The sequence below is a fragment of the uncultured Marinobacter sp. genome, assembly GCF_947259545.1.
In the GTDB taxonomy this organism is placed as follows: Bacteria; Pseudomonadota; Gammaproteobacteria; order Pseudomonadales; family Oleiphilaceae; genus Marinobacter.
Window position 1 is genome coordinate 1 of the sequence record NZ_CAMYMK010000004.1, and the last position, 54,639, is coordinate 54,639.

Below are 54,639 nucleotides of genomic sequence, written 5' to 3' on the forward strand. Positions count from 1 at the left end.
GGGTGACAACGTGAAGATGAGTGTTACCCTGATTGCTCCGATCGCCATGGAAGATGGTCTGCGTTTCGCGATTCGCGAAGGTGGCCGTACCGTTGGTGCCGGCGTAGTCGCCAAGATCATCGAGTAATCCGCTCGATTGATCCAGGAAAAAGGGGCTGAAGCATCAGCCCCTTTTTCTGTTTCAGCCGCGAATTGATGCCCGACCGGGTCAACCTGCATAGCAGTTGACACGGTTGGGTATTATGCATACAATGCGGCTCCTTTTTTTGAAGGTCGGCTAAACAAGTAGCTGCTACGAGTGGAGTTTGGTGCATCATGCAAAGCCAAAAAATTCGAATCCGGTTGAAGGCGTTTGATTATCGCCTGATCGACCAGTCCACGCAGGAGATTGTCGATACCGCAAAGCGGACCGGCGCTCAGGTGCGTGGGCCAATCCCTCTGCCGACGCGGAAGGAAAAGTACACCGTATTGATCTCTCCGCACGTCAACAAGGACGCGCGCGATCAGTATGAAATTCGTACTCATAAGCGTTTGCTCGACATTGTTGAGCCAACGGAAAAGACAGTAGATGCTTTGATGAAGCTGGACCTGGCAGCAGGTGTAGACGTTCAGATCAGCCTCGGCTAAACCCTCGGGTTAGTCTGTGTAACTGTCATAAGGCCATAGAGGGTGAGAGCCCCGTACACTTAAGAGGTGAAACATGGCAATTGGTGTTGTCGGTCGTAAGGCCGGTATGACCCGTATTTTTACGGAAGATGGGCAGGCGCTGCCCGTTACGGTAATTGAGGTTGAGCCCAACCGCATTACCCAGCTCAAAACTCTTGAAAACGATGGTTATCGCGCGGTGCAGGTTACCGTAGGTACTCGTCGTTCCTCTCGTGTGACCAAGAGCGAAGCAGGCCACTATGCCAAAGCCGGTGTTGAAGCTGGTCGCGGTATGTGGGAGTTCCGTCTGGCTGATGGTGAAGGTGAAGACCTGGTAGCCGGCGGCGAGATTACGGCTTCTGTCTTCGAAGACGGTCAGGTTGTTGATGCCACTGGGCAGTCCAAGGGTAAAGGTTTCCAGGGCGGTGTTAAGCGCTGGAACTTCTCCATGCAGGACGCGACCCACGGTAACTCACTGTCTCATCGTGCTCCGGGTTCCATTGGTCAGAACCAGACTCCGGGCAAGGTATTCAAGGGCAAGAAGATGGCGGGCCAGATGGGGAACGCGCAGGTTACTGTGCAAAACCTCAAGGTCGTCCGCGTCGACGCCGAGCGCAACCTGCTGCTGGTAAGTGGTGCCGTTCCCGGCGCGACTGGCGGTAACGTTGTCATCAAGCCTGCAGTTAAAGCCTGAGGAGCGGTGCGATGGAATTGACTATTACAGGTAGCGGCAAGGGAATCTCTGTTTCCGATGCTGCGTTCGCCAAAGATTTTAACGAGTCGCTGGTTCACCAGGTGGTTACTGCTTACATGGCAGGCAGCCGTCAGGGTACCAAGGCTCAGAAAACGCGTTCAGAAGTCAGTGGTGGTGGTAAGAAGCCCTGGCGTCAGAAGGGCACAGGTCGTGCCCGTGCAGGTACAATCCGTAGCCCGATCTGGCGCTCCGGTGGTGTGACCTTTGCTGCCAAGCCTCGCGACTTCGAGCAGAAGGTCAACCGTAAGATGTACCGCGCAGCGATGCGCTCCATTTTTTCCGAGCTGGTTCGCCAGGAGCGTCTGGTTGTGGTTGACGACATGAATGTCGACACCCCCAAAACCAAGGCTTTCAACGCGAAACTGAAGGACATCGGTGTGAATAACGCCCTGATTCTGTCTGACAACGTTGAGCAGAATCTGCACCTGGCCTCCCGTAACATTCCGCACGTTGACGTGCGTGACGTTGCAGGGTTGGATCCGGTTAGCCTGGTTGCCTTCGAGAAAGTCGTTGTGACTGTTCCCGCTCTGAAGAAGATCGAGGAGATGCTGGGATGAATCAGGAACGTATTTACAAGGTTCTTCTGGGACCGCACGTATCAGAGAAAGCGTCTCTGGTGGCGGAGAGCAATCAGGTTGTGTTTCGTGTAGCGCCTGATGCCACCAAGCCCGAGATCAAAAAAGCCGTTGAGCAGCTGTTCAACGTCACCGTCGAAGGTGTTCAGGTTCTGAACCGTAAGGGTAAGCTCAAGCGTACCATCCGCGGTTTCGGCAAGCGTAATGATCTGCGTAAGGCTTATGTAAAGCTTGCGGAAGGTCAGGACATCGATTTTCTGGATGTGGAATAAGGTAAAGGGGTCGTAATATGCCGATCGTCAAAACCAAGCCAACATCTGCCGGCCGCCGTCACGTTGTAAAGCTCTACAACCCTGATCTGCACAAGGGGCGCCCTTACGAGCCGTTGGTAGAAACTAAGAGTAAGTCGGGTGGTCGTAACCATTTTGGTCGCATCACTACCCGTCACGTTGGTGGTGGCCACAAGCAGCACTACCGCGTAATTGATTTCAAGCGGACCAAAGATGGTATTCCGGCGACTATTGAGCGCCTGGAATATGATCCGAACCGCTCTGCGCACATTGCGCTCCTGAAGTACGCCGATGGCGAGCGTCGTTACATCATCGCTCCCAAAGGTATGCAGATTGGAGACCCTGTGCGTTCCGGTATCGACGCGCCGATTAAAGTGGGTAGCACGCTTCCGCTCCGGAACATTCCGGTCGGTTCTGTGATCCACTGCGTTGAACTCAAGCCTGGCAAAGGTGCTCAGCTGGCTCGCTCTGCGGGCGCATCCGTACAGCTGGTAGCGCGTGAAGGTGCATATGCCACCATCCGCCTGCGCTCAGGTGAAATGCGTAAGGTGCTTGTTGACTGTCGCGCAACGTTGGGTGAAGTGTCCAACAGCGAGCACAGCCTCAAGCAACTTGGTAAAGCGGGTGCATCACGTTGGCGCGGTAAACGTCCAACAGTACGTGGTGTTGCTATGAACCCAGTTGACCACCCGCATGGTGGTGGTGAAGGGCGTACCTCTGGCGGGCGTCACCCTGTTACTCCTTGGGGTGTTCCGACCAAAGGGCATAAGACTCGTAAGAACAAGCGTACTGACAAGATGATAGTACGTCGTCGTTCGGCCAAGTAAACGACTACATAGAGGTAATTGCTGTGCCACGTTCTTTGAAGAAAGGTCCTTTTATAGACCTGCATCTGTTGAAGAAGGTCGAGGCAGCTCTGGAAGCTAACGACAAGCGGCCGATCAAAACCTGGTCCCGCCGGTCAACAGTCTTTCCGGAGATGGTAGGCCTGACCATTGCAGTCCACAACGGCAAGCAGCACGTGCCGGTTTATGTCACCGAAGATATGGTTGGACATAAGCTGGGTGAGTTCGCGGCAACGCGTACTTATCGTGGTCATGCGGCCGACAAGAAAGCTAAACGCTGATTGTGAGGTAATAGAAATGGAAGTAGCAGCCAAGTACAAGGGCGCTCGCCTCTCAGCTCAGAAAGCACGTCTTGTCGCTGACCAAGTACGCGGCAAGGCTGTTGAGGACGCCCTGAACATTCTGACTTTCAGCCCTAAAAAGGCGGCGGTCGTACTCAAGAAGGCTCTTGAGTCCGCCATTGCCAATGCTGAGCACAACGAAGGTCTGGACGTAGATGATCTGCGGGTTTCCACCGTTATGGTGGATGAGGGTCCGACGCTCAAGCGAATCAAAGCTCGAGCCAAGGGGCGCGCTGACCGGATTTTCAAGCGCACCTGCCATATCACCGTCAAGGTCGCCGACAAGTAGGAGATGCTCAGATGGGTCATAAAGTAAATCCAACCGGCATTCGCCTGGGTGTGATCAAAGAGCACAACTCAGTGTGGTATGCCGAAAAGCAGGAATACGCGAACAACCTGTTGAACGATATTCAGGTTCGTGAATTCCTTGACAAGCGTCTGGTTAAGGCGTCTGTCAGCAAGATTGTGATCGAGCGCCCTGCTCAGAACGCCCGTATCACGATCCATACAGCCCGTCCCGGTATTGTTATCGGTAAGAAGGGTGAAGATGTTGACCGTCTGCGTCGCGAAGTCAGTGACATGATGGGCGTGCCTGTGCACATCAACATCGAAGAAGTCCGCAAGCCGGATCTGGATGCCCGCCTGGTAGCGCAAAACGTTGCCGGTCAGCTGGAGCGTCGTGTGATGTTCCGTCGCGCTATGAAGCGTGCGGTACAGAACGCCATGCGTCAGGGAGCCAAGGGTATCAAAATCCAGGTAGGTGGACGTCTCGGGGGTGCTGAAATTGCGCGTTCCGAGTGGTATCGCGAAGGTCGTGTACCTCTGCACACTCTGCGTGCAGATATTGATTACGCAACCTACGAGGCGCATACCACTTACGGCGTAATCGGCGTCAAGGTATGGATCTTCAAAGGTGAGATTCTTGGTGGTATGGAGCAGGTCCGTGCTGACAAGAAAGCCTCTGGGAAGAAAGGTTCTAAGTAAAGGGGCACTCTTATGCTGCAACCAAAACGCACCAAATTTCGCAAGGTAATGAAAGGCCGTAACACCGGTCTTGCTCACCGCGCTAACAAGGTGAGCTTCGGTGAATACGGATTGAAGGCGACCACCCGTGGGCGTATAACTGCGCGCCAGATTGAGGCGGCACGTCGTACCATGACTCGCCGTATCAAGCGGGGTGGTAAGATCTGGATCCGGGTATTCCCGGACAAGCCGATCTCCAGTAAGCCGCTGGAAGTACGAATGGGTAAAGGTAAGGGTTCTGTCGAGTATTGGGTGGCTGAGATTCAGCCGGGCCGGATGCTGTATGAGATGGAAGGTGTTTCCGAGGAAATCGCTCGTGACGCGTTCACTCTTGCTGCGGCCAAATTGCCGGTACAGACCACCTTTGTAACGAGGACGGTGATGTGATGAAAGCAACAGAGCTGCGTGAAAAGTCAGTCGAGGAGCTGAACAACGAGCTGATCGACCTCCTGAAGGAGCAGTTCAACCTGCGCATGCGCAAGGCGACAGGTCAGCTGAATCAGTCTCACCTTCTCGGTAATGTGAAGCGCGATATTGCTCGCGTGAAAACAGTATTGAATGAAAAGGCAGGACAGTGACATGACCGAAGCTACCCAAACTGCCAGAACTCTGAGCGGCAAGGTCGTGAGCAACAAGATGGAGAAATCCATCGTGGTCCTGGTGGAGCGCCAGGTGAAGCACCCGCTGTACGGTAAGTACATGAAGCGCTCAACCAAGATTCACGCTCACGATGAGAGCAATCAGTGCAACGTCGGTGACACAGTGACCATCCAGGAAACCCGCCCGGTCTCAAAGACCAAGAGCTGGGCCCTGGTGGAAGTCACCGAACGTGCATCCAAGGTGTAACTCGCCCGGAGAACAACCATGATTCAGACTCAAACAATGCTTGAAGTCGCGGATAACAGCGGTGCGCGTCAGGTGATGTGCATCAAGGTCCTGGGCGGTTCACACAGGCGTTATGCCGGCGTAGGGGATATCATCAAGGTGACCGTTAAGGAAGCCATCCCCCGCGGGAAAGTGAAAAAAGGCCAGGTCCTGAATGCTGTTGTTGTACGTACTCGCAAGGGTGTACGTCGTCCCGACGGGTCGCTTATCCGTTTCGACGGAAACGCGGCAGTACTTCTGAACAATCAGGACGCACCGATTGGTACCCGTATCTTCGGACCGGTTACCCGTGAACTGCGTAATGAGAAGTTCATGAAAATTATCTCACTGGCACCCGAAGTACTTTAAGGACCAGAGGCCGGTTATGAAAAAGATCAAACGAGATGACGAAGTAATCGTCACCACGGGGAAAGATAAAGGCAAACGTGGTAAAGTCCTGAAGGTTCAGGACGATGGCCGAGTAATTGTTTCTGGCATCAACATGATGAAGAAGCACACAAAGCCGAACCCGATGCTGGGCACCCCAGGTGGCATCGTCGAAAAAGAAGCACCTATCCAGGCTTCCAACGTGGCTATTTTTAATCCGCAGACCGGCAAAGCCGATCGCGTAGGCTTCCAGAACAAGGAAGACGGCGCCAAAGTGCGGATCTTCAAGTCCACGAACGAAGCTGTCGATAACCAGTAAGCGGTGGTGGTTACGATGCTTAACATGAAAGAGCAGTACAGTAAGGAAGTGGTACCCGCCCTGCAGAAAGAGTTCGGCTACAAGAACGTGATGCAGGTGCCGCGTATCGAAAAGATCACCCTGAACATGGGTGTCGGCGAAGCGGTTGGTGACAAGAAGCTGATTGAGAATGCTGTGGCGGATCTTGAGCGCCTGGCAGGTCAGAAAGTGGTTGTCACCAAGGCACGTAAATCCGTTGCGGGTTTCAAGATCCGTGAAGGTTGGCCTATCGGTTGTAAGGTTACCCTGCGCGGCGAGCGTATGTGGGACTTCTTTGATCGCCTGGTTCACATCGCGGTTCCCCGCGTTCGTGACTTCCGTGGTCTGAATCCCAAGTCGTTCGACGGTCGCGGTAACTACAGCATGGGTGTGCGTGAGCAGATCATTTTCCCGGAGATTGAGTACGACAAGGTCGACAAGATCCGTGGTCTGGACATCACCATTACCACCACTGCCGGTACCGACGACGAAGGTCGCGAACTGTTGAAAGCCTTTGGCTTTCCGTTCAAGAAATAAGGAACGAGTGTAATGGCTAAGGTTTCCATGAAGAACCGTGAGTTCAAGCGCGAAAAAACCGTTGCGAAATATGCAGCGAAGCGTGCCGAGCTCAAGGCGATTATCAAGAACCCGAATACCAGCGACGATGAGCGTTGGGATGCACAGATGAAGCTGCAACAGCTTCCCCGTGATGCATCTCCTTCGCGCCTTCGTAATCGTTGCCAGGTGACTGGTCGTCCTCACGGCGTCCTGCGCAAGTTCGAGCTTTCACGGATCAAACTCCGTGAATACGGCATGCGCGGCGACGTTCCGGGTTTGACCAAGGCAAGCTGGTAAGACAGGCATCCTGACTCCGGTCAGGTGCCCGTTGGTAAGCGGTGCGGCAAGCCGCTGCACAACTAAAAAGATCAGGAGCCTCATACCAATGAGTATGCAAGATACGCTTGCGGATATGTTTACCCGTATCCGTAATGCACAGATGGCATCAAAAGCAGACGTTGCGATGCCGTCTTCAAAGATGAAGATCTCCGTGGCCCAGGTCCTGAAGGACGAGGGTTACGTTGAAGATTTTTCCGTTTCAGCTGACGCGAAGCCCGAGCTGACGATTACTCTGAAATACTTCGGCGGCAAGCCGGTTATTGAAGAGATCAAGCGGGTCAGCCGTCCGAGTCTGCGCCAGTACAAAGGCGCTGGGGAACTGCCGAAAGTATCCGGTGGTCTGGGAGTCGCGATTGTCTCAACGTCCAAGGGCGTTATGACAGACCGCGCCGCACGAGCTGCTGGCGTGGGTGGCGAAGTCATCTGCACCGTATTCTAGGAGAAACACATGTCCAGGGTTGCCAATAATCCTGTCGTGCTGCCTTCCGGTGTTGAGGTTAAGCTGAACGGACAGGAAATCAATGTGAAGGGTTCCAAAGGAGCGCTTCAATTCACCATTCACCAGGCGGTAGAAGTAAAGCAGGAAGAAGGTGTTCTTCGCTTTGCGGCCCGCGATGGTGCCAAACAGTCCCGCGCTCTTGCTGGTACTACCCGTGCACTGGTCAACAACATGGTGACCGGTGTCTCTACAGGCTGGGAGCGTAAGCTCGCGCTGACGGGCGTAGGTTACCGTGCCCAAGCGCAAGGTAAGAAGCTCAACCTGACACTGGGTTTTTCACACCCGGTCGAGTATGAGCTGCCCGAGGGGATTACCGCTGAAACTCCGTCCAATACGGAAGTTGTGATTCGCGGAATCGACAAGCAACAGGTTGGCCAGGTCGCTGCGGAAGTCCGCGCATTCCGTCCGCCGGAGCCTTACAAAGGCAAGGGTGTGCGTTATGCGGATGAGCAGGTCAGACGCAAAGAAGCCAAGAAGAAATAAGGCGGGACTATGAGCGCGAATAACGAAAGATTGCGTCGCGCACGCAAAGTGCGCATGAAGATCCGTAAGCTGGGTACTGACCGCCTGTGCGTTCACCGCACACCGCGTCACATGTATGCCCAGGTTACAACTGCAGATGGCAGCAAGGTTATTGCCACTGCCTCCACGTTGGATAAGGAACTGCGCCAGGGTGCAACCGGTAACGTGGAAGCCGCCAAAAAGGTCGGTCAGTTGATTGCTGAACGCGCCAAGGCGGCAGGTGTAGAGAGCGTTGCTTTTGACCGCTCCGGTTACCGTTATCACGGTCGCGTACAGGCTCTGGCCGACGCCGCCCGTGAAGCTGGCTTGCAATTCTAAGAGGTGGAGAAGATGAGCGTTAACGAACAGAAGGCGCCTGAGCTCCAGGAGAAGCTGGTTCAGGTCAATCGTGTCGCCAAGGTTGTTAAAGGTGGCCGTATTTTCGCCTTCACCGCACTGACAGTAGTGGGTGATGGTAAAGGTCGCGTTGGTTTTGGTCGTGGCAAGGCGCGTGAAGTGCCGGTTGCGATCCAAAAGGCCATGGAAGCTGCACGTAAGAACATGGTAGAGGTTCCGCTCGACGGTACGACTCTGCAATACCCGGTCAAGGCTCAGCATGGCGGCTCCAAGGTCTACATGCAGCCGGCGTCCGAAGGTACTGGTATCATCGCCGGTGGTGCGATGCGTGCGGTACTGGAAGTGGCGGGTGTTCAGAACGTACTGTCCAAGTGTTACGGGTCTACCAACCCGGTGAACGTGGTACGTTCCACCATCAAGGGTCTCCAGGCGACACAGGCGCCTGAGGATATTGCAGCCAAGCGCGGTAAAACCGTGGAAGAGATTCTGGGTTGAAGTCATGGCGAACGCAAAAACGATCAAAGTTACACTGACCCGCAGCCCAATCGGCTGCCAGCCCAAGCACAAACTGTGCGTCAAGGGACTGGGTCTTCGTAAAATCGGTCACACCGTGGAAGTGGAAGATACACCTTCCATTCGCGGCATGATCAACCGGGTTGATTACCTGGTTCGGGTGGAGGAGAGCTAAGATGCGTCTGAACGAACTTAGTCCGGATCCCGGTTCACGTCCTGCAGCCAAGCGCGTAGGTCGCGGTATCGGTAGCGGTCTCGGTAAAACCGGTGGCCGCGGTCATAAGGGTCTCAAAGCCCGCTCCGGTGGCAGTGTTGCTCCCGGTTTCGAGGGTGGTCAGCAGCCGTTGGCCCGCCGTCTGCCGAAGTTTGGTTTTACTTCTCGTCAGCAGCGTTACGTTGCTGAGATTCGCCTGAACGAGCTGGCGAAGGTAGAGGGTGACGTAGTTGACCTCGAAGCACTCAAGAAAGCAGACATCGTTCGTGAAGAGATTCGCGAAGCCAAGGTTATCCTTTCCGGCGAACTGAGCCGGGCGGTGACCGTCAAGGGTCTGCGAGTGACCAAGGGCGCACGCGAGGCGATTACTGCCGCGGGTGGAAAAGTCGAAGACTAAGGCGAGTCGAGGACTAAATGGCCAAGACAGCATCATTGCCTGCGGGCGCGGGAAAAGGACTGGCGGAGCTGCGTTCGCGGCTCTGGTTCGTCTTCCTGGCATTGTTGGTGTACCGGATCGGTGCCCATATTCCGGTGCCGGGTATTAACCCTGACCGCCTGGCAGCATTGTTTGATCAGAATCAGGGCACGATCCTGAGTCTGTTCAACATGTTTTCCGGTGGTGCGCTTGAGCGCATGAGTATCTTCGCACTCGGTATCATGCCGTATATCTCTGCCTCCATTATCATGCAGCTCATGACTGCGGTCAGTCCGCAGCTTGAGCAGCTGAAGAAGGAAGGTGAGGCTGGTCGTCGCAAGATCAGTCAGTACACGCGGTATGGTACGGTTATCCTGGCCCTGGTTCAGGGCTTTGGTATTTCTGTCGGTCTGGCATCTCAGGGCGTCACCTTTAATGACAGCTTCAGCTTCCACTTCGTGGCAGTTGTATCCTTTGTCAGCGGTGCCGTCTTCATGATGTGGCTGGGTGAGCAGATCACCGAGCGTGGCGTAGGTAACGGGATTTCCCTGCTGATTTTTGCGGGTATCGTTGCCGGGCTGCCCGGTGCTATCGGTCAGACTCTGTCGCAGGCCCGGAACGGTGAGATGAGTCTTCTCGTTGTTCTGGGGATTGGTGTGTTGGCTATTGCCGTGGTTGGCTTCGTGGTGTTCATGGAGCGCGGTCAGCGTCGTCTGACCATCAACTATGCCAAGCGTCAGCAGGGCCGCCGGGTGTTTGCCCAGCAGTCCAGCCATCTGCCGCTGAAGGTCAATATGGCCGGTGTTATTCCGCCGATCTTTGCTTCCTCCATCCTGTTGTTCCCAGCATCCCTGGGGCAGTGGTTTGGTCAGGGCGAAGGCATGGAATGGCTGAGTGATATTTCCCAGGCACTGGCGCCAAGCCAGCCCCTGTACATCATCCTGTTTGCGGCAGCAGTGGTCTTCTTCTGCTTCTTCTACACAGCGTTGATGTACAACCCGAAAGAAGTTGCGGATAACCTCAAGCGCTCTGGAGCGTTTATTCCGGGCATTCGTCCTGGTGATCAGACCGCCAAGTATATTGACGGCGTTCTGACCCGGCTGACTCTGTTCGGTGCAATGTACATTGCAGCAGTTTCCCTGTTCCCTCAGTTCCTGATGGTGGCCGGGAATGTACCGTTCTATCTGGGCGGTACCTCACTGCTGATTGTTGTAGTCGTGGTGATGGATTTCATGGCGCAGGTTCAGTCGCACCTGATGTCCCATCAGTATGAATCGCTGATGAAGAAGTCCAATCTCAAGGGCTATGGTCGGAACGGTTAAAACCGTTCCCCTTGAAAACTGGAGTCGACAATGAAAGTACGCGCTTCGGTAAAGAAAATTTGCCGTAACTGCAAAGTAATTCGTCGCAATGGCTCAGTACGAGTCATTTGCTCGGAGCCTCGTCACAAGCAGCGCCAGGGCTGATTCCTTCGGGAAGCCTTCCTGACATTGCAGGGTTTCGGAATAATAGCGCTTGACTCTGAACAGGGTCAGGCGCTATTATTTCGCGCCCTTTTTGTGGCGGAAAATTCACACAGCAAAGCTTTGAACGCGGAGTAATTTGGATGGCACGTATAGCCGGTGTCAATATACCCGATAACAAACATGCTGTTATCTCGCTGACCTACATCTTTGGTGTTGGCAAGACAACAGCCCAAAAGCTTTGCGATGCAACCGGCGTCAAGCCGGACGTCAAGGTCAAGGACCTGTCCGACGAGCAACTTGAATCGCTTCGTACTGAAGTGGGCAAGGTGTCTGTCGAAGGCGATCTGCGTCGTGAAGTACAGATGAACATCAAGCGTTTGAAGGATCTCGGATGTCACCGTGGTCTGCGTCATCGTCATGGCCTTCCGGTCCGTGGCCAGCGCACCAAGACCAACGCCCGCACCCGTAAAGGTCCTCGCAAACCTATTCGTAAGTAACAGGTAGGCAAACATGGCAAAGCCAGGTACACGTACCCGTAAAAAGGTGAAAAAGACGGTTGTTGATGGCGTCGCACACGTTCACGCGTCCTTCAACAACACTATCGTGACCATTTCTGACCGTCAGGGCAACGTCCTGTCCTGGGCTACCTCTGGTGGTTCCGGTTTCCGTGGGTCACGCAAGAGTACACCTTTTGCTGCGCAGGTAGCAGCTGAAAGAGCCGGTAATGCGGCTGCTGAATACGGCCTTAAAAACCTGGACGTAGAGGTTAAGGGTCCTGGGCCCGGACGTGAGTCTGCAGTTCGCGCGCTGAACGCGTGTGGCTACAAGATCACTAACATCACTGATGTGACGCCGATTCCCCATAACGGTTGTCGTCCGCCCAAAAAGCGCCGCGTCTAACACAGGAGACAGTGAAAAATGGCTCGTTATATAGGCCCGAAGTGCAAGCTGTCTCGTCGTGAAGGGACAGATCTTTTTCTGAAGAGCGGTGTTCGCGCGCTCGATTCCAAGTGCAACATCGAGACTCCGCCGGGTATGCACGGCGCGCGTCGCGGTCGTCTGTCCGAGTACGGCGTACAGCTTCGTGAAAAACAAAAAGTCCGTCGTATTTACGGTGTGCTGGAAAAGCAGTTCCGTAACTACTACAAAGAGGCGGCCCGCATCAAAGGTGCAACCGGTGAAAACCTGCTGCAGCTGCTGGAAGGGCGTCTGGACAACGTTGTATATCGCATGGGTTTTGGTTCTACCCGTGCTGAATCCCGTCAGCTCGTTTCTCACAAGGCGATCCTGGTGAACGACAAGGTAGTGAACATTCCTTCCTACCAGGTCAAGCCGGGTGATGTTGTGAGTGTGCGTGAAAAGGCAAAAAACCAGCTCCGCGTTAAAGGCGCGCTGGATCTGTCTGCAAGCCGCGCACCGGTGAGCTGGGTAGAGGTCGACGCCAGCAAGATGTCCGGCGTTTACAAGACAGTGCCTGAGCGTACTGAACTGCCGGCCGACATCAATGAGAACCTCATCGTCGAGCTTTACTCGAAGTAAAGCCCAGTTAGCAACGAGAGCAGATAGGGGCGTCTATGCAGCGTTCAGTACATGAGTTATTGACACCTCGTACCATTGACGTGAAGGAATCAAGCGCCACGCGTGCCAAGGTGACACTGGAGCCTCTGGAAAGAGGTTTTGGTCATACCCTGGGAAGCGCACTGCGTCGTATACTCTTGTCCTCAATGCCGGGCTGTGCGATTACCGAAGCACAGATTGACGGCGTTCTGCATGAGTACAGCGCAATTGAGGGTGTCCAGGAAGACGTCATCGAGATTCTTCTGAATCTCAAAGGCGTAGCTGTCAAGATGGGCGGTCGGGATGAAGCCGAGGTCACCCTCAGCAAGAAAGGCCCGGGTGCTGTCACAGCCGGAGATATCAAGCTGGATCATGATGTCGAGATCACCAACCCGGATCATGTGATCTGTCACCTGAGTGAAAAGGGTGAAGTGAACATGCGTCTGAAGGTTGCTCGTGGTCGCGGCTATGAGCCGGCCGATCAGCGGGGTCTGGACGAGGACGAAACTCGCGCTATCGGACGCCTGCAGCTGGATGCGACTTTCAGTCCGGTTCGCCGTGTTGCTTACGCCGTGGAAAGTGCACGGGTAGAGCAGCGCACTGATCTGGACAAGCTGGTTATTGATCTGGAAACCAATGGCACCATCGATCCGGAAGAAGCGATTCGCCGGGCCGCAACCATTCTCCAGCAACAGCTGGCGGTGTTTGTTGATTTCGATCATGAAAAAGAACCCGAGCGTGTAGAGGAAGAGGAAGAGATTGATCCGATTCTGCTGCGTCCGGTGGATGATCTGGAATTGACAGTGCGTTCAGCTAACTGCTTGAAGGCTGAGAACATCTACTACATCGGCGATCTGATTCAGCGCACTGAAGTTGAGCTGCTGAAGACGCCTAACCTTGGTAAAAAGTCGCTGACCGAGATCAAGGACGTGCTTGCGTCCCGTGGTCTGTCACTGGGTATGCGTCTTGATAACTGGCCGCCGGCAAGCCTCCGTGGCGACGACCGGGTTCTGGGCGGTTAATCGCCGATTAGTTTAAGGTAAGGAATAAGAGCAATGCGTCATCGTAAGAGTGGTCGTAAGTTCAGCAGGACCAGTGCGCATCGCAAGGCCATGTTCCGTAACATGACTGCGTCACTGGTTGAACACGAGCTGATCAAGACAACGCTGCCGAAAGCCAAAGAGCTTCGTCGTGTAGCTGAGCCTTTGATCACGCTCTCCAAGAATGATTCGGTCGCGAATCGTCGTCTGGCGTTTTCTCGCCTGCGCAACGATGCTGCGGTTGCCAAGCTTTTTGATGAGCTGGGTCCCCGCTATAGCGAGCGTCCGGGTGGTTACCTTCGTATCCTGAAGTGCGGCTTCCGTGCCGGCGACAATGCCCCGATGGCATTCGTCGAGCTGGTTGGCCGTCCGCTGGATGTCGAAGCGGAAGAGATGGACGACGACGAAGAGTAAGTTCCTCGGAGTTGTCCAAGGAAAAAGCCGGGGGGAGACCCCCGGCTTTTTTTTTGGCTGGAAGAAATGTTTTGGCCGATTATAGAAATGAGTAGCCTGCTAGTTGGGCGGTAGGGGCCTGGGCTACACAGGTATAGCCTCCTTTATTTCTCCAGCATAGGTTTCAGATAGTGTCCGGTGTGGGACCTGGCGTTCTTGGCGACCTGTTCGGGAGTACCTTCAGCGATGATCTGGCCGCCACCGGAGCCACCTTCCGGTCCAAGATCGACAATCCAGTCGGCGGTCTTGATAACGTCCAGGTTGTGTTCGATCACGATAATGGTATTGCCGTGGTCACGTAGGCGCTGGAGTACATTCAGTAACTGCTGGATGTCGTAGAAATGGAGGCCTGTGGTGGGCTCATCGAGGATGTAGAGTGTCTTGCCGGTATCACGCTTGGACAGTTCTTTCGCCAGTTTTACCCGCTGGGCTTCGCCTCCCGACAGCGTGACGGCGCTCTGACCCAGACGGATGTAGGATAGGCCGACATCGATCAGGGTCTGCAGCTTACGGGCAATGAAGGGAACGGGATCAAAGAATTCCCGGCCTTCCTCGACGGTCATTTCCAGCACTTCGTGGATATTCTTGCCCTTGTAGCGGACTTCCAGGGTTTCCCGGTTGTAGCGTTTGCCCTTGCAGGCGTCGCAGGGCACGTACACGTCAGGGAGGAAGTGCATTTCGACCTTGATTACCCCGTCGCCCTGGCAGGCCTCGCAGCGACCGCCCTTGACGTTAAAGCTGAAGCGGCCGGGCTTATAGCCGCGGGAGCGAGCTTCCTGGGTGCCGGCAAAGAGTTCGCGGATCGGCGTGAACAGTCCGGTGTAGGTGGCCGGGTTGGATCGTGGTGTGCGACCGATGGGGCTTTGGTCGATATCTATCACTTTGTCCAGATGATCCAGGCCCTTGAGTTTCTCATAGGGTGCGTGGGTCAGGCTGGTCGCTTTGTTCAGCTTGGCGGCGGCGACCGGGTAAAGTGTCCCGTTGATCAGGGTGGACTTCCCGGAACCGGACACGCCGGTTATGCACGTCATGATGCCTAATGGAATATTAAGCGTAACATTCTGCAGGTTGTTCCCGCTGGCGCCAGAGAGGGTAAGCTGCTTGCCGCTTCCGGTGTTTCTGGTTGCGGGGATGGCAATCTCACGGGTGCCGTTCAGGTACTGCCCGGTGAGGGAATCTTTATTGGCAATGATGTCCTCTGGGGTTCCCTGGGCAATGATTTCGCCGCCGTGAACGCCAGCACCGGGTCCAATGTCGATCACGTGGTCGGCTGCACGAATGGCGTCTTCGTCATGCTCCACCACAATCACGGTATTGCCGAGATCCCGGAGGTGGGTGAGGGTGGCCAGCAGGCGATCGTTGTCGCGCTGGTGGAGGCCGATAGACGGCTCGTCGAGGATGTACATCACCCCGACCAGACCGGCGCCAATCTGGCTGGCCAGGCGAATACGCTGGGCTTCCCCGCCGGACAGGGTGTCGGCACTACGCTCCAGTGTGAGGTATTCCAGGCCGACGTTCACCAGGAACTGCAGGCGCTGACGGACCTCCTTGAGGATCTTTTCGGCAATCTCACCCTTGCGACCGGGTAGAGACAGGGTTTCGAAATAGTCATGGGCGTCGCCCACCGGCAGGTGAGTTACGTCGGAAATGTTGTGGTTTTCGACGAACACATGGCGTGCGCCGCGGCGCAGGCGGGAGCCATGGCAGTCCTTGCAGGGCTGAGTGCTCAGGTTGCGGGCGAGCTCCTCCCGCATGCTCTGGGATTCGGTTTCCCGGTAGCGGCGTTCCAGGTTGGGCAGGATCCCTTCAAAAGGATGGGCCTTTGCCATGATGTGGCCACGAGAATTCACGTAGCGGAAGGGGATATCCTCGCTACCCGAGCCGTAAAGAAGGGTCTGGCGGAAGTCCTCGGGTAAATCCTCCCATGGCGTTTCCATATCCACGCCATAATGTTCGGCGACACTGGTCAGCATCTGGAAGTAATAGACGGCCCGGCGATCCCAGCCCTTGATGGCGCCTGCTGCCAGTTTGGCTTCCGGGTGCTGGACGATTTTCTCGGGGTCGAAAAATTGCTTAACGCCCAGTCCGTCGCAGGTCGGGCAGGCGCCGGCCGGGTTGTTGAAGGAGAACAGCCGGGGCTCCAGTTCGCTCAGGGAATAGCCACACTGGGTGCAGGCATAGCGGGCAGAGTACGTATGCTCCTCGCCTTCACCGGTCATGGGGGCGACCAGTGCAATGCCATCGGCCAGAGCCAGCGCGGTCTCGAAGCTTTCCGCCAGACGTTGTTCCAGGCCGGGCTTGACCTTGAAGCGGTCGACGACCACATCGATCTGGTGTTTGCGTTTTTTGTCCAGCGTTGGCAGGTCATCGATGTCATACACCGTGCCGTCGATGCGCAGCCGGATGAAACCCTGACTGCGCATGGTCTCGAACACCTGGAGGTGTTCGCCCTTACGATCCCGGATGACCGGAGCAAGGATCATCAGCTTGCTGTCCTCGGGCATCGCCAGTACCTGGTCCACCATCTGGCTGACGGTCTGGGCCTCCAATGGCTGGCCGTGGTCGGGGCAGCGGGGCTCGCCCGCACGGGCGAACAGCAATCGCAGATAATCGTAAATCTCGGTGATGGTGCCCACGGTGGAGCGGGGATTGTGAGAGGTGGATTTCTGCTCAATGGAAATCGCCGGCGACAGACCTTCAATATGGTCCACATCCGGTTTTTCCATCATCGACAGAAACTGGCGTGCGTAGGTGGAGAGGGACTCCACATAGCGGCGCTGCCCTTCTGCGTATAGGGTGTCGAAGGCAAGGGATGACTTGCCGGAGCCGGACAGGCCGGTAATCACGATCAGCTTGTCCCGCGGCATATCCAGGTCGATGTTCTTCAGGTTGTGGGTCCGCGCCCCTTTGATCTGGATATGATCCATAACACCTCGCTCGAAGAAAAAACGGGATTATACCGTGTTATACCCCGCCCGGCGAAAGCCGTGATGGTAAGTGACTATGCGGTTTGTCCCTGTGCCGTGACGAACCGTGTTCTGGTACAATGCGCGGTTTCCGGAACGGCGGCTGTCCGCCAGAAACCGAATTAATGAAAGGCTCTCCCATGAATGCACTTGAAAGGCGATCAGTAGCGGCGTTGGCATCGGTTTATGCCATGCGGATGCTGGGCCTGTTCATGGTGATGCCGGTGTTTGTCCTGTTAGGCGACGACCTGCAGGGCTCGACTCCGGCGTTGATTGGTCTGGCCATAGGCGCCTACGGTCTGAGCCAGGCGTTGTTGCAGATTCCGTTCGGTCTCCTATCGGACCGCGTGGGCCGCAAGCGCATGATCTATATCGGACTGATCCTCTTTGCCGCAGGCAGTCTCGTGGCCGCATCAACTGACTCCATATACGTTGTTATTGGCGGACGGATCCTTCAGGGGGCGGGGGCTATTGCCAGTGTACTGATGGCTTTGCTCAGTGACCTGACGCGGGAAGAGGAGCGGACCAAGGCGATGGCAACGGTGGGGATTTCCATCGGGTTGTCGTTTTCTGTCTCCCTGGTGCTTGGCCCCCTTATCGGATCCGCCTTTGGCCTGTCAGGTCTGTTTTACCTCACGGCAGTGCTGGCGCTGGTGGCGATGCTGGTTGTTTGGCGTCTGGTGCCCACCCCGCATCAGCACAAAATCAGTGCGGATACCCGGCCCGCGAAGGCTATGCTCTCCAGAGTAATGTCAGATCGCCGCCTGCTTCGTCTGGACTTCGGTATTTTTGCCCTTCATCTGGCGCTGACCGCCATCTTTCTGGTGTTTCCGACCCTGTTGCAGGATCATTTGGGCCTGCCATCATCGTCCCACTGGTGGTTCTATTTGACGGTCATGGTCACTTCGTTCTTTGCGATGGTGCCGTTTATCATCATCGGCGAGAAAAAGCGCAAGATGAAGCCGGTGCTGTGTGGCGCCATTGGGCTGTTAACTCTGGCAACGGCGGGGCTGGCGCAGGTAAGTGTCAGTCTGTTTGCCGCCTGGGCGGTGCTGTTTTTCTTCTTCATGGCGTTCAATCTGCTGGAGGCGTGCCTGCCTTCGCTGATCAGCAAAGAAGCGCCGGCGGCGAGCAAGGGGACGGCGATGGGAGTCTATTCGACCTCCCAGTTTCTCGGGGCATTTGTCGGTGGTGCCATCGGTGGCCTGTTGCTTGAGCAGGTTGGCGTTGGCGGGGTTTTGTGGCTGATGGCAGCCGTGCTGGTGTTGTGGTTGGTGGTCGCGCTGACCATGCCTGCCCCGGGTTACACGACCAGTTTCGTGGTACAGTTACGGCAAGTGGCGCACAGCCAGTTTGATACTATTGACGATGCCTTCCGGCAGCTTCCTGGTGTACAGGATGTGGTTATTCTCGAAGAAGCCGAGACGGCTTACCTGAAGGTGGATCGCCAACTATTTGATGAGGGGTTACTTGCGGACTTTCCATTTGTCCGGCAGGGTAGCAATTCTTGAAATCCGGAGGCCCGCACGGACGTTGGGTCATCCCTGAAAACTGAGTCAGGAGCAGATCATGGCACGAGGCGTAAACAAGGTTATTCTTATCGGCAATCTGGGGCAGGACCCGGAGACCCGTTATACCCCTAATGGCAATGCGGTGGTAAACCTGAACCTTGCCACGGATGAGAGTTACAAGGACAGGCAAACCGGTCAGATGGTGCCGAAAACCGAATGGCACCGCATTGTGATGTTCGGCAAGATTGCCGAGGTTGCCGGCCAGTACCTGCGCAAGGGCTCCAAGGTCTATATTGAGGGCAAGCTGCAAACCCGCAAATGGCAGGGGCAGGACGGTCAGGATCGTTACACCACCGAAGTGGTGGTGGATATTAATGGCCAGATGCAGATGCTCGACAGCCGCGGAGGTGAAGGCGGCATGAGTCAGGGCGCGCCCGCTGGTCGGCCCCAGCAGCAGTCCAATTACAACGCACCACCCGCCAATCAGGGTAACCAGCCGCAACAACAGTCCGGCGGTTATAGTCAGCCCTCCCAGGGCAGCATGCCTGAGCCCGTGGACGATTTTGACGACGATATCCCGTTCTGAGGCAGGCTCTATAAAATGGTCGCACCGGGACCAGAGCTCACCTCTGGTCCCGGTTGACTCATTGTCTAGTCTTCATCACCCTCCGGGTGATCCATCCCCAGTTCGTTGATCTTCCGGGTCAGCGTGTTCCTTCCCCATCCCAGCAGAATGGATGCATCCCGCCGACGACCACCGGTATGTTTGAGCGCGGCTTCGATCATGATTTTCTCGAACTCGGGTACTGCCGTATCCAGAATGCCTTTGCGGCCCCGTTTAAGTTCCTGCTCCGCCCAATTGCGTAGGCCCTCCTGCCAGGTCTGACCTGTGGTCGGGGTTTCTGCCTGATGGATCAGTTCGGGCGGCAAATCATCGATATGGATTTCACGGCCACTGGCCATAACGGTCAGCCAGCGGCAGGTGTTTTCCAACTGCCGGACGTTGCCAGGCCAGGGGAGGGTAGTGAGGTATTCCTCGGCCTCGGATCTGAGAATCTTGGGTTCCACGGCAAGTTCTTTTGCCGCCCGCTTCAGGAAGTGCTGCATCAATTTCGGAATATCTTCCCGGCGCTCGGCCAGCTTGGGCAGATGCACCCGGATGACGTTCAGGCGGTGAAACAGATCCTCACGGAAGGAGCCCCCCTGGACCAGCTTCTCGAGATCCTGGTGTGTTGCTGCGATGATACGCACATCAACCTTGATCGGCGTAGTGCCGCCGACCCGGTAAAATTCGCCGTCTGCCAGTACCCGCAAAAGCCGGGTCTGGGTATCAGCTGGCATATCCCCGATCTCATCCAGGAACAGGGTGCCACCGTTGGCCTGTTCAAAGCGCCCCTGCCGTGCTGCGCCGGCGCCGGTAAACGCACCTTTTTCGTGCCCGAACAGTTCGGATTCAATCAGGTCCTTGGGAATGGCCGCCATATTGAGGGCGATAAACGGATGGTTGGCTCTCGGGCTGTGATTGTGCAGGGCCTGGGCGACCAGCTCTTTACCGGTACCGCTTTCGCCATTGATCAGCACTGTGATGTTGGAGTGGGACAGGCGGCCTATGGCTCTGAATACTTCCTGCATCGCTGGCGCTTCGCCGATAATCTCGGTGTTGCGTTGAGTGCTTTCTGCCTGGGGTTCCGAGGTGGCCCGGCGTTCATGGCTGTGAGCGACCGCGCGCTTCACCAGGGCGACAGCGTCGTCGACATCGAAGGGTTTGGGCAGGTACTCAAAGGCGCCGGTCTGGTAACTGGTGACGGCGCTTTCCAGATCGGAGTGAGCCGTCATGATGATGACAGGAAGATCCGGATGCGCATCGACAATCTGTGACAACAGCGTGATGCCATCGAGGCCAGGCATTCGAATGTCGCTGATAATAGCGTCGGGCTGTTCGTGTTCCAGCCGCATCATGATGCTTTCACCGTTCTCGAAGACCCGGGGCTGCATACCGGCCTGGTTGAGGGCGCGCTCCAGCACCCAGCGAATACTGCGATCGTCGTCTATGATCCAGACGTTTGCCGGTTGGCTCATTGATTGTCCTCCAGAGGCAGGAAGATGATGAAATCGGTTTTTCCGGGCTCGCTTTCGCACTCAACCAGCCCATGATGTTGTCCAATGATGCTCTGGGTGATGGACAGGCCCAGACCGGTGCCACTGGCACGGCCACTGATCATCGGATAAAAAATATTCTGTAGCAGGTCCGGGGGGATACCGGGGCCGTTATCAATCACGTCGACGCGACATACCAGGCGGTGGCGTTTATGGCCGATGGTGAACTGGCGAAGCGCCCGTGTACGGAAGGTGATGGTAGGAGGTTCTCCGTCGGGGTGCTGGCTCTGGTTCTCGAACGCCGCTTCCATCGCGTTGCGGGTAATGTTCAGGAAAGCCTGAATCAGTTGCTCCTTATCGCCTTCAAATTCTGGCAGGCTGGGGTCGTAATCGCGCCGAAATGTCAGCCGGCCGCGACTCTCGGCTTCCAGCAGGGTTTTGACCCGCTCCAGTACTTCGTGGATGTTGGTTGGGGCGAGTTTCAGGGCCTTGTTCGGGCCCAGCATCCGGTCAACGAGAGAGCGCAGGCGATCGGCTTCGTCGATGATCACCTGGGTATATTCCCGCTGCCCCTCATCACTGAGTTCCCGGTCCAGCAGCTGCGCTGCCCCGCGGATGCCACCCAGTGGGTTCTTGATCTCGTGAGCCATTCCGCGAACCAGAATGCGGGTGGTTTCCTGCTGGGAGATGATGTCTTCCTCCCGGCTGATGCGCAGCAAACGGTCCCGGGGCTGGATTTCGATCAGTAGTTCAACGGGGCTCTGGCTGATCGGCGACACCGAATAATCGACTGTGAGCCGTGAGCCGCTGGTGAGCGTGAACTCTGCTTCGCGGCGGGTGTACGAGTGCCCGTTCTCGGCCGCCGCGTGCAGTGTTGTCAGTGCGTCCTCGGAATCTGCCAGAATGTCCCGGACAGGCAGGCCCTGGCTTCGCGTAATGCTGGTCTCAAACAGACTCTCCGCCGCCGGATTCAGATACTCGATACGCAGCCCGTTTCCCAGTACCAGGATGGCCGTGGTCAGGCTGTCCAGTATGTTCTTGTAGCCGTTGGTTTTAATTTCTGAGGCTGCCATTGAGAGTGCCATGCTGGTGTCTCGGTTGATGGGCATAAACAGGTACCCTTAGGTTCTGCAAAAAGTGAACCAGTTTACGGGAACGGCTCATGTTGTGTGCCCGGTTAGCGGGCACAGCGCTGTTAAGGCAGTGTTGGCGCTATGGCGTAGTGCATTTGAAAGAGAAAGTGGCGGACGATGCGACCAAAACGCCCCGTTGCTGGTCAGAGTATGGCGTTTTTGTGGTGCGAGTGCACCAAAATAGAGCGCTTTGGTTTGGGGGGGTTAGTTGTTGACGGAGGGGCGGTGAATGGTAAAGCGGATGGAGTCACCGGTTTTTACCTGGACGCCTTTTTCATCAATGATATGCACGCTGGCATTGTGGGTGCCACGGAATACGTTGCGCACGGTGAGCGTATTCGATGTGGTTTGGCCCACAGGCTGACCGTCCAGGGTGACCTCATAACGGTGCCCTTTTTTCAGGCCGGGGGCGCTGGTGACGCGGAACGCGACATCGCCACTGCCACTGTGAAAGGCTTGATCGTTCTCAGGGGCCAGGATTCGGACGTTGTCGTAAACCGATCCCTCTTCTTTAACTTCCTTGCGAAGTTTTTCGGGCTCTCGGACGTCTGCCGGCTTGGGCAGGGTGATTGTTGTCACCGGCTTGACCTTGACCTCTTCAGCGCCATCCGAAGGTTCATCGGAAAAGGTGACATTGCCTTGAGCATCGACATTTCTGTAGACCTCTGCAGTGGCAGGGGCGGCGGTGAAAACGAGGATGCCAGCGAATAATCCAAGCCGTAAATTCATTCCGGTAGCCTATAGTGATTGTCTTATTTGATTATCAATGGCGGGATGGCTGTTTTCAATGGTGTTGAGGGTTCAAAGAGTTACATATCGTTAAGGGCAACAGGGACTGTGGCGGGGGTCACAAAAAAGCCCCGCCGGAGCGGGGCTTTTTCACGCTGTGATCCGAGGATCAGTGGCGTCTGCGATTAGCAGGAGTAGTACAGCTCAAACTCAACCGGGTGAGTGGTCATGTTCAGACGCTCAACTTCACCACGCTTCAGGTCGATGTAGCCTGCAATCATGTCCTCGGTGAACACGCCGCCGCGAGTCAGGAACTCGTGGTCACCTTCCAGGGCGTCCAGGGCTTCCGCGAGGGTTTCGGCAACCTTCGGAATGTTGAGGGCTTCTTCCTTCGGCAGGTCATACAGATCCTTGTCCATGGCATCGCCTGGGTGGATCTTGTTCTGGATGCCGTCGAGGCCAGCCATCATCAGGGCCGCGAACGCCAGGTACGGGTTGGCGGATGCGTCGGGGAAACGTACCTCAATACGACGTGCCTTCGGGCTGTTTACGTACGGAATACGGATGGATGCGGAACGGTTGCGGGCGGAGTAAGCCAGCATAACCGGAGCTTCGAAACCCGGAACCAGACGCTTGTAGCTGTTGGTAGAGGCGTTGGTGAAGGCGTTGATCGCCTTGGCGTGCTTGATGATGCCGCCAATGTAATACAGAGCGGATTCGCTCAGGCCGGCATAGCTGTCACCGGCGAAGACGTTCTTGCCGTCTTTGCTCAGGGACATGTGGACGTGCATGCCGGAGCCGTTATCACCCACGACCGGCTTGGGCATGAAGGTGGCAGTCTTACCGTAAGCGTGGGCCACATTGTGGACGCAGTACTTGAGGATCTGTACTTCGTTGGCCTTGTTGACCAGAGTGTTGGCGCCAACGCCGATTTCGCACTGGCCAGCGGTGCCCACTTCGTGGTGGTGAACTTCAATTTCCAGGCCCATGGATTCCATGGCCGCACACATGGCGCCACGCAGGTCGTGCAGGCTGTCTACCGGCGGAACCGGGAAGTAGCCGCCTTTCACGCCCGGACGGTGACCGATGTTGTTGCGATCGAAGTCTTCGCCGGATACCCAGGCGGCTTCTTCGGAGTGAATAGAGTAGTTGGCACCTTTCATGTCGACTTCCCACTTCACGGAATCGAACACGAAGAACTCCGGCTCAGGGCCGAACAGGGCGCTATCGGCGATGCCGGTGGACTTCAGGTACTCTTCGGCACGGCTGGCAACGGAGCGCGGATCCCGCTCATAACCCTGCATGGTAGAAGGCTCTACAATGTTGCAGGTAATGTTGACGGTGGTCTCTTCGGTGAACGGATCCAGAACGGAAGTTGAGTCATCCGGCATCAGGATCATGTCGGATTCGTTGATGCCCTTCCAGCCGGCAATTGATGAGCCATCGAACATCTTGCCATCGGTGAAAAAGTCGTCGTCTACTTCGGTGGCAGGCAGTGTCACGTGCTGCTCTTTACCGCGGCTGTCCGTGAAACGCAGGTCAACCCATTTGACTTCGTGTTCTTTGATCAAATCAACTGTCTTGGACATTGTGCATGCTCCATGGTGTTTCCCGCCGGGCGGGTGATTTCATGTTCGTTGTGCCGGATCGTTCAGCGTTGCTGACTTCCGATCTATTTTTGAGGCTGGGGCAGCTTATCAAAAGCTGCGGCTTCTTACCTGCAAAATCGGCTGACAGGACTAAAGCAATTGCCTTGCCAATTTGTTTGACGTGCGCCAGAAAAGCGCAACCACAAGGGCGCCGGGCTCTTTTGGCGCGTACACCGGGTGGTGCATTGATATTCCGCACCGCTTTGGTGCGTCAAAATGGTGCAGCTGACGGGTTTACGCACAGCAATGGTGCAATTGGCCAGTATAGAGAATAGGCGTTTTTCTTCATATAAACGACACGGACTTTTCGATATACTGCGCGCCACCTCATTTTTACTCTGCTGCTTTTGGGATGGATAACTCCAAACGTTCCGCAGGGCACCGGGCCAGCCGGTTCTGGTGAATGAATTCATTTTACGGATTTGAGACGGCATGTCAGGGGCTACCCTGCAAAAGACCCTCTCAGGTCATTGAGTGCATGCCGCAGGATTATTTTTGTGATTGAAAAACTTCGTAATATCGCCATCATCGCCCACGTTGACCACGGTAAAACCACCCTGGTAGACCAGTTGCTACGTCAGTCCGGTACGCTGGAGCGCAAAGAGCTCGAGAACGAGCGCGTTATGGATTCCAACGACCAGGAAAAAGAGCGTGGCATTACCATTCTGGCCAAGAACACGGCGCTGAAATGGAACGACTACGACATCAACATCGTTGACACCCCGGGCCACGCCGACTTTGGTGGCGAAGTGGAGCGGGTGATGAGCATGGTCGATTGTGTGCTGCTGGTGGTTGATTCCATCGATGGTCCGATGCCGCAAACCCGCTTTGTGACCCAGAAGGCTTTTGATGCGGGGCTGCATCCGATCGTGGTAGTGAACAAGATTGACCGTCCTGGCGCCCGTCCGGACTGGGTCGTGGATCAGGTATTTGACCTGTTTGACAACCTCGGCGCCACCGATGAACAGCTGGACTTCCCCATCGTATATGCCAGTGCCCTCAACGGCATCGCCGGGATGGATCACGAAAATCTTGACGACAACATGGACGCCGTATTCCAGGCGATTGTTGATCATGTGCCGGCGCCATCCGTCGATCTCGATGGACCGTTCCAGATGCAGATTTCCCAGTTGGACTACAGCAGCTTTCTGGGTGTTATCGGCATCGGCCGCATTATGCGCGGCAAGATCACGACCAATTCGCCGGTGGCCGCTATTGGCGCCAATGGTAAGAAGCGCCAGGGTCGTATTCTGAAGATCATGGGGCACTCCGGGCTGCAGCGTGTTGAAGTTGACGAAGCGCAAGCGGGCGATATCGTATGTGTCAGCGGTCTGGATGAGCTGTTCATTTCAGATACGCTCTGTGATCCCTCCAATGTTGAAGCGCTGCCGCCATTGACGGTGGATGAGCCGACCGTGTCCATGACCTTCCAGGTCAACGACTCGCCGTTCTGTGGCAAAGAGGGCAAGTTCGTTACCAGCCGGAATATCAAGGAGCGTCTTGAGAAAGAACTGCTTCACAACGTTGCGCTGCGTGTCGAAGAGGGTGATTCCGCGGACAAGTTCAAGGTATCCGGTCGTGGCGAGCTGCACCTGTCGGTGCTGATCGAAAATATGCGCCGCGAAAACTTCGAGCTGGCGGTCGGTCGTCCAGAGGTTGTTATTCGTGAGATTGATGGCGAAAAGCAGGAACCCTACGAGAACGTCATCATCGACATCGAGGAGCAGCACCAGGGCGCCCTGATGGATCAGATGGGCCTGCGTAAAGGTGACCTGACCAACATGGTTCCGGACGGCAAGGGGCGTATGCGTCTCGAGTACACGATTCCGGCGCGGGGCCTGATCGGCTTCCGCAACTCGTTCCTGACCCTTACATCGGGGTCTGGCATTCTGACGTCTACGTTCAGCCATTACGGCCCGATCAAGGGTGGCGACGTGACCAGTCGCCAGAACGGTGTGATTGTGTCGATGGCGACCGGGACGGCGCTGACCTACTCTCTGGAAACGTTGCAGAGTCGTGGCAAGCTGTTCCTGGATCCCGGTCAGGAAATCTATGAAGGCCAGCTGTGCGGGATTCATAGCCGTGATAACGACCTGGTGGTCAACCCGACCAAAGGCAAGAAGCTCGACAATATGCGTGCTTCCGGCAAAGACGAGGTTATTGGTCTGGTGCCGCCGATCAAGTTCACGCTTGAGCAGGCACTGGAGTTCATCGATGATGATGAGCTGGTGGAAGTGACGCCCAAGTCGATCCGTCTGCGTAAGAAGCTGCTCACTGAAAACGAGCGTAAGCGCGCCCACAAGAAATAATCGCCAGTACGCAAAACAAAGGGGCGGGTCCTTGGGGAGCCGCCCCTTTTTTGTTCACTTCAGCTAAACTCCGGTTACACCCTTATTACCGGAGCGCCTTCATGCTCACTCTCTATCCTGAAATCAAGCCGAATGCACAGCACCGTATCGCCGTTGACCCACCGCACGAGCTGTATGTGGAGGAGAGCGGAAACCCGGAGGGCATGCCGGTACTGGTCGTTCATGGTGGGCCGGGTGGTGGGTGTGAGGATTTTCATCGCCGTTTTTTTGATGCCGAGCGATACCGCATTATCCTGATGGATCAGCGTGGCGCGGGGCGCTCAACGCCGCTTGCAGAGCTGGAAGGTAACAGCACGGATAAGCTGGTGGAGGACATGGAAACCGTCCGTGCGTTTCTGGGTATTGACCAATGGCTGCTGTTTGGTGGGAGCTGGGGGTCGACTCTCAGTCTTGTTTACGCCCAGACATACCCGGAGCGGGTGCTTGGACTGGTCCTCCGGGGCATTTTCCTCTGTCGTCCCAGGGATATTCACTGGTTCTACCAGGAGGGCGCAAGCAGGGTCTTTCCGGATTACTGGCAGGACTTTCTGGGGCCGATTCCCGAGAGTGAGCGGGGGAATTTGGTGAAGGCGTATTACCAAAGACTTACAAGCTGTAACGAATTGGAACAGATTCAAGCTGCCAAGGCCTGGTCCGTCTGGGAGGGGCGATGTGCCACTCTCCACCCCAATCCCAGAGTGGTGGAGCACTTCGGTCATCCCCATGTCGCGATTGCATTGGCGAGGATCGAGTGCCACTACTTCATGAATAATGCGTTTCTCGAAGTGGACGAGATCGTTCGTAATGCATCCAGGCTTGCTGACATTCCGGGCGTTATTGTCCATGGACGCTATGACATGGTGTGTCCGCTGGATAACGCCATGGCACTGGCTGCAGCCTGGCCGCAGGCCGACCTGCGAATTATCCGGGATGCTGGCCACTCTGCATCGGAACCTGCCATTGTGGACGCATTGATGCGTGGCGTGGATGAGGTGGCCGCAAAAGCGACCGGCACCTCAGAATGACTTGGCCGGGGGGTTGCGGTCCCCCGATGCCATGGATACACTCTTGCAAATTCTTAACGGTCCTTCCACAGGGAGTTTGATGAAAGGGCTTATTCAGCGCGTCTCAAGTGCCAGTGTCACTGTTGATAATCAACGAGTTGCTGAAATCCAGAGAGGCCTGTTGCTTCTCTTGGGAGTAGAGCGTGGTGACGGGGCCCGGGAAGTTCAGGGCCTGGCAAAAAAGGTGCTGAACTATCGCATTTTCCCCGATGATCAGGGACGGATGAATCGAAGCCTGCAGGATGTGGGCGGTTCTCTTCTTGTGGTTCCCCAATTCACTTTGGCTGCGGATACCGGTTCCGGTACCCGCCCGGGGTTTTCATCGGCCGCTGCGCCTGAAGTGGCGGAACAACTATTCCTTGATTTCTTCAATGCGGCGCAGGCCATGCTGGCACACGGTTGTGTTGAGCGAGGTCAGTTCGGGGCAGATATGAAAGTGTCATTGGTCAATGATGGTCCGGTGACCTTCATGCTACAAGTGGGGGGCAGTTCCTGAAAAGCGGGATCGCGCCCCATAATCGCGCGTGACTGTAATGTGCGACCCTAATTGGTGCGGAGTAAAGGTGATTTAAGCCGGGGCGTACCGGAACAGGCTATCCTGGATTTTCCCAAGTCACTGAATATAAAATTTATTTGCCATTCTGGCCCTTAAATTGATTTGTTTGTTGGGGGTGAGGGCGGAAGTCCGGTCCGGCCAGCGGATCGCACCGGACGATATTAAAAGAGCTATTACGCGCACCTTAAAAATTTGCAAAACAGGGTTTGTTGTATTAAAAAAGAGCTCATTATGCAGTGCTTTAACTTATATCTGTAAGTTGTTGAGCTGCAAAGGTCTGAGCTGGCTCGGATCATTGAGAATACAAAAATGTTATCACCGTGTCATTAAAGTGACATGGTGGCGACACAAAATAAGGCTTAATCCAGCCTGACTGGTAGAAGTCTAAAGAACGGGAAATGAACCCGTCGCTAAAACCTGAGTTAACTCACTTAAAGGAAGACGCAACATGAAAAAAACGCTCATCGCATCTGCTGTTGCAGCCGCAACTTTCTCCGGCTCCGCGCTGGCCATGGAATCTGCATCCGAGCTGGCTGCACGCATGGACTCCATGCCGAGTGTGTACGGTAACATCCAGCTGGCCGGTGTTCACAGCGACGTCGAAGACGGCAGCTCCGGTACCAGTTTCGCCGACAACGGCTCCACCATCGGTGTCAAGCACAGCCACGAAATCGCCCCGGGCATCTCTGGCTTCTTCAAAGCCGAGCTGGAATTCGACGCTGACGATAAGGCCGGTAATGGCGGCCTGAATGCTTTTGACGAAGCATACATCGGTGTTAAAGGCGACAGCTTCGGTACCGTTTGGGTGGGTTCTGACGACTCCACCTACGAGACTGCCATCGACGAAATTGCCAACTACTTTGAAGTAGCTAGCCAGAGCATTGGCGGCAGCTATGACACTGGCGAAGGCGACCTGGTCCAGTACAGCTCTCCGAGCTTCGGTGGCCTGCAGCTGCACGGTGCCGCTCAAATCAATGGTGATGACGACAAGGGTGAGAAGTCTTACCCGTACCAGCTGGCCGCTACTTATGCGGTTGATGCGTTTGAGCTGGCGGTTGCCATGGACTCCAACGACGGCGACTTTGCATACTCTGACGGCACCGTTGGCAGCAGCGTCAACAACGAAAACACCTACGGTGTTCGTGGTAGCTACGCCGCTGGCGATCTGCGCCTGACTGCCCAGTACCAGACCCGTAAGGATGTGGGTGATCTGTATGGCGTGTTTGCCGGTTACACCATGGGAGCCAATGTTTTCGCGGTTGCCTATGAGTTTGCTGATGAAGACAACACTGACGCGGAAACCTCTACTATCACCGCGCAGGCTCTCCATAACGTGTCTGACCACATGTATGTTTATGTTGAAGGCTACCTGAACAATGCAGACGATGGTGCCAGTGACGTTGACACCACTGATCTCGCTATCGGTGCTACCTACTACTTCTGATCAGCTGACCAGCTAATCAAGTAGTGACAAAAGCCGGCGACCTTCGGGTTGCCGGTTTTTTTATGTATGCTGGAAAAATCAATGGAGACGTGTCATGGCCGAAGAGCTGGAAATCAAGCTGACCTTGTCTGCTGAAAACCAGGCGACTGCTCTGAAATGGTTGCTGTCGCAGAGCGGCGCTACCGAGGGCAGACGAAAGACATTAATAAACCGCTATTTCGACACGCCGGAAGCTGACCTTAACCGGCAACGCATTGCCCTGCGGGTTCGGCAGATGGGGGATCACTTCATCCAGACCCTCAAAACTCAGGGAGAGTTTGTGGATGGCGCTCACAAACGGCAAGAGTGGGAATGGCCGTTGATGGGCAAGGAGCTGAATATTGGTCTGGTGGCAGACACCCCGGTGGGACAGGGCGTCAACCTTGCGGACCTGAAGCCGGTTTTTGAAACCAACTTTGAGCGTCAGATCGTGATGATCGAAGAAGGGGAAACCGTGATTGAAGTGGCCGTTGATGCGGGTTATATCGAAGCCGGAGGGCAAAGACGGCCTCTGCATGAGGTGGAGTTCGAGCTCAAATCCGGCGATGCCTCATATCTGCTCCAATGGGCCCGCGCTCTTGCTGATGAAGTCCCGGTGTTTTTGAACCTGGTGAGTAAGGCGGAGCAGGGCTATTTCCTGGCGGGTCTGCATAATCCTTCTATTCTGCCAGCTGACGGTGAGCAAGCTCTGTCAGTTTCAGGATTTCTTCACGGGCTGAGCGTGGCCTGGCTGAAGGGTGAGACATTACTAGCAGACGGAGACGATCTGGCGGAAGTCGGTCGCCTGGCGGGCAATCACGGTACACAGCCACAGTTCAATGACGTTCGCACCAGTCTGATGTCTGGAGAAAAGGTTGCGCGTCTGGCCGAGCGCGGTGCACTCGGGCAGTTGCAACTGAGCATTGCGGCTGGTTAAAGGGAGGTGGCTTCTGCCTGTTCCTTTTGGGCATCGTGCCACTTTTCAAGGAACATCCGATAACGGTCAAGGGCCTCCTCCACTACTTGGACGCTTGGGGTGTCATGTGACTTTACCAATACGATCAACCCCTTGCCTTCAATGATTTCATCCGTAGGCGGGTGGCAGCTCACTTCGTCGTCATTGTCGATGTAAGCCAGTGCCGTGCCTATGCCGTGGCGCACCAGAGCGCTGACAATATCGGCCCAGTTCAGGTTATCAAACTTCAGGTCGTACCGGTGAGGATGGTCGTTCTGGTAGTTGAACATGTCCTCCAGAACTTTCTCCGAACCGGGAGCCACAATCGCGCGAACCATGATTTCAGGGTAGGTCCGGACCGGCCGGATGATGGTCCTGACGCCCACCGCTTTAAACCTGTGTCGGTTTCGGTCACTCACACATTCCACCGTTGTTCGGCTGCCCAGGTTGGCCTCAGTCAGGCGGTGGGCAATATCAAACGTCAGGCTGTCGGACGCCGGATCAGCTTCATCGCCGGCCAGCACAACGATGTGTCGCGCACTTCCGGCATGGGCAGCTTTCAACGCATCCGGATCGCTGCCAGAACCATGAAAATGAACCAGGCCGACGTCCGCCAGTTCGGGGGGCAGTCCGCTCGGGAACTGGCGCGTCAGAATGAGGATGGGCACAGTTTCGTATTCGGGAATCGCGCGTATCTGTGAGGCGAAACGCACAAAATATTGCTCGCCGCCGTTTCGTGGAGTGTTGATGATTACGATGTGGTCTTTCATTTTGTATACCCAGCGTCCGGTTACGATGCGTTCCCGGCGGTAAAACCGGTACTCGATGAAATCACTGACGATCAGCGTCATGATGGTGATGGCGCTGATAAACATGACGATAACGGTGCTGACCCGCCCAATGACCGTTTCCGGGGACAGGTCTCCATAACCCACGGTAACCAGGGTGGTCATGGTCAGCCAGAAGGACTCGAACAGGGTGAGGTTTTCCACGGTCCAGATGACCATGACCTGAAACAGCAGAAGGCCGCCAAGAATAGCGAACAGCCGCTTGATGCGTGAACGGATGATGCCGGATATCGGAAGGTGCGCAAATTGATGTTCCGGGTTGAGCGGACGGCGGTTTCTGAGCATTAAGGGCCTGGGCGGTTCAGTCGGGTGACAGTTCGTTATACAGTAGAGGAGCCTCTTAACAACTCCTGAACCGCCTCTGGCTTTCAGAGCGATTCACAATCAAGGCGCGACTTTGCAGTAATGTCTGGACCTTGCAAAAAGTCGCAACGCGGAGTGTGGATTGCTCTGAAAGCCCCGAAGGGCGCGCTCTGAAGGCTGCATCTGCGGCGTTGCGACTCTTGCCAAGGACTACGGCCATTAGCGGCGAGTCGCGCCTTGCACCTGCAGCCCTCAGAACGCGCAGAGGCGGTTCAGGAGTTGTTCAGAGGCTCCTAATATAACAGAGATACAGGGGTTTGCATTATGTCCGAGCCATGGGGCGCGCTTCCGAAAGTGCTTGCTGATGATGTCGCTGCAGGTTGGTCGTCGGTGATTGGTGATGGCCATGCTCCGTGGATGACGGCGTCGGCAGGTCTTTCAGAAGGCGACGTAGCAAGCGCCATGGCACGTAGTGTGTTTCTGAAACAGACCCTGGAGCGGCACCCCGAGCAGGTAGAGGCGCTGGTTGTGTCCCGCTCACTCCGTGAGCCGACAACCCCGGAATATCTGAATCAGCGTTGGCAGGAGTACCTTGCAGAAGTCTCTGACGAACTTTCCTTGCACGCGGCGTTGCGCCGGTTCCGGCGGGAGAGCCAGTTCCGCATTATCTGGCGTGATCTGATGCGTTGGGCCGATCTCCACGAAACCATGGCCGCGACCAGCGGATTTGCCGAGACCTGTATACAGGGGGCTCTGGACTGGCTGTATGAAGACACCTGCGAACAGTCGGGTACACCCTGGGGTATGGATCCGGTGACAGGAGAGGAGGCTCCCCAATCCATGGTGGTGTTGGGTATGGGCAAACTGGGCGGCCGGGAGTTGAATGTTTCTTCCGATATCGACCTGATTTTCGCCTTTCCCGGGAAGGGGGAAACCCGGGGCGGCCCCCGTTCCATCGATAATCAGCAGTTTTTCATCCGCCTGGGGCAGAGACTGATCCAGGCTCTGGATCAGATAACGGCGGACGGCTTTGTCTTCCGCGTGGACATGCGTCTGCGACCCTATGGCCAGAGTGGTGCGTTGGCGCTGAGTTTTGCTGCCCTCGAGACGTATTATCAGGACCAGGGGCGTGACTGGGAGCGTTACGCCATGGTCAAGGCCCGGATTGTGGCGGGCGATCAGCGCGCTGGGCAGGTTCTCATGGAGAGCCTGCGGCCGTTTGTTTACCGCAAGTATGTGGATTTCAGTGCGTTCGAATCCTTGCGCAGTATGAAATCCATGATTGGTCGCGAGGTACGGCGCAAAGGGCTTGAGAATAATATCAAGCTGGGTAGTGGTGGTATTCGTGAAATCGAGTTCGTGGTGCAGGCGTTCCAGTTGATCCGGGGAGGACGTGATCGGGAGCTTCAACAGCGTGAGCTGCTGGTGATACTCCGGGAACTGGAAGAACTGGAATTGCTGCCCTCTCCTGTGGTGAAGGAGTTGCGCGAAGCTTATGTATTCCTGCGCAACCTGGAGCACGCCCTGCAGGGCGTTGAAGACAAGCAAACCCAGTTGTTGCCGGATGATGAACTGGCCCAGGCCCGCATTGCCCTGATTATGGGCTTTGAAAGCTGGGAGCACTGTTTGCATGAGCTTGAGTCCCATCGTGAGCGCGTTGCCCGGCATTTTGCAGACATCATTGCCACCGAGGACGAAGAGCAGGAGTCCGGCTCCCTCGAGGAAGGCTGGCATGAACTCTGGCTGGCTGAAATGGATGAGGAGGTTTCCAGGCAATGGTTGGGTCAGCATGGCTTTGAAGACCCCCCGGGTAGCCATGAACTGCTGTGCAATCTGCGCGACAGTCGTACTGTCCAGATTATGCAGACCCAGGGCCGGAAGCGCCTGAACCAGTTCATGCCCGTGCTGCTGGAAGCCTTGACCCAGGTTGATGCCCCTTCACAAACCCTGGAACGGGTGCTGCAACTGGTTGAAGCCATTCTGCGGCGTACGGCTTACATGGTTCTGCTGCTGGAAAACCCGGGCGCAAGAGCTCAGCTCGTCAAACTATGCAGCGAAAGCCCCTGGATTGCCCGACAGCTGGCGGAAACGCCGTTGCTGCTTGACGAACTGTTGAATGCCGAGAGCCTGTACCACCCGCCGGCCAAGGAGGAGCTGCAGGACGACCTGCGCCAGCAAATGCTGAGGATTCCCTTCGAGGATCTGGAAGAACAGATGGAATCCCTGCGGCATTTCAAGAAAGCGCATATTCTGAGGGTAGCGGCGTCGGAACTGAAAGGCACGCTGCCGCTGATGAAGGTGAGTGACTACCTGACCTGGATTGCTGAAGTGGTTCTGGATCATGTTGTTGACGTTGCTTTCGCCAACCTTGTCAGCCGTCACGGTTATCCCCGCCGGGCCGATGGCTCAGCCTGTGATACCGACTTCGCCATCATCGGCTATGGCAAGCTCGGCGGCATCGAGCTGGGCTATACCTCGGATCTGGATCTGGTGTTCGTGCACAATGCGGATCCTGAGCAGGCCACGGACGGGGATCGGCCCATCGATAACGCCGTTTTCTACACCCGGCTTGGCCAACGCATTGTGCATATTCTCAACACCCAGACTCCATCCGGTCAGTTATACGAAGTTGATATGCGCCTTCGTCCGTCTGGTAACTCCGGGCTTCTGGTCAGCACCGTGCCGGCCTTTGAAAAGTATCAGCGCAATGACGCCTGGACGTGGGAGCATCAGGCTCTGGCGAGGGCCCGCGGCGTAGCCGGGTGCCGACCCACGCTGGCGGATTTCGAAGCCCTGCGACATGACTTGCTGTGTCAGCGTCGGGATCGGGGCCGCTTGCGCGACGAAGTGGTGGACATGCGAGAAAAGATGCGCGCCAGCCTGGGAACGCCAGAGGCCAAGCAAAAAGAGGTCTTCCATATCAAGCATGACAACGGCGGCATCGTGGACATTGAGTTCCTGGTCCAGTATCTCATGCTGGCCTACAGCTCTGAACACCCGGAACTGACCCAGTGGTCTGATAACATCCGGCAACTGGAAGAGCTCGGCCGTGCCGGCGTTATCGATGTGGAGGATGCAGGGAAGCTTCGCGAGTCCTATATCACTCTGCGTTCGACGATTCATCGCAGGGCGTTGCAGAACATGAACAGTCAAGTTGAGGGCGATGCGTTTCCTGAGGAGCGGGCTTACATCAGAGGTATGTGGCAGAAGGTGATGGTAGATTAGTCGACGACACTTCGGTTCCGCGGAATTTTCCTGCTAGAATGCCGGTTTCCCGAAAAACGCTTGTTATGGAGCAGAAACAATGTCGATGGCTGATCGCGATGGCCTGATCTGGCTGGATGGTGAAATGGTTCCCTGGCGGGAAGCCAAAACCCACGTGCTGACCCACACCCTGCATTATGGTCTGGGTTGTTTTGAAGGTGTGCGTGCCTATAACACCGCCAGCGGCCCGGCGATCTTCCGCCTGAAGGAACACACCGACCGGCTGTTCCGTTCTGCCCATATCCTGAACATGACCATGCCGTTCACCAAGGAGCAGCTCAACGAGGCCCAGTGCGCAGCTGTTCGCGAGAATGGCCTGGATGAGGCCTACCTGCGCCCGATGGTGTTCCTGGGGTCCGAAGGCATGGGGCTGCGCGCGGATAATCTTCAGGTGCACGTTATGGTTGCCGCCTGGAGCTGGCCTTCCTACATGTCACCAGAGGCCAAGGAAATGGGCATCAAGGTGCGCACATCCTCCTATACTCGCCATCACGTCAATATCACCATGTGCAAGGCGAAGGCTAATGGCAACTACATCAACTCCATGCTGGCGCTGAATGAAGCCATCGCAAGCGGTTGCGAAGAAGCCTTGTTGCTGGATAACGAAGGCTATGTAGCGGAAGGCTCGGGCGAGAACATCTTTATCATGCGTGACGGCGTACTGCACACCCCGGAACTGACGTCCTGCCTGGAAGGTATTACCCGCGGAACCATCCTGGAGTTCGCGCGCGAGCTCAGCATTCCCGTGAAAGAGCGCCGCATCACCCGTGACGAGGTGTACATCGCTGATGAAGCCTTCTTCACTGGCACCGCCGCTGAAGTGTTGCCCATCCGCGAGCTGGACGGCCGTGTCATTGGGGCCGGCAAGCGTGGTCCGGTTACCGAGAAGCTGCAGGCGATGTATTTCGACGCGGTTAAGGGAAAGTCGCCCGAGCACAGTGGCTGGCTGACTCACGTAAAAAGCTGATCCCGGAACGTTCGCGAGCCGCCGTTGACTGCTTCAGTCCGGCGGCCCTGTTATCTCCAAATCAAATTGACCTGCAGGACGAGCCAATGGCAGACGTAATCAAGGTACCGGTATCCTTCGGTGAGGTGCTGGACAAAATCACCATTCTCGAAATCAAGTCCGAGCGCATCAAGGACGAGGCTAAAGTCAAAAACGTGCGCCTGGAACTGGATGAGCTGAGCGCTACCTGGGACGAAGCGGTGAAGGACAAGGCTGCGGAAATCGCCGATTTGCGCAAGCAACTAAAGGCGGTGAATGAAGAACTGTGGGTGATCGAAGACGACATCCGCGATCAGGAAGCTGCACAGGACTTCGGATCGAAGTTCATCGAGCTGGCCCGCGCGGTCTATGTCACCAACGACAAGCGCGCTGCTATCAAGAAAGAGGTCAACCTGGCGTTGGGCTCCCGCTTCGTGGAAGAAAAGTCCTACCAAGACTATACCGCCCGAAAATAAGCCTGTTCGCCCCAACTTCATGGGCGGCCCTCAGCCCTGGGCGATAATTCCCTCTCCCCTCGCGGGAGAGGGCCAGGGAGAGGGGGAGCATCAGATCACCCCAGATCCGACGCCACTTTCGTTTCCGCGACCCGATGGGCCTTAACCCACTTATCCAGCATGGCAGTGGCATCCTCCACCGTTACAAGCTCCATGGCCCCCTCGAACTCTGCTTTTGCGCCCCAGCGCGCGTCATCCACGCTTTTACCCGTAGACTGCATCAACGCTTCTGGATAGCGATTAATGCACCATTGCAGCGAATTATACGGTCCTGAGCGATAGGGATTGCTGGCGGCAAAGATGCCCAGCACATCGGTACCCACGGCACTCGCAATATGAGCTGGGCCGGTGTCGGGTGCGACGGCAAGATCGGCCTGGGTGAGCAGGGCGGTCAGTTGCTTGAGGGTGTCCTTGCCGCAGATGTTATGGGCTTTTTCCTTCATTGCGCTTTCAATGGCGGCACAATATTCCGCCTCGAACGGTGCCGGGCTGCCGACCAGGATCACCTTCATGCCGTGTTTGCGAGCGGCATGGTCCGCGAGTTGGGCATAGCGCTCGGCTGGCCAGTTTCTCAGGGTGTGGCTGGCACAAGGACTTATGACCAGGTTCTGGCGATCATCCGCTAACTGTTCCCGGGCAAACTGATGATCGTCCTCGGTTAGGGGAATGGTCCACCGGGGTGGGGCGGCTTTCAGTCCCAGCGGTTCCAGGAAGCTGGCCAGGCAGTCCCGCACGTGTTGTTTGGGAGCCGGCGCAATGCGCTTGTTGATAAATAGGCTATGAAGGTCTTTGCTGCGTGCCTTGTCGTAGCCGACTTTTACTTTCGCAGGAATCAGCGCAGCGGCGAGATTGGCCCGAAAGGCCACCTGCATGTGTAGGAGGGCATCAAAATCTCGCCCACGCAGCTTCTGGCGGAGTTCGGTATAGCCCTTCAAGCCGGCCTTCTTGTCGAAGATCACAAACTCCACGCCCGGCAGGTCGCCAACCAGCTTCGCTTCGATCTTGCCGATAACCCAGGTGATCTTAACCCCGGGACATTGCTCCTGGAGACTCAGAATGACCGGGATTACATGGGTCACATCGCCGATGGCGGAGAGGCGCAGGATGCAGATGGAATTCATTGATTTTTAATCCGTACAAGTTTTAAAAGCGGGTTTGTGGAGCTTTGCTGGTAATCATTGGTAAACTGGCCGCCATTCTATCGTACTCGCCTACTCACGTCCCGGCGGACCTGCAGGGTGAAGTTGCTGTTTTTAATTTCTGGAATTCGGGTAGTCATGGCGGTGTCTGAAATTTGTCTTCGTGAAAATGGCGCACGGTTGTTGGTACACCCGGATTATCGAGACGACGTGAGTGGTGACTGGTTTGATCCCGAATATTGGGGCGACCGGGCGCGACCAGTCAGCAGTGGCGGCCGTGGCGGTGCGTGGTTTATTACCGCGGGCAGCCATCAGGTGGTGTTGCGGGAGTATCTCCGAGGGGGATTGATAGCGAAGATCTCCAGGAAGGCCTATGTCTTCACGGGTGAGACCGCCGTCCGCTCGTTCGCAGAATTTCGGCTTCTGAATCAGCTGGTCGGTATGGAACTACCTGTGCCCCGGCCGGTTGCTGCCTGGTATCGGAAAACCTCGCGGCTACGTTATCAAGCAGCCCTTATTATTGAAAAGCTGGAGAGAACCACGCCGCTGGCAGAGCTGATAACCAGTCTGGATGATGGGGCATGGCAGCTCTTGGGTGGCACCATACGCCGTTTTCATGACGCTGGCGTCCGTCACGCCGACCTGAACTGTTTTAACGTGTTGGTCCGGGATGGCGAGTTCTTTCTGATTGATTTTGATAAGGGGCGCATCATGGATGGGAACGCATCCGAACGCTGGAAAGCCGCCAACCTTGAACGCTTTGCCCGATCTTTGAGGAAAGTTGCCGGGGAGGCAGCTCAGGCACGTGTCTGGGAGCCATTTATGCATGGATATCATGGGAGTCAATCCACTTGAGTGATCAACAAAAAAGCAATTCGCTTCCGGCAATTCTTTGTCTGACTGATGCCTGCGATCGTCCTGAATCGGAACTTTTTATCGGCCTGAAAAAAGCCGGGTTCGACGTGGACGTCATGTGCAACCCGAAAGGGCGAAACTATCAGCGCCTGGTTGACGAAAATATGGTGGCGCAGCCGATGGCCCTGCAGAGCCGTTTTGACAAGGCCGGCACGGAAGCCATCCGTGACCAGCTCACCCGCAAAAAGTACGACATTATTCATGCCTACAACCCGAGAGCTCTGGCTTGTGGTTTGCGGGCATCGAAGGATATGGATCTTGAGGTTGTGGCTTATCGAGGCGTGATAGGCAACATCAGTTTTCTCAATCCCGAATCCTGGATTACCTTTCTTCATCCGCGGGTGAGCAAAATTGTTTGTGTCGCTGACGCCATCAGGGAATATCTGGCCAGTCTGCGGTTTCTCTGGTTGCGCATTCCCGACCACAAGTTGCAGCGTATTTACAAAGGCCACGATCTGAGCTGGTATCAGGATCAGCCAGCCGATCTGAGCCAGTTTGGTGTGCCGGAGGGTGCCTTCGTTGTGTGCTGTACCGGGCGCAACTCACCGAGAAAGGGATTCGATGTGTTGATCCGGGCAGTGGATGAGCTCCCCGAAGATGTGGAGGTACACCTGCTGCTGGTTGGCGATCTTGTCGATAATAAAAAGCTCCAGGCTCAGGTGGAAGCAACCTCTCACCCCGAACGCATTCACTTTACCGGTTATCGTCAGGATGCGCCGGCCATTGCCGCGGCCAGCGATGTTTTCGTATTGCCTTCAACAGAGCGTGAAGGTCTGCCGCGGGCAGTTATCGAGGCCATGGCCTATGGTATAACGCCAGTGGTCACGGCCGTGGGTGGCATGCCAGAGCTGGTTGATGATGGTCTCGGTGGCATCGTGGTCGCTCCCAAGAACCCGTCCGCGTTGTCTACAGCGGTTGAGCGACTCTATCGTAACCGCGGATTACTTTCGGGCATGGGAAAGGCGGCTCGTGAGCGGATTGCCAACCACTTCCATACCTCACAAACGGTTCGCGAAACGGGTGAACTTTACAAATCTCTGGCAGGCAGGCGTTGAATGCGACGTTATCTGTTTTTTGTTAACCAGCCCTATTCCTATTCAATTCTCCGCCCCTTACAGGACGAAATCCGCAAGCGAGGGGGAGAGGCGGCCTGGTTTGTTGCCGGTTGCACGACGGCTCCCTTGCGGACTGATGAGCGGCATTTGAAGACCGTTCAGGAAGTCATGGACTACAACGCCGATGCGACGTTTGTTCCGGGAGACTGGGTTCCCTATTTTTTTCCCGGAATCAAGGTTGAGGTCTTCCATGGTATGGCTCGTAACAAGCGGGGCCATAGCAGTGAGGATGAAAGTGACCACTATCGGATCCGTGGGTGGTTTGATCTTTACTGCACCCATGCGGAGAAAGACACAGCCAAGTTTCAGGAACTGGCTGAAAAGCATCGTCACTTTGCCGTTGCGAAGACGGGGTGGCCGAAGCTGGATCCATTGCTGGAGAAAGGGGTTAGAGGGCCCAGGGAGCGAAGTAACAACGATCTGCCCGTTGTATTTTACGCTTCAACCTTCAGTCGTTCCGTCACTTCGGCTCCGGACCTGGTTGATAGAATTGGGGAGTTGTCTCGCAGTGGTCGGTGGAAGTTTATCGTTACTCTCCACCCCAAGATGGACCCATCTGTAGTGGAGCAGTACCGCGCGTTGGCGGGCGAAAACTTACGGTTCGTGGAGAGCCACGAAGATCTTTTGCCCATATTGCCAGAAGCCGATGTCATGCTTTGCGACACGTCATCCATCATGTTTGAGTTCATGTTCCTGGATCGTCCGGTGGTGACGTTCAGGACAAAGATGCCGGGGCCCTATCTGATTGATGTGAATGATGTGGGCGACCTGGAAGCGGCCCTGACTGAGGCGGCATCGCGGCCTGAGGCGTTATTGAAGGAAGCAAGATCTCTGTGTTCGGACCTTCATAGCTATACAGATGGATGCTCAAGCGCTCGGGTCATTAATGCCGTTGACGGTTTTCTGGACACCGGAACTGCCAGGCTCAAGCCCAAGCCTCTTAATCTGGTACGCAAACTGAAAGTTCGCAGGCGTTTGAAAAAAGAGCTACAAAAAAATGCCTGATGGCGCGCTTTATTTGGGCTTGGGTATACACTCTGTATGCCTGCTCCCGAGGGTGATTAACTGAGTTGAATGAGAAGCATGCCAAAAGTAATTGTTATCAATCTTGATTCGGCCCAAGAACGGTGGGGCCATATCAAAAGACAGCTGGATTCGGTAGGAGTAACCCCCGAGCGGTTCAGTGCTATAGATGGCAGAGCGATTAATCACCCGTTATTTGAGAAGTACGATGAGGAGTACCGGGTAAGGAGAAAAGGGGCCCCTCTTAGTCTTGGCCAGCTTGGTTGTTTTGCAAGCCATTATCTGGTTTGGCAGCGCTGTGTGGAACTGGGTGAGCCTGTGATTGTCCTTGAGGATGATGTCACCCTTATTGAGGGTTATTTCCGCGAGTTTCTGCAACAGGCACCCAGATTGGGTGCAGATATAGAGTGTGTACGTTTATTTCGTAATCGGGTGAAGCATTGTAAATCCATATCCATGTTCGAGTTAGGAGCGCTTTCCTTTGTTAAGTATACAAAGGGGCCTATGAGCGGAATGGGATATTACTTGACACCAGCTGGCGCCAGGAAGTTTTTGGCTGGTGCAGATAAATGGTTTCTTGCGGTTGATATGTACATGGATAGATTCTGGGCTAATAAAGTCGAATGCATTGGTGTTTCTCCGGAGTGCATAACCCATGAGCATCTATTCGATTCTATAATTGGTTACGACAGAAATAAGAAGCCCAGAAGTTTGGCTGTTCGATTTCGGAGAGAGCTATTCGCGTTGGCTGAAATTTCCAGAAGATTTTTCCATAATTTTCGTTTTATGTGCACTCATAAGTGTGCCCGATGGAATAAAAAAGAGAGTTTAACGGATGCATAGGGGCTTGGATGTCAGGGAGATTCCAAGAACTCTGCATTTTATTTGGGTGGGGGATGATTCGCTGCGACCAGACGCGTTTATTGAAACGTGGCGCCGACACCACCCGGATTTTTCCGTTAAAGTCTGGGGAAATGAAGAGCTTGCTAATCGGAACTGGGTAACCAAACGTCACATGGAGTGGATCATGGGGTGCGGTGGGCAATACGCCGCTGTGGCGGACCTTATGCGGTGGGAAATACTGCTGGAAGAAGGAGGGGTTGCGCTCGATTCCGATTCAATTTGTCTCGAAAGATTGCCTGATTGGTTGTTCTGTTGTGATCTGTTTGCGTCATGGGAAAACGAATATGCGCGCCCAGGCATTATTGCAAACGGCTATGTGGGCTGCAGGCCGGATAATAATGTAATTAATGAAATTGTATGCCGCCTTTCCGCTATGCAGAGCTGGCCTCGCAGGTTTTCGTGGTCTAAATTCCGCTGGAAAAAAGAGCCAGCGTGGAAGGTTACTGGCCCTGCACTGCTTACGGATGTACTGACGTCGCTACCGGAAAAGACGGCAACGATCCTGCCAAGCCATTTTTTTATTCCAACGCATTATAGTGGAATAAAATATAATGGCAGCGGGCCAGTATATTCATGTGAAATGTTCTCCAGTACACCGCAATCGCTGAACAAACTAGATTTGACTAAAGACCCTGATCAGCTGGTTGCATGGGCTCGGAACCATTTAAAATGACGTGGTTCCACGAAAGTAGCCTTCAATCCCGTGTAAGCTTTGGACTGCTGGCCTTCCTCTTTCTCTCACTGCTGATTCCGTGGGATGACGTTTCCAGGTTTTTCTTTTTTGCTGTTTCAGCACCACTGTCGCTTGTGTATTTATATAAGCAAGGTATCCCTAAGGAGTTTGAGTCTCTGCCGGTGAAGGTGATCATCACGATAGTGTGTTACCTGTCGTTACGGAGCTTCTTCAGCGATTCACCTTTTGGGGAAAGTTTCAGGCGCTTCCGTTGGGGAGTAGAAATTCTATTGTTTCTACTTTGTTTCATTCTGGCTTTCCGAGAGTGGATGAGTAAAGCGCGATTTTACGGGACGCTGTTCGCAGTGATGGCGGGTTTCGCCGCAATCTCGGTGATTGGAAAGCTACTCATTGCAGGGGAAATGCCTGACAGGATTTTTGGTTTTGGGTTTCTTGAGCACCCCATCAGAGGGTCTTCTACGTTACTGATAATCTGGTCGTTCGGGGCAGTCATGTTGCTCACTAGTTACCGTCTCCCACCGAGGCCAATTCATTACGGAATACTGCTTGTTTCCGGTTTGTTTGTTCTGGCATTTGTTTTTCTTTCCAAGAGCAGGGGCCCCATGCTTTCGGGAGTTTTGGTATTTCTGTTCTATTTGTCATTTATTCTGGTTCAGTCCCGAATTGATAAAAAAAGAGCTGTTGTTGCCTGTTCTTTCTTGATTTCCTTGGTCGTCACTCTATTGCTTTTAGGGTTAGGTGAGTGGATATATGAGGTTGTCACCGAGCGGGGTGGTTCTTATCGGCTGGGAATTTGGGCCGCAGTGGTTGCGTCTTTGCCAGAGTACTGGTTGTTCGGTGTTGGGGAAGCAGTTCAGTTTGTCGATACCGTTCCTGGAGAAGAGTTGAGGCAAAAGTATGGGATAAGTTTCGAGCATACCCATAACTTGTTTCTTCAGACATTGCTCCACGGGGGGATTCTGGCGTTCTGTCTGCTGCTTTTTTTACTGGGGTTGTTGACCCAAAAGATATGCCTTTCTCAAGTGAAAGGTGTTAGGGAAAGGCTGGCGGTTATAACGCTACTGGGTCTTACTGTTTTGTTGAATCTCACGGATACGGTAAGACTTTTGTCCTCACCTACTCCAGACTGGGTAATATTCTGGATGCCAGTCTTTTTTTGCTCTATGTACGTCTGGCCCCATACAGAGGATGCTCAGCAAGGAACCAGACCTCAGTAAAAATTCCCTGGTTAGCTGTTTCTCCCGAGCGTCCACAGGCCAGCGTATTTGTTGAACGTCACCTGCGCGTAGGTGACGGCGGTCAGATACCCCACCGCTCCGTCCAGAAAGCCAAAGCGGATAAAGTAGACCTGCACGAAGGTCAACAGGCCTCGCAGGGTGGGATATATCATGGTGCGGGTTTTCTTGCCCTTGCGGTGCTTCTCCCGGGCTCCCAGCCAGGCGTACTTGGCACTTTTCTCCAGGGAGTGTCCGAAATCCCGGTGGGTGTAGTGAGTGAGCCGTCCACGCAGGGTTTTTACCTTGCGGCCCGCCGGAATCAGGATGCGCTCGTGCACCAGGGCGTCCGAGAAGCTCACACCTTCCCGCCGGAAAAGTCTCAGGGGCGCCCGTCCACTGCGACCGAAGTCCAGGCGTTTGCCATATATTGTGACGGCCCAGGGAAGCTTGTACGCATCCGCATCAGGTTCTGACAGGTGGTGGTTAATTTCCCTCGCCAGCTCGGGTGTAATGCGTTCGTCCGCATCCAGAGACAGAACCCACTCTCCGGTTGCCTTGTCGAGGGCGCGTTGCTTCTGGATGCCGAAGCCTGGCCAGTCTGTTACTTCCACAACATCGGCGTACTGGCGGGCAATCTCGGCCGTCCTGTCGGAACTGCCACTGTCCAGGACAATGATCTCATCGGCGACCAGTCGCGCGGATTTGAGGCAGTCTTCGATGTGATCCTCTTCGTTCATGGTGATCACGGTGGCGGATACACTGACCTTGCGCTGACGGGTGTAGGAGGCAGCCAGTTCATTGAACATGGCGCTGGCAAAAGCGGCAACCCCAAGCAGATAAAAAGTGAGAAACAGGCTGCGGTCGAAGGTCGCTTCGGTGAGTCCGAAGGTCAGGTACCCTGCGGGGAGCATGGCACCGGCAATGGCCAGGCAGGCGACCGGTTTGTGGGGGTTGCGGAGTTGTCGGGCAAATACCGCAAACGGAATGCCCAGCAGAAACAGCCAGCTGAGGATGCCGAGAGTTCCACGTGTGGCCGCTGCCTGCAAGAAATCGTTGTGGGCGTGGTCTGTGCAGCATGACAGGAAGCTTCTGTGCACATCGCCAGACTCGCCATGTGCTTGTGCAGCCAGTTTGTAACTGTTCAGGCCGGCCCCGGCCAGGGGGCTATTACTGAATGTGTTCCAGGCGACCTGCCAGGCCTCGAGGCGCAGCTGGATGCTGGGATCAAACTCACCCTCGGATACCTGCTCAATGGTATCTGTAACCCGGCTGCTGGATAACCCAGCGCTAACGATGAGGACAGCAATCGCAAGGATGGCCGGGATGCGGGCGCGGGCCGGCACCAGAGCAAGGAAAAACAGCAGTAAAACCGGGAGGGCGAAAAGGTTGCTGCGAGTCTGCGAGAGCAGGGCGATAAGGATGCCCGTGGAGCCAATGGCCAATGCCAGTAGCGCAGGGCCCTTGCGGTTTTGGTGCCAGAGGTGGAAGCAGGCCACCCAGGATATAACGCTGGCAAGCAGCGTGATGTTGCCGAAGGTGATGGGGTTGATGCCACCACCAAAACGGTAGCGGAGGAATGCGTCAAAGCCTCCCTGGTGGGCGAGCAGATCGACCACCAGGATGACGCTGGCGGCGACAGCGGCCAGTATCATCGCCGAGAAAGCGCCTGTGGCTTTCAGGGCGGCCGCGGTGAGCGCAATCACCAGGGGCCAGAAAAGAATAAATCGGGCGTGGGTGCCGAGTGTTTTCAGGCCCTCATAGGAGAAGCCGTCAACAATCCAGGCAACTGCGCTAACCAGCACAAAGAACCAGAAGGCGAAATGGATCAGCCGCAGTTCTTTCGGGGTATCCCAGTCGGTTTGCTCCAGGGTACGCCGCTTGATGGCGACGATGCCTGTAATGGCGATCAGGAGGGTGGCGCCAGCAAGGAAGCTGGAGGAGATCAGCGCTCCTCCCAGCCCTGCAAGTAAAAAGGCCTGAATCATGAGGTTGGATTTCGGCATTGGGCTAGCAGATCCGGTCCGGTTTGTATGGATTGACCTCACCCGGCGGGCGATGGCGCATTCGTTTATATTCCCACTGGTATTGCTCCGGAGCTTCCCGGACGCAGTTCTCTACCGAGAGGTTGAGGGCAGTGGTGGCAACCACGGGGTCGGGATCGTCCATGCCCGGAGCGCATTGGCGGACAACAAGGCGAAAACCTTCGCCATCCTTCAGCCGTTCGGAATAGGTCATCAATACATTGGCACCGGATTTCTGCATCAGTTTGGCAACGAGCGTCATGGTGCGAACCTCCATCCCGAAGAACGGTGCATAGGCATTGCCTTTTCCCCGAGGACTCTGGTCCGGAAGTATACCGGCAACCTCACCTTCCCGCAGAAGGGTAATCAGTCTCGCCAGCCCTCGCCGATCACCGCGAACCAGTTCGGATCCCAGGCGCCCCCGCACCCGTATCATATAGTCTTCGAACTCTTTGATATGGGGTGGACTGTACAGCGCTGCCATCTTGTACCGGGAAGAAAAGTACAGGCCGGTGAGCTCCCAGTTGCCCAGGTGAGGGGCAAGGAGTATCAGGCCTTTGCCGTCCGCCGTAGCCTCTTTCAGCAGTTCTTCCCCTTCGATCTCGCGGATCAGACCCAGGCATTTTTCGACCGGCCACTCCCACATCAGCGGAATTTCCATCATGGTCTGTCCGGTGTGCCTGAGGCTTGAGCGCCCGAGCCTGGCTCGCTCTTCATCACTGAGGTCCGGGAAACAGATGTTCAGATTGATTTCAGTGACTTTCCGGGACCCTGTGTGGAGTGCCCAGCCAATGAAACCCAGGAAGCGTCCGATCAGCTGCGCGACGCGCAGAGGGAGCTTTCCCAGAACTCTGAGTGCCAGGATAAGAATCGTTGCTTTTGAGAGCGCCATCGATAGAGGGACCATTACCAGTAATCAGACTGAGCGGAAGCTATCACCATCGGGCCCGTGCGGCAAGGCGGCAACGGGAATCTACAGTTTCTGGGAGTGTTCCCAACTTTGTTGCCGGTCGCCCAACTCCCACTCTATCCGCAGATAAAAACGCTGGATACGCCGGCCAATGTATCGCCGTCGCCAGGCGGGAACAGCTGAGAGCTTGCCTGGAATGGTGGGGGCGCCGAGGCCGTCCACCAGATACAGTTTCGGCTGATACGCCTGCTTTACCACCACCAGGTTGTGGGGCAGCAGGTTGCGGGTGAGTATGCCGGTACTCTGGAGCCAGTCGCAGAAGTGCCTGACGGCCTCCTGCATGGGTTGATCAAACCCTTGCCGTTGAAGGTACTGCTCCAGAGTCTCCGCAGGCCGATGGTGTTCATCCTGCAGCAGTTCGCTGACGTTGGCGACTCCCAGCGAGGTTTGTACCGATCCGTGAAACCGGGGCAGGTGCCGCCATACCGTTTCTGCCTGGCCTTGCGCGATCAGCTGGCGAATGGCGCTCTGTTGGTGTGCTTTCAGCTCCTGGACGTTATCATCAATCCGGCGCTTGCCCAGAAGCTTTTTCACCAAAGACTGGCGATGAAAGCGAGCTTCGATATTTTCAGGGCGCAGAACTTTCAGACACAATAACGGGTTTTCGGGATGTCGAAAACACTGGCGATTATAGCCTGAGGCAAAGGGTTGACGGTTGCTCAGGTCAATTGTGTGTGGCACCGGATTCCTCGCTATCTTATGGAAATCGCAACATGAAGAGCTGTATTGCATACGGCGATTGTAATACCGAAGGGGTGCAAGGTTACCACGAACCGGTGTGGCCGGCGTTGGTCGCAGATCGCCTTGGGCTGCGTCTGGAGAACTGCGGTCACACCATGAGCACGACCCGTGAGTTGCTCAGGTATGCCCGTGCTTTTCCTCCGGAACGATACCAGATAGCGTTTATCCAGTACGGTCTGGTGGATTCCTGGCTGACCTTTCGTGGCGCACCCTACGTTCTGTACTACCCGGATAATCCCCTCCGAAAATTTGCACGCAAGCTCGTCAAAAAAATCAAAAAGCTTGGGCGTCGCTTTCGACTGCTCGATCGGTTAGGTGCCGTTGAGCAAGTTCCGTTGCCGGAGTATTTGGCCAACATCGAGGGAATCGTAAGATCGGCTCCGGCTACCCGGTTCGTTCTGGTCGCAACGCCACCCAATCTGGATGAGCCGCGCAATCCGCGAATCGAGGCTTACAACCGGGGGTTGCTGCAAATAAGCGAGCGTGAGCCCAATGCGGTGTTGGCGGATGCGTACGACGCTATTTGGGAGCGCCGAGAGGCATGTCTGATGAGTGATGGCACACACCTCACGTCTGTGGGGCATGAATTGGTGGCTGACCGGGTCATTCGTGCCGTGGTGAAGGAGCACCCGTCAGTTTGAGATAGAACTGTTCAGTCTTCTCTGTCATCGCGTTGAGTGTCAGGGTTTCTGCGGCTCGGGTGAAACTGTTGACCTGTAATTCCCGCAGCGGCACGGAGGAATTCATGTGGGTGGTTATCAGATTGGAAAGGTCGCCGATACGGTCAGAGTCGGCCAGGCAGCTTGCAGGAAGAAAATCGCCAACGCCGCTCACCGGTGTGGACAGCACCGGGCAATGAGCCAGCAGGGATTCCACCATAATGTAAGGAAAACCCTCCCGGCGTGAGCTGATGACACAAGTCGATGCCGCTTTGAGCCAGGGATACATGTTGGTTTCGTATCCCGGAAGCAGAATGCGCTGTTCCATACCCAGCTCCTTGACCAATGCCAATAGAGCGGGCCGCTCACGCCCGTCGCCGAGAATGACGAGTTTGCCTGTAGGCGATGCGTCCGCCCAGGCCCTGATCAACCGGTCGAACTGCTTGACCTGCTCCATCCTGCCAGCGGCGAGCAAAAGTGGCCTGTCCACCGGAATCGGAATGATGGTGTCGTTGGCATTGTTGTTCTCGCCGGTCGGGGGCCTGCCGAGCCCGTTGTAGACAAGCTGTTTGTTGTGGTGTTCGATCGAATCGAGTATGTCCCGGCTGACACCAATAACACCGTCCAGTTGCTGAAACGCTTTATGGGACGTTTTTGTGCCGTGGACGGTTCCAACGGTCGCTCCGCTTGAATACCGCGCGGCGCTCAGAAGGCTGGCGGCCTTGTTACCCTGTGCATGGGCAATGTCGGGCCTGATCGAGTTCAGCAATCGCCTCAGTCGGAACTTCAACCATGGATTACGCCGGCCAAGCTGAAACGGCAGGGGGTGTACGGTCACATTGGCAGAAAACCGGTTCTGGTAGGATTGATGGGCAAGAACATGGACCTGGTGTCCTCTATCAGCCAGGGCCGCTGACAATTCCGCTGTGTGTTTTTCCATGCCGCCCCAGCCACTCCCGGGGGTGGCCAGTATCAGGGCTATGGTCAGCGAATGAGCCATGGTTCAGACCGTCGCTCGGCTAACAGGCGCTCGTAGATCGCCAGTGTCGCCTGTGTCTGCGCCTCCAGCCGGAAGCGATGCGGAACCTGGATCGGGGGCGTTGGTGCGCCGAGAATTTTGAGCACCGCTTCCGCAAACTGGCGGGTATTATCCGGCTCAACCAGCCCCTCCGGAAAACAGGCGCGCAGGGTTTCTGCTGCACCGCCGCGATCAAAGGCCACCACCGGTGTTCCGGAAGCCAGTGCCTCGGTTACCGTGCGGCCGAAGGGTTCCGGTTTGGTGGACATATGGCAGACCATGTCCGATAACAGGTACAGCTCAGCCATGTCATTACGTTGCCCCAGAAACGTAATGTGGTGTGTCAGTCCCAGCTCCTCCCGTCGCTGCGCCAGTTCTTCCATGAAACGGTCCTTGCCGGGCTCCACCCCGCCAACAATGATGCCGTGGCAGTCGGGGGCCTTTTGGACGATCTCGGCCATTGCGTCCAGGAACATCAGTTGGCCTTTCCAACGGGAGATTCGTCCGGGCATCATAATAATGCGCTTGTCGCCGAGCTGTGGGTATTGGGTCAGGATCCCTGCTCGCCACTCGGAGTCGAGAGTCCGGTTACGGAACCCGTCGACGTCGACCCCTCGTTGAACCACGGTCAGCTTGTCCTCGGGAACCTGGAAGTTACGAATAACGTAATCCCGTACACAATCCGAAACGGCGATTATATGGTCTGCCCTGGCCATGATGGCGCTGTAGGGATTGACTGAATACATGCCATGGAAGGTTGAGACCACAGCCGGGCGTTCGTGGTCAGGAAGTCCGCGCCAGGCCAGCCAGGTAATCCAGGCGGGCATTCGGGAGCGGACGTGGATTACATCCGGTCGGATGTCTTTCAGCAGGCGGCGCATAGGGAGAATTTGCCCGAAAGAGGCGGGAGATTTGCGATGAACCGGCATGGTGATATGGGTTGACCCACCTTTTTCCAGCTGGCGGACAAGAGGTCCCCCGTTGGATACCACGAACGACTCATGGCCTTGTTTCACCAGTTCGGCTGCAAATTCCACAGTGCCTCGTTCGACACCTCCGCTGTACAGTGCGGGTAGAATCTGGAGAACTCTCATGACTTACCTCGACTGAGAAACAGGCGGATAAGCCATTGGGCGGCCCGGTCCGCCTCCCACAACCTGGGCTTTTCTCCGGGCGAATGATCCATAACGTTGGTATGGTCACTCCAGCAGGCAACCCGGCCTCGCTCTACCAGCAGGTCAATACCTTTTGCTACCCGGCTCCCTGACTTCGGAGGCAGTTGGAACAGCCCGGTCGGAACGCCGGATGTGGCCGCTTCACACACCATGGACATACTGTCGGGAGTCACCCAGACGGCGCCTGAGGCAGATAACTGATGGGCGAGCCAGTCTTCGTGAGTGCGCTTGGGGTCTACAACGCTGACCCGGAGGCTGTCCAGCTCTTCAAGGCGCTCTGCGAGTCTGGGTGGCGTGCGTCGTGAGCTGCTGATGGTCCAGCGCCAGGTCGGGTAATCCGCGATCAACTGGCTGAGCTGGTCGAATACCACGCTGTCATCCCATTCAAAGTGGGGGGATGGGCCGCCGATCAGAACCAGAGCCTCAGGTTTTTCCGTGATGCGTGCCAGGGGCGTGATGCTGTTGATAACACCTTGTGTGGTGAGTAGCCGTTTGTCAGAGGTCACCCCGTCATGCTCCGGGAGAATCACTGCATCTGCCCATCCCATGGGAAACGAGGGCTTCATCAATACCACAGTTTTTGCGCGAGCAGTGCGGCGCAGCGCCAACAGTAAGCGATGCGTTGAGGTGCCGGCACCAATAATGAGAGCCGGATGGGGTAAGGAGGCGTCCATTACCGGGGCAATGCCCAGCAGGGCACGCCACAAAGGCACACGTTGCTCCGTGGCATCGATCCAGTGGAGCGCGGCCCCGGCCCGAACCCGCAGGCGGTTGCCGATCCCCTTAAGCTGGTTTCGGTGTCCCGGTTTGTTGTCGGTCAGCAGCCAGACCACTGGGGCATCAGTCTGCATTCAATGCGGGTCCTTGCGATAGAGATCCGGATCGTCTTTCGAGGGCCGGGTTTTAAAGCGTCTGTGCATCCAGAGATACTGGTCCGGATGACGTCGGACTTCCTGCTCGATAGTGTGGTTGACCAGTGTCGCGTCTGCCATGTCATCGCCGGAGGGGAAGTTTTCCAGTGGTGGGTGGAAGTAAATGTCATATCCGGGTTGATCGTCTCGCCGGAAGTGGCTGAATGGCACGACCGCACACCCGCTGCGCTCTGCAATCCGCGAAGTTGCGGTGATGGACCCGGCCGGCACGCCGAAGAAGGGCGCAAACACGATGCCTTTGCGCCCGTAATCCTGATCGGTGGCATACCAGACGATGCGGTTCTGTTTAAGCCGTTTGAGCAGGCCCCGCAAGTTCTTGCTGTCCAGGGCGACACCGTAACGCCGCTCCCGGGCGCGGGTCATGATGGCATTCATCAGCGGATTGTTATGATCCCGCTGCATCACATCGGCTTCAATGAATTCGGTGACCAGGCTGCCCCCCAGGTCGAGGGTGCTGTAGTGGCCGCCGAGCAGCAGGATGCCATGACCTTTTTCCAGCGCCGCATCCACATGTTCCAGACCATGCACCTTGGTCACCGGTAAATAGACTTTGGGATCGCGAAACCAGGCGAGTCCTATTTCCATGATGCCAATGCCGTTGGAGTGGAAGGCTTTGCGAACCAGCTTTTGTTGCTCCTCGGCGGAGAGCTCGGGAAAGCACAGGCGAATGTTGACCTCGGTGATGTGGCGCCGGCGGGGGATCAGGCGGTACGCAAGCCCACCAACCAGTTTGCCGACCCACCACTGCAGTTTCAGCGGCAGCCTCGACATCAGCCACATCAGGGCAATGCCAATCCACGTGGGCCACCAGCGGGGGTGGCAGTAACTTGTATATCGGGTATCGCGTTTTTTTGAAGGGCGCTTGCTCACGCTAGGGTCATCTCGTCTATGGTCCGGATACGAAACAGGAGTTTAGCAGGGTGCTTCCTGTGGACTAAAGTAGCAATGCAGGCGAACTGTCTGATGTTTCGGTAGAATGCCTCCGAATTACCGCCCCGGAGACCTCATGCTGCACTTTTTGTACTCACTGTTTTTCCGCCTCGCACTGCCGTTTGTGCTGTTGCGCTTGTGGTGGCATGGGCGTCATAACCCTGAAGCCTGGAAGCATTGGCAGGAGCGGCTGGGATACGTCACTCCCTCCCCGGAGCCGGTCATCTGGGTGCATGCGGTGTCGGTAGGGGAAACCATTGCAGCCGCGCCTCTGGTGAAAGCTCTGCTGCGGCGCAACCCCGAAGTTCCTATCCTGATGACAGCAATGACGCCAACCGGGTCTGCCCGTGCCAAGGCGATGTTCGGCAACCAGGTACGCTATGCATATTCGCCGTACGATACACCGGGTGCGGTCCGCCGGTTTGCCGAGCGGGTGCGTCCGATGGCGCTGGTAATTATGGAAACCGAACTCTGGCCCAACATGATTGCCAATACCTTCCTGCATGATGTCCCCATTTTCCTGATCAATGCCCGCCTGTCCGAACGGTCCGCCAGGGGCTACGAGCGGGTGCCTTCGCTGGTTCGGCCGCTGTTGCAGAGCATCTGCTGGATAGCCGCCCAGGCGGAGGAAGATGCTGGCCGGTTCCTGAGGATCGGTGCGGAGCCCGAATCCGTCTCGGTAACAGGTAGCATCAAATTTGATGTGGATATCTCCGCACAACTCAGGTCAGAAGCTTCCGCTTTGAGGCAACAGCTTGGAGAGCACCGTCCGGTTTGGATTGCCGCCAGTACCCATGACGGGGAGGATCAACAGATTCTTGAGGCCCACAAGGCGGTGCTCCGGAAATTTCCCAGCGCGCTGTTGGTGATTGTGCCGAGGCATCCTGAGCGTTTCGATAAGGTCGCGGAGTTGATGGAACCGATGGGGCTGAAACTGTCACGCCGGTCAGGGGCAACGGAGCCGGTCCCGGAAGATGTGCAGGTGTATCTCGGGGATACCATGGGGGAGCTGCTGATGCTGTATGGTGCTTCTGATATTGCGTTTGTCGGCGGATCGCTGATCGAGCGTGGCGGCCATAACCCGTTGGAGCCGGCTGCCTGGGGAATGCCGGTGCTGTCCGGCCCTCACATTTTCAACTTCGAAACCATCTACAACCGCCTGGATGCCGGGCATGGTTTATATCTCACGCCATCGTCTGCCGCGCTGGCGGACTGTGTGATGACGTTGATGGCCGATCCGGATTCCGCCAGGCGGGCAGGGGATAACGCCCTGGCCGTGGTGGATGCGAACCGTGGTGCACTGGAAAAGGTGGTGGATGGGATTGTTGAGCGGGTGTGATGGCGCCTCCGGCGCGAGCGCACCGGAGGCTGGAGATTACTCTACTCCATCGGGTCCTCAATGGTTTCCTCTTCGTTGGCCAGGGCCTCAATACCCGGAGCTGACGCGCTGAGCCAGTTGTTCAGGTCGATCAGGTCCTGAGGGCTCAGGGTGCCCGCAGCCTGCTTCAGGCTGAGGGTGTTGATGACATAGTCATAGCGGGAGTTGGCGTAATCCCTCAGCGCCACGTAATACGCACGCTCCGCATCCAGTACCTCAACAATATTGCGCGTGCCCACCTCATAACCGGCGCGAGTAGCATCCAGTGCACTGCGACGGGAAATGATGGTCTGCTCCAGGGCAGACGCGGTTTCGATATTGGTATTCACCGTACGGAACAGGCTGCGGGTGTTGACCCGAACATCCCGGCGGGTGGTCTCCAGGCTTTGCTCGGCAACGGTGACCAGTGAGCGCTGTTGACGAACCCCGGCCTGTGTACCACCGCCCAGGTAGAGCGGTACGTTCAGGGTTACGCCGATGACCGCTTCGGTGGTGGTGCCGTCTGAGCGCAGCTGCACTGGCGCTGCGCCATTCTCAAGGCCGTCAATGTCGCTCTTCCCGTAAGAGGCATTGAGGTCCAGCGTCGGGTAGTGGCCGGCCTTGGATACCTTGAGGTTCGCTTCACTGGTGTTCAGTTGGTACATCGCCGATTGAATTGACCAGTTTTGCTCCAGGGCTGTCATTTCCCACTTGGTGGGGTCCATCGGTTCGGGGCGACCTAAAGGGAAATTCTCCCTGAGGTTGTCCAGCTCTTCCGTGTATTCACCGGTCAGACGCGCCAGTTGTTCTCGGGCGATGTCCAGGTCGCTTTCCGCAGCAATCCGCTGACTCTTGCTGTCGTCGTAGCTGGCGCGGGCTTCGTACACTTCTGTGATCGCGATCAGGCCGACATCGAAACGCTCCTGAGCCTGTTCGTACTGACGCTGAATCGCCGCTTCGGTGGCTCGTGCAGTGGTCAGTGTGTCTGCTGCACGTAATACATTGAAGTAGGCAGTAGCAACATCCAAAATCAGCTGCTGTTGTGCCAGATTGTAATCCGCACGTGCGGCTTCGCTTTGAAATTTGCTGGCGTCGTACCCGTACCACGCGTCGGCCCGGAACAGTGGTTGGGTCAACCTGATGCCATAGGCCAGGGTGGTGTAGTCCACGTCCTGGTTGGGGCTTTCCGAGTCGGTATAATTGGCTTCACCGAAGGCATTGACCTGGGGGAGCAGGTTCGCGCGGCTAACATCAGTGCCGGCTTCCTGGGCCTCAAAACTGGCGCGTGCGGCAGCGATTCCGGAGTCGTAGGAAAGGGCCTTCTCGTAGGTTTCGATCAGATCCATGGCAAAGGCGGGGTGTGCCGCAAGCAAGCCAATCATTCCTGAAAGCAATCGTTTCTTCATTCTGTCTCCTGGTACGTAAGCACGTCTGCTCCACTCCGGAGCGCTTATGTTGCATTCTGATGGATA

Annotated in this window: 62 protein-coding genes and 1 pseudogene; 48 read left to right on the top strand and 15 right to left on the bottom strand. The window is 55.9% G+C overall.

What is annotated here, in order from left to right:
* From tuf to rplQ, 29 genes and pseudogenes are all read left to right on the top strand, one after another.
* A pseudogene (gene tuf / locus Q0Y21_RS06760) lies at positions 1-127 on the top strand (elongation factor Tu); the annotation flags it as partial.
* A 188-nt stretch (positions 128-315) separates the two neighbouring features.
* Positions 316-627 carry a 30S ribosomal protein S10 gene (gene rpsJ / locus Q0Y21_RS06765; RefSeq protein ID WP_004580743.1) on the top strand — a complete coding sequence of 104 codons (312 nt, stop codon included), beginning with the start codon at positions 316-318 and terminating at the stop codon, positions 625-627.
* Between the two features lie 73 nt (positions 628-700).
* Positions 701-1,339 carry a 50S ribosomal protein L3 gene (gene rplC / locus Q0Y21_RS06770; RefSeq protein WP_127330388.1) on the top strand — a complete coding sequence of 213 codons (639 nt, stop codon included), beginning with the start codon at positions 701-703 and terminating at the stop codon, positions 1,337-1,339.
* An 11-nt stretch (positions 1,340-1,350) separates the two neighbouring features.
* Positions 1,351-1,956, top strand: coding sequence for a 50S ribosomal protein L4 (gene rplD / locus Q0Y21_RS06775; protein WP_297792948.1), 606 nt, complete (start codon positions 1,351-1,353; stop codon positions 1,954-1,956).
* A complete protein-coding gene (rplW, locus tag Q0Y21_RS06780; RefSeq protein ID WP_127330392.1) occupies positions 1,953-2,246 on the top strand; it encodes a 50S ribosomal protein L23 in 294 nt (97 codons plus the stop codon). Before rplD ends, rplW begins: the two co-directional genes overlap by 4 nt.
* A 17-nt stretch (positions 2,247-2,263) precedes the next feature.
* Positions 2,264-3,091, top strand: a complete 828-nt coding sequence (gene rplB, locus Q0Y21_RS06785; RefSeq protein WP_012139769.1) for a 50S ribosomal protein L2 — start codon at positions 2,264-2,266, stop codon at positions 3,089-3,091.
* Between the two features lie 23 nt (positions 3,092-3,114).
* On the top strand, positions 3,115-3,390 hold the full coding sequence (rpsS, locus tag Q0Y21_RS06790) for a 30S ribosomal protein S19 (protein WP_007154011.1): 276 nt from the start codon (positions 3,115-3,117) through the stop codon (positions 3,388-3,390).
* Positions 3,391-3,406: 16 nt separating this feature from the next.
* Positions 3,407-3,739, top strand: coding sequence for a 50S ribosomal protein L22 (gene rplV / locus Q0Y21_RS06795; protein ID WP_127330394.1), 333 nt, complete (start codon positions 3,407-3,409; stop codon positions 3,737-3,739).
* A gap of 11 nt (positions 3,740-3,750) precedes the next feature.
* Entirely contained in the window at positions 3,751-4,434 is a 684-nt protein-coding gene (rpsC, locus tag Q0Y21_RS06800) for a 30S ribosomal protein S3 (protein WP_127330396.1), read from the top strand.
* Positions 4,435-4,446: 12 nt separating this feature from the next.
* Complete coding sequence (gene rplP, locus Q0Y21_RS06805) at positions 4,447-4,860, top strand: 50S ribosomal protein L16 (RefSeq protein ID WP_127330398.1); 414 nt, start codon at positions 4,447-4,449, stop codon at positions 4,858-4,860.
* The gene (gene rpmC, locus Q0Y21_RS06810; RefSeq protein ID WP_127330400.1) at positions 4,860-5,051 is read left to right on the top strand and encodes a 50S ribosomal protein L29; all 192 of its coding nucleotides are present in this window, start codon (positions 4,860-4,862) and stop codon (positions 5,049-5,051) included. The genes rplP and rpmC overlap by 1 nt, the downstream gene beginning before the upstream one ends.
* Position 5,052: 1 nt before the next feature.
* Positions 5,053-5,319: a 30S ribosomal protein S17 gene (gene rpsQ / locus Q0Y21_RS06815; RefSeq protein ID WP_012139774.1), complete on the top strand. Its 267-nt coding sequence runs from the start codon at positions 5,053-5,055 to the stop codon at positions 5,317-5,319.
* An 18-nt stretch (positions 5,320-5,337) separates the two neighbouring features.
* On the top strand, positions 5,338-5,706 hold the full coding sequence (rplN, locus tag Q0Y21_RS06820; protein ID WP_297792961.1) for a 50S ribosomal protein L14: 369 nt from the start codon (positions 5,338-5,340) through the stop codon (positions 5,704-5,706).
* A gap of 16 nt (positions 5,707-5,722) precedes the next feature.
* Positions 5,723-6,043: a 50S ribosomal protein L24 gene (gene rplX / locus Q0Y21_RS06825; RefSeq protein WP_297792963.1), complete on the top strand. Its 321-nt coding sequence runs from the start codon at positions 5,723-5,725 to the stop codon at positions 6,041-6,043.
* A gap of 15 nt (positions 6,044-6,058) precedes the next feature.
* Positions 6,059-6,598 (top strand): 50S ribosomal protein L5, encoded by a 540-nt coding sequence (gene rplE, locus Q0Y21_RS06830; RefSeq protein ID WP_297792966.1) that lies wholly within the window; start codon positions 6,059-6,061, stop codon positions 6,596-6,598.
* 12 nt (positions 6,599-6,610) lie between these two features.
* Positions 6,611-6,916, top strand: coding sequence for a 30S ribosomal protein S14 (rpsN, locus tag Q0Y21_RS06835; protein WP_297792969.1), 306 nt, complete (start codon positions 6,611-6,613; stop codon positions 6,914-6,916).
* Between the two features lie 88 nt (positions 6,917-7,004).
* Complete coding sequence (gene rpsH / locus Q0Y21_RS06840) at positions 7,005-7,397, top strand: 30S ribosomal protein S8 (RefSeq protein ID WP_048497749.1); 393 nt, start codon at positions 7,005-7,007, stop codon at positions 7,395-7,397.
* Between the two features lie 9 nt (positions 7,398-7,406).
* The gene (gene rplF, locus Q0Y21_RS06845) at positions 7,407-7,940 is read left to right on the top strand and encodes a 50S ribosomal protein L6 (protein WP_012139781.1); all 534 of its coding nucleotides are present in this window, start codon (positions 7,407-7,409) and stop codon (positions 7,938-7,940) included.
* A gap of 9 nt (positions 7,941-7,949) precedes the next feature.
* Positions 7,950-8,297, top strand: coding sequence for a 50S ribosomal protein L18 (rplR, locus tag Q0Y21_RS06850; RefSeq protein WP_012139782.1), 348 nt, complete (start codon positions 7,950-7,952; stop codon positions 8,295-8,297).
* A gap of 12 nt (positions 8,298-8,309) precedes the next feature.
* A complete protein-coding gene (gene rpsE, locus Q0Y21_RS06855; RefSeq protein WP_008174892.1) occupies positions 8,310-8,810 on the top strand; it encodes a 30S ribosomal protein S5 in 501 nt (166 codons plus the stop codon).
* A 4-nt stretch (positions 8,811-8,814) separates the two neighbouring features.
* Positions 8,815-9,003, top strand: coding sequence for a 50S ribosomal protein L30 (gene rpmD, locus Q0Y21_RS06860; RefSeq protein ID WP_072799751.1), 189 nt, complete (start codon positions 8,815-8,817; stop codon positions 9,001-9,003).
* A gap of 1 nt (position 9,004) precedes the next feature.
* Entirely contained in the window at positions 9,005-9,439 is a 435-nt protein-coding gene (gene rplO, locus Q0Y21_RS06865; RefSeq protein WP_127330404.1) for a 50S ribosomal protein L15, read from the top strand.
* A 17-nt stretch (positions 9,440-9,456) separates the two neighbouring features.
* Positions 9,457-10,779: a preprotein translocase subunit SecY gene (secY, locus tag Q0Y21_RS06870; RefSeq protein ID WP_127330406.1), complete on the top strand. Its 1,323-nt coding sequence runs from the start codon at positions 9,457-9,459 to the stop codon at positions 10,777-10,779.
* A gap of 30 nt (positions 10,780-10,809) precedes the next feature.
* The gene (rpmJ, locus tag Q0Y21_RS06875) at positions 10,810-10,923 is read left to right on the top strand and encodes a 50S ribosomal protein L36 (RefSeq protein WP_008174902.1); all 114 of its coding nucleotides are present in this window, start codon (positions 10,810-10,812) and stop codon (positions 10,921-10,923) included.
* Positions 10,924-11,063: 140 nt separating this feature from the next.
* The gene (gene rpsM / locus Q0Y21_RS06880; RefSeq protein WP_012139789.1) at positions 11,064-11,420 is read left to right on the top strand and encodes a 30S ribosomal protein S13; all 357 of its coding nucleotides are present in this window, start codon (positions 11,064-11,066) and stop codon (positions 11,418-11,420) included.
* Positions 11,421-11,433: 13 nt separating this feature from the next.
* Positions 11,434-11,823, top strand: a complete 390-nt coding sequence (gene rpsK / locus Q0Y21_RS06885) for a 30S ribosomal protein S11 (RefSeq protein WP_091706120.1) — start codon at positions 11,434-11,436, stop codon at positions 11,821-11,823.
* Between the two features lie 18 nt (positions 11,824-11,841).
* Positions 11,842-12,462: a 30S ribosomal protein S4 gene (rpsD, locus tag Q0Y21_RS06890; protein WP_297792983.1), complete on the top strand. Its 621-nt coding sequence runs from the start codon at positions 11,842-11,844 to the stop codon at positions 12,460-12,462.
* A 35-nt stretch (positions 12,463-12,497) separates the two neighbouring features.
* Positions 12,498-13,502, top strand: coding sequence for a DNA-directed RNA polymerase subunit alpha (gene rpoA / locus Q0Y21_RS06895; protein WP_127330408.1), 1,005 nt, complete (start codon positions 12,498-12,500; stop codon positions 13,500-13,502).
* A gap of 33 nt (positions 13,503-13,535) precedes the next feature.
* Positions 13,536-13,934 (top strand): 50S ribosomal protein L17, encoded by a 399-nt coding sequence (rplQ, locus tag Q0Y21_RS06900; RefSeq protein WP_297792988.1) that lies wholly within the window; start codon positions 13,536-13,538, stop codon positions 13,932-13,934.
* A gap of 143 nt (positions 13,935-14,077) precedes the next feature.
* Here the strand turns inward: rplQ and uvrA are convergent, their stop codons facing one another.
* Positions 14,078-16,900 carry an excinuclease ABC subunit UvrA gene (gene uvrA, locus Q0Y21_RS06905; protein WP_297792991.1) on the bottom strand — a complete coding sequence of 941 codons (2,823 nt, stop codon included), beginning with the start codon at positions 16,898-16,900 and terminating at the stop codon, positions 14,078-14,080.
* Between the two features lie 179 nt (positions 16,901-17,079).
* Here uvrA and Q0Y21_RS06910 point away from each other — a divergent pair, with 179 nt between their 5' ends.
* Together Q0Y21_RS06910 and ssb are read left to right on the top strand one after the other, a co-directional pair.
* The gene (locus Q0Y21_RS06910; RefSeq protein ID WP_297792994.1) at positions 17,080-18,450 is read left to right on the top strand and encodes an MFS transporter; all 1,371 of its coding nucleotides are present in this window, start codon (positions 17,080-17,082) and stop codon (positions 18,448-18,450) included.
* 58 nt (positions 18,451-18,508) lie between these two features.
* Positions 18,509-19,036 (top strand): single-stranded DNA-binding protein, encoded by a 528-nt coding sequence (gene ssb, locus Q0Y21_RS06915; RefSeq protein ID WP_297792997.1) that lies wholly within the window; start codon positions 18,509-18,511, stop codon positions 19,034-19,036.
* Between the two features lie 65 nt (positions 19,037-19,101).
* Here ssb and ntrC read toward each other — a convergent pair whose 3' ends face one another.
* From ntrC to glnA, 4 genes are all read right to left on the bottom strand, one after another.
* Entirely contained in the window at positions 19,102-20,529 is a 1,428-nt protein-coding gene (gene ntrC, locus Q0Y21_RS06920; protein ID WP_297792999.1) for a nitrogen regulation protein NR(I), read from the bottom strand.
* Positions 20,526-21,620: a nitrogen regulation protein NR(II) gene (gene glnL, locus Q0Y21_RS06925; protein ID WP_297793101.1), complete on the bottom strand. Its 1,095-nt coding sequence runs from the start codon at positions 21,618-21,620 to the stop codon at positions 20,526-20,528. Before glnL ends, ntrC begins: the two co-directional genes overlap by 4 nt.
* Before the next feature lie 264 nt (positions 21,621-21,884).
* On the bottom strand, positions 21,885-22,409 hold the full coding sequence (locus tag Q0Y21_RS06930) for a DUF4124 domain-containing protein (RefSeq protein WP_297793002.1): 525 nt from the start codon (positions 22,407-22,409) through the stop codon (positions 21,885-21,887).
* Positions 22,410-22,594: 185 nt separating this feature from the next.
* Positions 22,595-23,998: a glutamate--ammonia ligase gene (glnA, locus tag Q0Y21_RS06935; protein ID WP_297793006.1), complete on the bottom strand. Its 1,404-nt coding sequence runs from the start codon at positions 23,996-23,998 to the stop codon at positions 22,595-22,597.
* A gap of 5 nt (positions 23,999-24,003) precedes the next feature.
* Between glnA and Q0Y21_RS06940 the strand changes: the two genes are divergently transcribed.
* From Q0Y21_RS06940 to Q0Y21_RS06965, 6 genes are all read left to right on the top strand, one after another.
* Positions 24,004-24,333, top strand: a complete 330-nt coding sequence (locus tag Q0Y21_RS06940; protein ID WP_297793009.1) for a hypothetical protein — start codon at positions 24,004-24,006, stop codon at positions 24,331-24,333.
* Positions 24,334-24,555: 222 nt separating this feature from the next.
* Complete coding sequence (gene typA, locus Q0Y21_RS06945; RefSeq protein ID WP_297793012.1) at positions 24,556-26,367, top strand: translational GTPase TypA; 1,812 nt, start codon at positions 24,556-24,558, stop codon at positions 26,365-26,367.
* A 101-nt stretch (positions 26,368-26,468) separates the two neighbouring features.
* Positions 26,469-27,431, top strand: coding sequence for a prolyl aminopeptidase (gene pip / locus Q0Y21_RS06950; RefSeq protein ID WP_297793015.1), 963 nt, complete (start codon positions 26,469-26,471; stop codon positions 27,429-27,431).
* 79 nt (positions 27,432-27,510) lie between these two features.
* A complete protein-coding gene (gene dtd, locus Q0Y21_RS06955; protein WP_297793017.1) occupies positions 27,511-27,966 on the top strand; it encodes a D-aminoacyl-tRNA deacylase in 456 nt (151 codons plus the stop codon).
* Positions 27,967-28,474: 508 nt separating this feature from the next.
* Positions 28,475-29,470: a porin gene (locus Q0Y21_RS06960; RefSeq protein WP_297793020.1), complete on the top strand. Its 996-nt coding sequence runs from the start codon at positions 28,475-28,477 to the stop codon at positions 29,468-29,470.
* A 94-nt stretch (positions 29,471-29,564) separates the two neighbouring features.
* Positions 29,565-30,425, top strand: a complete 861-nt coding sequence (locus Q0Y21_RS06965; protein WP_297793023.1) for a CYTH domain-containing protein — start codon at positions 29,565-29,567, stop codon at positions 30,423-30,425.
* On the opposite strand, the gene Q0Y21_RS06970 is transcribed toward Q0Y21_RS06965, so the two are convergent.
* A complete protein-coding gene (locus Q0Y21_RS06970) occupies positions 30,422-31,576 on the bottom strand; it encodes a potassium channel family protein (protein ID WP_297793025.1) in 1,155 nt (384 codons plus the stop codon). The genes Q0Y21_RS06965 and Q0Y21_RS06970 overlap by 4 nt on opposite strands.
* A 342-nt stretch (positions 31,577-31,918) precedes the next feature.
* On the opposite strand from Q0Y21_RS06970, the gene glnE reads away from it, so the two are divergent.
* The 3 genes from glnE to Q0Y21_RS06985 all read left to right on the top strand — a co-directional run bounded on the left by glnE (position 31,919) and on the right by Q0Y21_RS06985 (position 36,319).
* Positions 31,919-34,819, top strand: a complete 2,901-nt coding sequence (glnE, locus tag Q0Y21_RS06975) for a bifunctional [glutamate--ammonia ligase]-adenylyl-L-tyrosine phosphorylase/[glutamate--ammonia-ligase] adenylyltransferase (protein WP_297793028.1) — start codon at positions 31,919-31,921, stop codon at positions 34,817-34,819.
* Between the two features lie 79 nt (positions 34,820-34,898).
* Complete coding sequence (locus Q0Y21_RS06980; protein WP_297793031.1) at positions 34,899-35,825, top strand: branched-chain amino acid transaminase; 927 nt, start codon at positions 34,899-34,901, stop codon at positions 35,823-35,825.
* Between the two features lie 86 nt (positions 35,826-35,911).
* Positions 35,912-36,319, top strand: coding sequence for a DUF6165 family protein (locus tag Q0Y21_RS06985; RefSeq protein WP_297793033.1), 408 nt, complete (start codon positions 35,912-35,914; stop codon positions 36,317-36,319).
* Positions 36,320-36,414: 95 nt separating this feature from the next.
* Here the strand turns inward: Q0Y21_RS06985 and Q0Y21_RS06990 are convergent, their stop codons facing one another.
* Positions 36,415-37,479, bottom strand: a complete 1,065-nt coding sequence (locus Q0Y21_RS06990) for a glycosyltransferase family 9 protein (protein ID WP_297793036.1) — start codon at positions 37,477-37,479, stop codon at positions 36,415-36,417.
* Positions 37,480-37,635: 156 nt separating this feature from the next.
* On the opposite strand from Q0Y21_RS06990, the gene Q0Y21_RS06995 reads away from it, so the two are divergent.
* From Q0Y21_RS06995 to Q0Y21_RS07020, 6 genes are all read left to right on the top strand, one after another.
* Complete coding sequence (locus Q0Y21_RS06995; RefSeq protein WP_297793039.1) at positions 37,636-38,352, top strand: 3-deoxy-D-manno-octulosonic acid kinase; 717 nt, start codon at positions 37,636-37,638, stop codon at positions 38,350-38,352.
* Positions 38,349-39,467 carry a glycosyltransferase family 4 protein gene (locus Q0Y21_RS07000; RefSeq protein WP_297793042.1) on the top strand — a complete coding sequence of 373 codons (1,119 nt, stop codon included), beginning with the start codon at positions 38,349-38,351 and terminating at the stop codon, positions 39,465-39,467. Before Q0Y21_RS06995 ends, Q0Y21_RS07000 begins: the two co-directional genes overlap by 4 nt.
* The gene (locus Q0Y21_RS07005) at positions 39,468-40,532 is read left to right on the top strand and encodes a CDP-glycerol glycerophosphotransferase family protein (protein ID WP_297793046.1); all 1,065 of its coding nucleotides are present in this window, start codon (positions 39,468-39,470) and stop codon (positions 40,530-40,532) included. It abuts the gene before it with no gap.
* Positions 40,533-40,610: 78 nt separating this feature from the next.
* On the top strand, positions 40,611-41,393 hold the full coding sequence (locus Q0Y21_RS07010) for a glycosyltransferase family 25 protein (RefSeq protein WP_297793049.1): 783 nt from the start codon (positions 40,611-40,613) through the stop codon (positions 41,391-41,393).
* A 4-nt stretch (positions 41,394-41,397) separates the two neighbouring features.
* Positions 41,398-42,126 carry a glycosyltransferase gene (locus tag Q0Y21_RS07015; protein WP_297793052.1) on the top strand — a complete coding sequence of 243 codons (729 nt, stop codon included), beginning with the start codon at positions 41,398-41,400 and terminating at the stop codon, positions 42,124-42,126.
* Entirely contained in the window at positions 42,123-43,364 is a 1,242-nt protein-coding gene (locus Q0Y21_RS07020; RefSeq protein ID WP_297793056.1) for an O-antigen ligase family protein, read from the top strand. Before Q0Y21_RS07015 ends, Q0Y21_RS07020 begins: the two co-directional genes overlap by 4 nt.
* Positions 43,365-43,375: 11 nt before the next feature.
* On the opposite strand, the gene Q0Y21_RS07025 is transcribed toward Q0Y21_RS07020, so the two are convergent.
* The 3 genes from Q0Y21_RS07025 to Q0Y21_RS07035 all read right to left on the bottom strand — a co-directional run bounded on the left by Q0Y21_RS07025 (position 43,376) and on the right by Q0Y21_RS07035 (position 47,036).
* Positions 43,376-45,367, bottom strand: a complete 1,992-nt coding sequence (locus Q0Y21_RS07025) for an O-antigen ligase family protein (RefSeq protein WP_297793059.1) — start codon at positions 45,365-45,367, stop codon at positions 43,376-43,378.
* A 4-nt stretch (positions 45,368-45,371) separates the two neighbouring features.
* Positions 45,372-46,277 carry a lysophospholipid acyltransferase family protein gene (locus Q0Y21_RS07030; protein ID WP_297793061.1) on the bottom strand — a complete coding sequence of 302 codons (906 nt, stop codon included), beginning with the start codon at positions 46,275-46,277 and terminating at the stop codon, positions 45,372-45,374.
* An 81-nt stretch (positions 46,278-46,358) separates the two neighbouring features.
* Positions 46,359-47,036: a YrbL family protein gene (locus tag Q0Y21_RS07035; protein ID WP_297793065.1), complete on the bottom strand. Its 678-nt coding sequence runs from the start codon at positions 47,034-47,036 to the stop codon at positions 46,359-46,361.
* A 32-nt stretch (positions 47,037-47,068) separates the two neighbouring features.
* Here Q0Y21_RS07035 and Q0Y21_RS07040 point away from each other — a divergent pair, with 32 nt between their 5' ends.
* Positions 47,069-47,737: a GDSL-type esterase/lipase family protein gene (locus Q0Y21_RS07040; RefSeq protein ID WP_297793068.1), complete on the top strand. Its 669-nt coding sequence runs from the start codon at positions 47,069-47,071 to the stop codon at positions 47,735-47,737.
* Here the strand turns inward: Q0Y21_RS07040 and Q0Y21_RS07045 are convergent.
* From Q0Y21_RS07045 to lpxL, 4 genes are read right to left on the bottom strand one after another with little or no spacing between them, the layout of a single operon-like run.
* Positions 47,700-48,755, bottom strand: a complete 1,056-nt coding sequence (locus Q0Y21_RS07045; RefSeq protein ID WP_297793071.1) for a glycosyltransferase — start codon at positions 48,753-48,755, stop codon at positions 47,700-47,702. The genes Q0Y21_RS07040 and Q0Y21_RS07045 overlap by 38 nt on opposite strands.
* The gene (locus Q0Y21_RS07050; RefSeq protein ID WP_297793074.1) at positions 48,740-49,867 is read right to left on the bottom strand and encodes a glycosyltransferase family 4 protein; all 1,128 of its coding nucleotides are present in this window, start codon (positions 49,865-49,867) and stop codon (positions 48,740-48,742) included. The genes Q0Y21_RS07045 and Q0Y21_RS07050 overlap by 16 nt, the downstream gene beginning before the upstream one ends.
* Positions 49,864-50,799, bottom strand: a complete 936-nt coding sequence (locus Q0Y21_RS07055) for a mitochondrial fission ELM1 family protein (RefSeq protein WP_297793077.1) — start codon at positions 50,797-50,799, stop codon at positions 49,864-49,866. Before Q0Y21_RS07055 ends, Q0Y21_RS07050 begins: the two co-directional genes overlap by 4 nt.
* The gene (gene lpxL / locus Q0Y21_RS07060) at positions 50,800-51,750 is read right to left on the bottom strand and encodes an LpxL/LpxP family Kdo(2)-lipid IV(A) lauroyl/palmitoleoyl acyltransferase (RefSeq protein ID WP_297793078.1); all 951 of its coding nucleotides are present in this window, start codon (positions 51,748-51,750) and stop codon (positions 50,800-50,802) included. It lies immediately after the preceding gene.
* A gap of 136 nt (positions 51,751-51,886) precedes the next feature.
* Here lpxL and waaA point away from each other — a divergent pair, with 136 nt between their 5' ends.
* Positions 51,887-53,149, top strand: coding sequence for a lipid IV(A) 3-deoxy-D-manno-octulosonic acid transferase (gene waaA, locus Q0Y21_RS07065; protein ID WP_297793081.1), 1,263 nt, complete (start codon positions 51,887-51,889; stop codon positions 53,147-53,149).
* 41 nt (positions 53,150-53,190) lie between these two features.
* On the opposite strand, the gene Q0Y21_RS07070 is transcribed toward waaA, so the two are convergent.
* Positions 53,191-54,573 carry a TolC family outer membrane protein gene (locus Q0Y21_RS07070; protein ID WP_297793084.1) on the bottom strand — a complete coding sequence of 461 codons (1,383 nt, stop codon included), beginning with the start codon at positions 54,571-54,573 and terminating at the stop codon, positions 53,191-53,193.
* Positions 54,574-54,639 lie beyond the last annotated feature (66 nt).

Bases quoted from the DNA above. Each gene is read 5' to 3' on its own strand.
- rpsJ (WP_004580743.1), top strand. From the start codon at position 316: ATGCAAAGCCAAAAAATTCGAATCCGGTTGAAGGCGTTTGATTATCGC.
- rplC (WP_127330388.1), top strand. From the start codon at position 701: ATGGCAATTGGTGTTGTCGGTCGTAAGGCCGGTATGACCCGTATTTTT.
- rplD (WP_297792948.1), top strand. From the start codon at position 1,351: ATGGAATTGACTATTACAGGTAGCGGCAAGGGAATCTCTGTTTCCGAT.
- rplW (WP_127330392.1), top strand. From the start codon at position 1,953: ATGAATCAGGAACGTATTTACAAGGTTCTTCTGGGACCGCACGTATCA.
- rplB (WP_012139769.1), top strand. From the start codon at position 2,264: ATGCCGATCGTCAAAACCAAGCCAACATCTGCCGGCCGCCGTCACGTT.
- rplV (WP_127330394.1), top strand. From the start codon at position 3,407: ATGGAAGTAGCAGCCAAGTACAAGGGCGCTCGCCTCTCAGCTCAGAAA.
- rpsC (WP_127330396.1), top strand. From the start codon at position 3,751: ATGGGTCATAAAGTAAATCCAACCGGCATTCGCCTGGGTGTGATCAAA.
- rplP (WP_127330398.1), top strand. From the start codon at position 4,447: ATGCTGCAACCAAAACGCACCAAATTTCGCAAGGTAATGAAAGGCCGT.
- rpmC (WP_127330400.1), top strand. From the start codon at position 4,860: ATGAAAGCAACAGAGCTGCGTGAAAAGTCAGTCGAGGAGCTGAACAAC.
- rpsQ (WP_012139774.1), top strand. From the start codon at position 5,053: ATGACCGAAGCTACCCAAACTGCCAGAACTCTGAGCGGCAAGGTCGTG.
- rplN (WP_297792961.1), top strand. From the start codon at position 5,338: ATGATTCAGACTCAAACAATGCTTGAAGTCGCGGATAACAGCGGTGCG.
- rplX (WP_297792963.1), top strand. From the start codon at position 5,723: ATGAAAAAGATCAAACGAGATGACGAAGTAATCGTCACCACGGGGAAA.
- rplE (WP_297792966.1), top strand. From the start codon at position 6,059: ATGCTTAACATGAAAGAGCAGTACAGTAAGGAAGTGGTACCCGCCCTG.
- rpsN (WP_297792969.1), top strand. From the start codon at position 6,611: ATGGCTAAGGTTTCCATGAAGAACCGTGAGTTCAAGCGCGAAAAAACC.
- rpsH (WP_048497749.1), top strand. From the start codon at position 7,005: ATGAGTATGCAAGATACGCTTGCGGATATGTTTACCCGTATCCGTAAT.
- rplF (WP_012139781.1), top strand. From the start codon at position 7,407: ATGTCCAGGGTTGCCAATAATCCTGTCGTGCTGCCTTCCGGTGTTGAG.
- rplR (WP_012139782.1), top strand. From the start codon at position 7,950: ATGAGCGCGAATAACGAAAGATTGCGTCGCGCACGCAAAGTGCGCATG.
- rpsE (WP_008174892.1), top strand. From the start codon at position 8,310: ATGAGCGTTAACGAACAGAAGGCGCCTGAGCTCCAGGAGAAGCTGGTT.
- rpmD (WP_072799751.1), top strand. From the start codon at position 8,815: ATGGCGAACGCAAAAACGATCAAAGTTACACTGACCCGCAGCCCAATC.
- rplO (WP_127330404.1), top strand. From the start codon at position 9,005: ATGCGTCTGAACGAACTTAGTCCGGATCCCGGTTCACGTCCTGCAGCC.
- secY (WP_127330406.1), top strand. From the start codon at position 9,457: ATGGCCAAGACAGCATCATTGCCTGCGGGCGCGGGAAAAGGACTGGCG.
- rpmJ (WP_008174902.1), top strand. From the start codon at position 10,810: ATGAAAGTACGCGCTTCGGTAAAGAAAATTTGCCGTAACTGCAAAGTA.
- rpsM (WP_012139789.1), top strand. From the start codon at position 11,064: ATGGCACGTATAGCCGGTGTCAATATACCCGATAACAAACATGCTGTT.
- rpsK (WP_091706120.1), top strand. From the start codon at position 11,434: ATGGCAAAGCCAGGTACACGTACCCGTAAAAAGGTGAAAAAGACGGTT.
- rpsD (WP_297792983.1), top strand. From the start codon at position 11,842: ATGGCTCGTTATATAGGCCCGAAGTGCAAGCTGTCTCGTCGTGAAGGG.
- rpoA (WP_127330408.1), top strand. From the start codon at position 12,498: ATGCAGCGTTCAGTACATGAGTTATTGACACCTCGTACCATTGACGTG.
- rplQ (WP_297792988.1), top strand. From the start codon at position 13,536: ATGCGTCATCGTAAGAGTGGTCGTAAGTTCAGCAGGACCAGTGCGCAT.
- uvrA (WP_297792991.1), bottom strand. From the start codon at position 16,900: ATGGATCATATCCAGATCAAAGGGGCGCGGACCCACAACCTGAAGAAC.
- Q0Y21_RS06910 (WP_297792994.1), top strand. From the start codon at position 17,080: ATGAATGCACTTGAAAGGCGATCAGTAGCGGCGTTGGCATCGGTTTAT.
- ssb (WP_297792997.1), top strand. From the start codon at position 18,509: ATGGCACGAGGCGTAAACAAGGTTATTCTTATCGGCAATCTGGGGCAG.
- ntrC (WP_297792999.1), bottom strand. From the start codon at position 20,529: ATGAGCCAACCGGCAAACGTCTGGATCATAGACGACGATCGCAGTATT.
- glnL (WP_297793101.1), bottom strand. From the start codon at position 21,620: ATGGCAGCCTCAGAAATTAAAACCAACGGCTACAAGAACATACTGGAC.
- Q0Y21_RS06930 (WP_297793002.1), bottom strand. From the start codon at position 22,409: ATGAATTTACGGCTTGGATTATTCGCTGGCATCCTCGTTTTCACCGCC.
- glnA (WP_297793006.1), bottom strand. From the start codon at position 23,998: ATGTCCAAGACAGTTGATTTGATCAAAGAACACGAAGTCAAATGGGTT.
- Q0Y21_RS06940 (WP_297793009.1), top strand. From the start codon at position 24,004: ATGCTCCATGGTGTTTCCCGCCGGGCGGGTGATTTCATGTTCGTTGTG.
- pip (WP_297793015.1), top strand. From the start codon at position 26,469: ATGCTCACTCTCTATCCTGAAATCAAGCCGAATGCACAGCACCGTATC.
- dtd (WP_297793017.1), top strand. From the start codon at position 27,511: ATGAAAGGGCTTATTCAGCGCGTCTCAAGTGCCAGTGTCACTGTTGAT.
- Q0Y21_RS06960 (WP_297793020.1), top strand. From the start codon at position 28,475: ATGAAAAAAACGCTCATCGCATCTGCTGTTGCAGCCGCAACTTTCTCC.
- Q0Y21_RS06965 (WP_297793023.1), top strand. From the start codon at position 29,565: ATGGCCGAAGAGCTGGAAATCAAGCTGACCTTGTCTGCTGAAAACCAG.
- Q0Y21_RS06970 (WP_297793025.1), bottom strand. From the start codon at position 31,576: ATGCTCAGAAACCGCCGTCCGCTCAACCCGGAACATCAATTTGCGCAC.
- glnE (WP_297793028.1), top strand. From the start codon at position 31,919: ATGTCCGAGCCATGGGGCGCGCTTCCGAAAGTGCTTGCTGATGATGTC.
- Q0Y21_RS06980 (WP_297793031.1), top strand. From the start codon at position 34,899: ATGTCGATGGCTGATCGCGATGGCCTGATCTGGCTGGATGGTGAAATG.
- Q0Y21_RS06985 (WP_297793033.1), top strand. From the start codon at position 35,912: ATGGCAGACGTAATCAAGGTACCGGTATCCTTCGGTGAGGTGCTGGAC.
- Q0Y21_RS06990 (WP_297793036.1), bottom strand. From the start codon at position 37,479: ATGAATTCCATCTGCATCCTGCGCCTCTCCGCCATCGGCGATGTGACC.
- Q0Y21_RS06995 (WP_297793039.1), top strand. From the start codon at position 37,636: ATGGCGGTGTCTGAAATTTGTCTTCGTGAAAATGGCGCACGGTTGTTG.
- Q0Y21_RS07005 (WP_297793046.1), top strand. From the start codon at position 39,468: ATGCGACGTTATCTGTTTTTTGTTAACCAGCCCTATTCCTATTCAATT.
- Q0Y21_RS07010 (WP_297793049.1), top strand. From the start codon at position 40,611: ATGCCAAAAGTAATTGTTATCAATCTTGATTCGGCCCAAGAACGGTGG.
- Q0Y21_RS07020 (WP_297793056.1), top strand. From the start codon at position 42,123: ATGACGTGGTTCCACGAAAGTAGCCTTCAATCCCGTGTAAGCTTTGGA.
- Q0Y21_RS07025 (WP_297793059.1), bottom strand. From the start codon at position 45,367: ATGCCGAAATCCAACCTCATGATTCAGGCCTTTTTACTTGCAGGGCTG.
- Q0Y21_RS07030 (WP_297793061.1), bottom strand. From the start codon at position 46,277: ATGGCGCTCTCAAAAGCAACGATTCTTATCCTGGCACTCAGAGTTCTG.
- Q0Y21_RS07040 (WP_297793068.1), top strand. From the start codon at position 47,069: ATGAAGAGCTGTATTGCATACGGCGATTGTAATACCGAAGGGGTGCAA.
- Q0Y21_RS07045 (WP_297793071.1), bottom strand. From the start codon at position 48,755: ATGGCTCATTCGCTGACCATAGCCCTGATACTGGCCACCCCCGGGAGT.
- Q0Y21_RS07050 (WP_297793074.1), bottom strand. From the start codon at position 49,867: ATGAGAGTTCTCCAGATTCTACCCGCACTGTACAGCGGAGGTGTCGAA.
- Q0Y21_RS07055 (WP_297793077.1), bottom strand. From the start codon at position 50,799: ATGCAGACTGATGCCCCAGTGGTCTGGCTGCTGACCGACAACAAACCG.
- waaA (WP_297793081.1), top strand. From the start codon at position 51,887: ATGCTGCACTTTTTGTACTCACTGTTTTTCCGCCTCGCACTGCCGTTT.
- Q0Y21_RS07070 (WP_297793084.1), bottom strand. From the start codon at position 54,573: ATGAAGAAACGATTGCTTTCAGGAATGATTGGCTTGCTTGCGGCACAC.